Here is a 56684-nt window from a genome sequence, read left to right as displayed (position 1 = left end):
CGCAGCGCCTCGGGGTCTTCGACAAAGCGCGCGTTGGGCCAGCGCCCGGTCATATCCGCCCATGCCCAGTCCCGCCCGTGGTCAGAGGCAAACCCGATCCCGCATATGCCTTTCTGCGTCCCCATCACCAACGCCTCGCCAAAGGGGGAGGGCATCCAGCCGTAACGGATCGTCAACCCTTCACCGCGCCGGGCGAATTCGCCGGGGCTCATTGCCTCCCAGCGGATAAAAAGGTCATGCAGACGGCCCGTTCCGGACAAGCCTGTTGCAATCGACGCCTCTAACGTTGTGAAACGTTCCGCCAGAAGCGTCTTGGCCTGCCCCAATTGCAGGTATTGCTGATAGCGTTTCGGCGACACCCCCACCCAGGCAGAGAACAGCCGTTGGAAATGCGCGGCGCTCATATCCATCGCGCTGGCAATGTCGTCCAGCGACATCGGCTCGGGCGCGCTGTCGATCAGGTCAATGGCACGGCGCATCACCTGATAGTGGTAGCCGGTCTGAGGGTCGGTCATCTGTTCCATGTGCCCGAGTTTAAGGACCTCTGACATGCAGGGCGACCCGATTCCTGCGCTTTGTCCGGTCCCAAGGCCCGGAACCGCTTGAAGCAGACGGAATCCTCCGGCAAACATCGCGGCCATGGCCAAGCAACTCGACTACAACACGATGCGCGAGATTTTCACGCGCTTTCGCAACTCGGAACCCGAACCCAAGGGTGAGCTTGAGCATGTGAATGTCTATACGCTTGTCGTGGCGGTGGCCCTGTCCGCGCAGGCAACCGATGCCGGGGTCAACAAGGCCACGCGCAAGCTGTTCGAGATCGCCGACACCCCCGAAAAGATGCTCGCGCTGGGCGAAGAGGGCGTGACCGAGCATATCAAAACGATCGGCCTGTTCCGTCAGAAGGCCAAGAACGTCATCAAATTAAGCCGCATTCTGGTCGATGAGTTCGGCGGGCAGGTGCCCAATTCACGTGCCGCGTTGCAGTCGCTGCCGGGCGTGGGCCGGAAGACGGCGAATGTGGTGCTGAACATGTGGTGGCACTATCCCGCACAGGCTGTGGATACGCATATCTTCCGCGTCGGCAATCGCACCGGGATCGCGCCGGGCAAGACCGTCGATGTGGTCGAACGCGCGATCGAAGACAACGTGCCGGTCGACTTTCAACTTCATGCTCACCATTGGCTGATACTGCATGGCCGATATATCTGTGTCGCGCGCAAACCCAAATGCGGCGCATGCCTTATCAAAGATCTCTGCCCCTTCGAGGAAAAGACAATATGACCAAGTACAAACTTGTTGGCATCGGTAACGCCGTGGTCGACGTGATCTCGCACGCTGACGATTCATTCCTTGAGATGATGGGGATCGAAAAGGGGATCATGCAGTTGATCGAAAAAGATCGCGGCGAGGTTCTGTACGGCGCGATGGAAGACCGGACGCAAACGCCGGGCGGCGCGGTGGCGAACACCATCGCCGGTGTCGGTGCGCTGGGGCTGCCGACGGCCTTTATCGGGCGGGTCCATGACGATGCGCTGGGTCGCTTTTATGCAGATGCGATGGCGGCGGATGGCACGGATTTCGTCAACCCGCCGGTGCCGGGCGGTGAATTGCCGACCTCGCGTTCGATGATTTTCGTGTCTCCGGACGGGGAACGGTCGATGAACACGTATCTTGGGATTTCGTCGGAACTTGGCCCCGATGACGTACCGGACGCGGTCGCATCCGCCGCCGAGATGATCTTTCTCGAAGGCTACCTGTTCGACAAGGACAAGGGAAAGGACGCCTTCCGTCAGGCATCGCGTCTGACGCGCGCGGTGGGCGGCAAGGCGGGGATGACGATCTCTGACCCGTTCTGCGTGGATCGGCACCGGGCCGATTTCCTCGACATGATCGAGAACGAACTGGACTATGTGATCGGCAATGAGCACGAGATCAAATCCCTGTTCGAAACGGATGATCTTGAAGACGCGATGATGCGCACGGCCAAGATGATTCCGCTGATGGTCTGCACACGGTCGGGCGATGGTGTGACGATTATCTCTGGCGAGGAACGTCATGACCTTCCCGTGAAAAAGGTCGTTCCTGTGGATGCCACCGGCGCGGGCGACCAATTCGCCGCCGGTTTCCTTTACGGGTTGGCTGCGGGCCACGATCTGGAGACCGCCGGCAAGATGGGCCACATCTGCGCCGCCGAAGTGATTTCTCATGTGGGGCCGCGTCCGCAAGCCAACATGATGCACCGCTTTCGGGATGCAGGGCTGGTCTGATGCTGTCTGACGGTTATCACGACGTACCCGACGGGTATTTGGCAATGGTCGTCACCTATCTGGAGATGACCGAACCCGCGCCTTTGCGCGGGGTGCCCTTGCCTGAAGGATGTGCCTTTGTACCGCTCGCCCGTGATGTGGACGTCTATCGCGACGTTTTCCGCCGCGTCGGTCAGGAATGGCTTTGGTTCGGGCATCTTTTGCTGGATGATGCAACGCTTTCTGCCCATCTGAACAGCCCCGAGATCGAGCTTTGGACATTGGAAAAGGACGGCACCCCAGAGGCGTTGCTGGGCCTGAAGTTCGAAGAGTCCGGCGCGTGCGAATTGGAATATTTCGGCCTTACCGCCAAGTTGATCGGATCGGGCGCGGGGGCGTATCTGATGGATCGGGCGATTGAGATGGCGTGGTCGCGGGACATTACCCGGTTCAAGCTGCACACCTGCACGCTGGATAGTCCGCAAGCAATGGCGTTTTACAAGCGGTCAGGCTTCACGCCATATCGGCGCGCGATCGAAGTCGCCGAAGATCCGCGCACGCTGGGCATATACCCGCAAAGCGCAGCGCCCGGTATGCCGATCATCAAGCCCGGCCAACGCGGCTAAGCGCGGGGGCAATCGGCGTCATCGCCGGGGTTTTCTTTTCCGCGTCCGCTGTCACAGTGGTGTCATGGGTCTTCTGCCAGAAGGCCCCAAAAGCGCGAGAGAGACATGACTGATATCTTCGATTTGCCCGGCCGCTTCTGGCGCGGAAATCTGCATACCCATTCCACCTTGTCCGATGGTGTTCTATCGCCGGAAGAGGTCTGCCGCCGGTACAAGGCGGAAGGATACGATTTCATCGCGCTGACCGATCACATGGTAGGGCTGTATGGCTATCCGATCGCGGACACGGTGCCCTACCGCGACAATGCCTTCACCACGATCCTTGGCGCGGAACTGCATTCCGGGGCGATGGAAAACGGCGAGCTTTGGCATATCCTGGCCGTGGGCCTGCCCGAAGATTTCGAACCATCCAACTCGCCCCATTTTCTGCCGATAGAGGATCAGGAATCCGGTGCGGAAATTGCGCGCCGCGCGCGCGAGGCGGGTGCGTTCGTCGCGGTTGCCCATCCTGAATGGTCCGGGCTGACAACGCAGGATGCGCGCAGCATCGAAGCGGCCCACGCGGTCGAGGTCTATAACCACGGCTGCGCGACAAGCTGCGACAGGCCGCACGGGTTCTACACCCTGGATCAATTGCTGACCGAAGGACGCCGCCTGACCCTTTGCGCGACGGATGATGCGCATTTCTCCGAACCTGATCACTTTGGCGGGTGGGTCATGGTCAAAGCGGAAGAAAACACGCCGGACGCGCTTCTCGATGCTTTGAAGGCGGGGCACCACTATGCCTCTACCGGGCCGGACTTTCGCAGCGTGACATGGGAAGACCGCGCCGTCGTGGTCGAAAGCAGCGCGGTATCGGCAGTGATCGTACAGGGCAAAGGATCGGCCTCCACGGCGGTACACGGGTCATCGATGACACGCACGCGCATTCCGTTGGACCGGTTCGCAAACAGCCCGTGGGTTCGCGTGACGATCATGGACGCGGCGGGCAAGCGCGCTTGGCTCAATCCCCACTGGTTCGATTAAGCGCGCCGCGTGATCTGCGTCAGGCGCTATAGGTCGGGTGGAATGTACCCGCCGGAGACAGCGTGAAGATATCGCAGCCGTCTTCGGTGATGCCAATCGAATGTTCGAACTGCGCCGACAGGGTCTTGTCGCGAGTCACGGCAGTCCAGTCATCGGCCAGTGTCTTGGTCTCTGGCCGGCCCAGATTGACCATCGGTTCGATGGTGAAGAACATGCCCGGCTCCAACACGGGGCCAGTGCCCGGACGCCCGTAATGCAGCACGTTTGGCGGTGCGTGGAACACACGGCCCAGCCCGTGACCGCAAAAATCGCGGACAACCGACATACGGTGGCCTTCGACATATTGCTGGATCGCGTAGCCAATATCGCCGAACGTGTTGCCCGGTTTCGCCGCCTTGATCCCCAGCATCAGCGCATCATGGGTGACTTGCACCAGACGTTCCGCCTTGCGGGGCATCTTGCCTGCCACATACATGCGCGATGTGTCCCCGAACCAGCCATCGACGATAACGGTGACGTCGATATTCAGGATGTCCCCATCCTTGAGCTTCTTGTCTCCGGGAATCCCGTGGCACACCACATGGTTGACGCTGATACAGGATGCGTGCTGGTAGCCCTTGTAACCGATGGTCGCAGAGGTCGCGCCCGCCGCATTCACCTTTTCTTCGATGATGCGGTCGATTTCGCCGGTCGTCTGGCCGGGAAACACGTGTTCGCCGATCTCATCAAGGATGCGGGCCGCCAATTCGCCGGCTTTGTGCATACCTGCGAAATCCGCTGCTTCGTAAAGCCGGATACCGTCCTTCGTCACTTGCCCGCGTGCATCTTGTTCCAATAGTCGCTCCTGATTGGGCAAACGGCCCGTTTCTGCGGCTGCACTATACGTGTTTCAAAGACGGAATTGTAGTCGATCCGCCACGGTCACGCTTTCAACCGAAATATTTGTCCCCAAAGCGATGACGTCAACCCCGCAGGATGCCGCATCGCAGAAAGCGGCCGCGTAAGCCGGGTCGATATCTTTTGCAAGGGTGACGGTGTCGCAATCCGTGCGCTGCACCAGATACAACATGATGGCCCGATGTCCGTCGCGCGCCATGGCTGCCAGTTCTGCCAAGTGTTTGGCCCCGCGTGCCGTGACGCTGTCGGGAAACTCGGCCAGACCCTTCTGGCGGGACAGGGTGACGGATTTGACCTCGACATAGGCGTCGGGAAGCCCCGGTTCGGTCAGCAGAAAGTCGATCCGGCTGGACTGCCCGTATTTCACCTCGGGCCGGACGGTTGCATAGGCGGCAAGCTCGGGCACCGCGCGCGATGTCAGCGCCTCGCGCAGGGCCCGGTTAGGCACGGCCGTATCGACGCCGGTGAAATGCCCATTGCCATGATCCACAAGCCGCCAGCCGAATTTCAGCTTCTTCTTCGGGTCGTCATTGGGTTCTAGCCAGATGCGCGTACCCGGCTCTGCCAGCCCCATCATCGAACCGGGATTGGCGCAATGGGCCGTGACTTCACGCCCATCCTCCAACACGCAATCCGCCAGAAAGCGTTTGTAACGGCGTTGCAGTGTCGCAGGCACAAGATCGGTTTGAAAGCGCATGGGCCGGGGCCTATACCGGGAGACAGGCTCATTCAAGGGAGGTGCCGAATGCCCAATCCAACTGCCGCGATGCTGGTGATCGGGGATGAAATCCTGTCAGGTCGAACACGGGATGCGAACATGCATCACCTTGCGGGAGAGTTGACCGGCCACGGCGTGACACTGTGCGAGGCCCGCATTGTCAGCGATGACCGGGCGGCGATCGTGGCGGCGGTCAAGGCCCTGTCAAAGGCCTATGACCATGTGTTCACCAGCGGCGGTATCGGCCCGACCCATGACGACATCACCGCCGATTGCATCGCAGAGGCGTTCGGCGTGCCGATTGATGTCCGTGACGATGCCCGCGCGATCCTGCAAGCGCGCTATGACGCGATGGGCACGGATTTGAACGAAGCGCGCCTGCGCATGGCCCGCATCCCGGATGGCGCCGAACTGATCGAAAATCCCGTGTCGGGCGCGCCGGGCTTTACTTTGAAGAATGTGCACGTGATGGCAGGCGTTCCGTCGGTCTTTCAGGCCATGGTGGCCACCATCCTTCCGACGATCACGGGTGGTGATCCGGTGCTTAGCCAAGCGCTTAGCATCATGCGCGGTGAGGGCGATCTGGCCGGGCCGGTCGCGAAACTGGCCGAGGATTTCCCGGACCTGTCCATCGGTTCCTACCCGTTTCAGCGCAATGGTGCGTTTGGCGCGCAGATTGTCATTCGCGGCACCGACGGTGCGCGGGTCGATGCGGCGATGACCCGATTGGCCGCGGAGTTCGCTGAATGACAACGGCGCAGCAGCTTTACGCGCTGTGCGAGGCCACATGGCCCCCGCGCAAGGCATGGGAGCAAGACGGCTGGACCCTGCGGGACGGGGCCGGGGGCGGCAAGCGGGTGTCTGCCTCAACACGGGCCGCCACGGATGCGGATGTCGCCAAGGCCGAAAACGCGATGCGCGAGATGGGGCAGCGGCCCTTGTTCATGATCCGCGACGGCGATGCCGATCTCGACGCGGAGCTGGAGGCGCGCGGCTATGCCATCGTCGATCCGGTCAACATGTATGCCTGCCCGATCACGCAACTGACGGATATCGAGATTCCGCGCGTCACGGCCTTTGCCATCTGGGAGCCGCTGGCGATCATGCAGGAAATCTGGGCGCAAGGCGGCATCGGGCCGGACCGGCTGGCCGTCATGGCCCGTGCCAAGACAAAAACCGGTATCCTTGCCCGCTGGAACGAAAAGCCCGCAGGCGCCGCATTTGCGGCCGCCGCGGATGGGGGCTGCATGGTACATGCGGTCGAAATTCTTCCACACCAGCGCAAGCAGGGCGTTGCCGGATGGGTGATGCGCAAGGCCGCATTCTGGGGTGCGGAACAGGGTGCGACGACGCTCAGCGTCTTGTGTACTCAGGCCAATACCGGCGCGAATGCGCTTTATACGTCCCTCGGAATGACGCTCGAGGGACAATACCACTATCGCCAGTTGGAGGACTGACATGACCGACAAACCAACCGCCCTCGATCTACCGCCGGTCGATCCGCTGCCCGCAGATACGCAGAAGTATTTCGACATCTGCATGGACAAGCTGGGCATGGTTCCCAATGTGCTGCGCAGCTACACGTTCGATATCGACAAGCTGAACGCGTTCACGGCCATGTATAACGATCTGATGCTGGGCGAGTCCGCGTTGACCAAGCTTGAGCGTGAGATGATCGCGGTGGTCGTGTCCTCCATCAACAAGTGTTTCTACTGTCTTGTCGCGCATGGCGCGGCGGTGCGGCAATTGTCAGGCGACCCGATCCTGGGTGAAATGATGGTGATGAATTACAAGGTCGCCGATCTGGATGCCCGCCAGCGGGCGATGCTCGACTTTGCGGCCAAGTTGACGAAATCCAGCGCCGATGTCGAAGAGGCCGACCGCGACGCGCTGCGCGATGCCGGGTTCACGGATCGCGATATCTTTGACATTTCCAGCGTGACGGGCTTTTTCAACATGACCAACCGTGTCGCGAGCGGCATAGATATGCGGCCCAATGTGGAGTATCACGCACAGTCCCGATGATCCGTTGGCTCTGCCTTCTCGCGGTGGCAGCAACGGCCACGGGGTCTTGGGCATTGGATATGCCGGGACACGCACGTCTGACCGCTGAACGGACGTCCGACGCGGATCGATACACTGCGCCGATTGCCCCCTTCGATGGCAGCGCCATTCCGGTCCAGCAGATCGACGGGGCCGTGCGTCGACAGGCGTGGGAATTGCCCGGCCCCGGTCAATCGCCGTTGCGGATCGTGGCGCCGCTTCGTGCGCAGTTCGAGGCGGACGGATTCGAAATCGTTCTGGACTGCCTTTCAGCCCATTGCGGGGGCTTCGACTTCCGCTTTGGGACAGAGGTGCTGCCTGCGCCGAACATGTTCGTAAATCTGCGCGATTTCCAATTTCTGACCCTGCGCAAAGGGAATGCCGCCGCGCCCGAGGCGATTGTCACCCTTCTGGTGACAGCCTTGGCAGATCGCGCCTATGTGCAGATCATCGAAGCGCGCCCTTCCGGCCAGTTTGACAAGACTACGGCGGTTGGCCCCTCTCAGGTCGCCGCGCCGCTGAATGGTTCTGCCGGGCAGGAGTTGATGGAGAAAGGCGCCATCGTGCTGGACGGGGTCGAATTCACGACCGGGGCGACCTCTTTGACGAATGGCCCGTTTCCATCGCTTGCCAATCTGGCGGCGTTGCTGAAGCAGAATACCGGATTGCGGATCGCTCTGGTCGGTCACACTGACAGCGTCGGGGACCTGAACCAGAATATCCGCATCTCCCGTGCGCGCGCCGCCGCCGTCCGGCAACGGCTGATCGATCAATACGGGATCGCACCGGACCGGATCGAAGCGGAAGGCATGGGCTATCTCGCACCACGTGCGAGCAACCTCACGGAGCAGGGCCGCGAAGCCAATCGGCGCGTCGAAGCTGTGGTGTTGGCGAACGACCGTTAGGTCAGTTCCAGTCGTCGGGGCCTTTATCCGCGAATGCGTGGACAAGGAAATCGATGAACGCGCGCACCTTGGGCTGCGTGAAGCGGCCGGGCGGATAGACCGCGTAAATCCCCTGCGTTTCATTTGGCAGATCGGGGATGACGTCCTCGACCAGACCGCGATCCATCGCGTCGGCGTAAAGGAAGCTGGGCAGATAGGCGATGCCAAGACCGGAAATGGCCGCGTTCAACAGCGACTGCCCGTCATTGACACTCAGCCAGCCAGCGGTCCGGATCTGACGCTTTTCGCCGGACGGGGCCGTGATCTTCCAGACATTGCCGGAGGATTGGCTGGAATAGTGCAGCAGCTTGTGTTCGTTCAGATCGTCGATGCGCTGTGGACGGCCGAACTTTTCAAAGTAAGACGGCGCTGCGATCATCCGCTTGGTGGTTTCGGTCAGCTTGCGTGCCCGCAAGGTGCTGTCTTCCAGCTCACCGATCCGCACGGCCATGTCGAAGCCTTCAGAGATCAGTTCGACATACCGGTTGTTGAGAACCATGTTGACAGTGATGTCCGGGAATTCCTCAAGGAAGCCGGACAGCAGCGGTGACAGGTGATTGACGCCGAAGTCGGTGGCCACGGAAATCCGCAACAGCCCGGATGGTGCCGATTGCATCGACGTGACCAGCGCATCGGCCTCGCCCGCATCATTCAGCACGCGGCGCGCACGATCATAGTAGGCAAGCCCGATTTCGGTCGGGGAAACACGGCGGGTGGTGCGGTTCAGCAGCCGTGCGCCAAGACGCGCCTCAAGCGAGGAAACGTGTTTCGAAACAGCCGATTTCGAGATGCCCATTTTCTTGGCGGCATCGGTGAATCCACCTTGATCCACTACCGTTGCGAAAGCTTCCATTTCTGTCAGGCGGTCCATAGCCGTCCTTTCTTGATGCGCTCGATGTCAGTCTCGGCTTATCCAGACCAATCTGGGCAAGAACTGGGCGCAGATGAGATAATATCTGGGTAAAGGACCTGATTGGTTCATGGCTGGAAACACGCCTGACCGCTGGAAAATGACGATTCTGCCCGGGATACACCGACCCGATCGTTGTGGCGGATACACAACTTCAGATCATGTTAGAGGCGATTATAATCAATCTATAGGCGAATTTCCGCCGCGTTGACAGTGATTTGTATCACCTGCCTCCCGGCGAACGCAGGTGGGTTGGATGGCGACTCATCACATTGGGAAATCACTTGCGCTGCATCTGGTCGTCGCGGCCCCGTCAAAAGGGGGTGCGGAATTGCCAGAAAGGCGGCCCAGACGCCGCCAGCGCTTACCAATTTTAAGCGTCAATATTCTTATCAAGAATTTAATCATCTTTAACGCTCAAAGGGTGTGTGGATTTTATCGTGCAATAACAATATCTTGGATACGGCTTCCCGCCCGATGCCCGTTCGCGCGCCTTCATTGACAGAAGCACTGCCCGCTCGCTGAACTTGCTCAACACGCCATGCGCTGGGCGGCGAAACCGGAGAATTCAATGATCAAGGGCGACGATATCAACGGGGTCACGGCATGACCGGAGCACCCGTTCAAGCTGAAACCGTTTTGAAGAATGGCAAGGTCTGGTGCGGTCTTGGCCTGCCTGTGGTCAGCGCCGTTGCACTTTGGGGGGGCCGCGTTCTTGCAACCGGCAGCGATGCAGAGCTTGCACCGCTGATTGGCCCCGACACGGAAGTGATCGATCTGAACGGTCGGCTGGCGACGCCGGGGCTGAATGACGCCCATATGCACCTGATCCCCTACGGCACGGCCATGGCAGAGGTCGATCTGCGCCCCGTGACCGTGCCGACGCTTGCCGGGTTGCTGGCGTCACTCAGTGATCGCTCCGCAAGCCTGCCCAAAGGCGATTGGGTGATCGGGCGCGGCTATGACCATTTCAAACTGGATGTCGGGCGCCACCCGTTCCGCGAGGAACTGGACGAGGCCTGCCCGGACCACCCGGTGTATATCGTGCGCACGGACGGGCATCTGGCTGTCGCCAATTCGCTGGCCCTGAAAATCGCGGGCATCACCGAAGACACGCCTTCGCCGCAAGGCGGGCTGATCGAAAAGCAAAACGGACGACTGACAGGTCTGCTGGCCGAAACAGGGCGCGAGCCGGTGATGCAGGTATTGCCTGAAAACTCGGTCGAAACTCTGGTGCAAAGCATCGAACGCGGCGGGGCCGATCTGCTGTCGCGCGGCATCACGTCCTGCATGGAAGCCGCAGTCGGTATCCGCGACGGTTGGACCGAAATGCTGGCCTATCAGAAAGCGCATCGCGAAGGGCGTTTGCCCCTGCGGGTCTATGGCGTGCTGATGGGCGACAAGGGTCGCACGATCATGGAACAGGCGGGCGCGGCGGGAATGGTGTCTGGCGGCGGCGACGACATGTTCCGTATCGGCCCGGTGAAGATTTTCACCGATGGCTCCGCCGGTGGGCGCACGGCCGCAATGACCAAGCCCTATCTGGGCGGGGATGAGGATGATCTGGGCCTGCTTTGCCTTGATGATGACGAACTGAACGCCATGGTGGCGGACGGCCATCGCAAGGGCTACCGCTTTGCCATTCACGCCATCGGTGATGCCGCGATCGAGAAGGTTTTGAACGCCTTCGAACTGGCCTTGGCCGAGGTGCCGGACCCAGACCGCCGCCACCGGATCGAACATTGCGGCTGGCTGCGCCCCGACCAGATGGAACGGATGAAGGCGATGCATGTGCTACCCGCCTCGCAGCCCGCGTTCCTGTATTACTTCGGGGACCTGTATCTCACGCTGATCGAAAAAGAACGGGTCGAGGCAAGCCACCCGATGCGCACATGGATCGATGCCGGGTTGCATCCCTCTGCCTCTACCGACTGCCCGGTGGTGGAGATCGACCCCTTCGCCAATCTTTATACGATGGTCACGCGCAAGACCGAGAACGGCACCCAGATCGGGACGGAACATATCCTGACCATGGAAGAGGCGCTTAACGCCTATACCTACGAATCCGCCTATGCTTCCCATGAAGAAAAGATCAAAGGCCGGTTGGTGCCCGGGCAACTGGGCGATGTGGCGGTGTTCGATACCGATCTTCTGACCTGCACTGTCGAAGACATCCTGACCACGCGCTGTGACATGGCGCTTTTGGGTGGGCGCGTCGTGTATCAACGGGACGGGGCCGCCTGATGCTGAGCCAGATCGCCAACAGGTTGCTGATTTCGATCCCGGTCCTGTTCGGAGTGCTTCTGCTGGGCTTCGGGCTGCTGGTCCTTGTTCCCGGCGATCCCGCCATCGTCATGGCCGGTCCGACCGCAACGCCGGAAGTTCTGGCGGCCATCCGGGCCGAGATGGGCCTTGATCGTCCGCTGTACGAACAGTTCTTCAGCTATATCGGCCGCGTCCTGCAAGGTGATCTGGGCCGGTCGCTGATCTCGAACAAGACGGTGGGGTCCGAACTTCTGTCCGCCATCGGACCGACCGCAGAACTCATGTTCGCCTGCCTGATCTGGTCGATACCTTTCGGTATCGGGCTTGGCACGCTGGCAGCGGTAAAGCGCGGCACCTTGATCGACCGGATCATCATGGCGATCTCTGTCGCCGGTGTGTCGCTGCCGATTTTCTTCATCTGCCTGATGATGATCCATTTCGTCGGCGTGCAATGGCGGCTGCTGCCCTTCATCGGGCGTGGCGGGCCGCTTTGGACCCTTGACGGGATACGCCATATCGCGCTGCCGGCGCTATCGCTTGGGGCGATTTTCATCGGGCCGGTGGCGCGGATGACCCGATCCTCGGTGCTGGAGGTACTCAAGCTCGATCATGTGCGGACCGCCCGGTCCAAGGGGTTGCCGGAAACGCGCGTGATCCTGAAACACGGGCTACGCAATGCGCTGATCCCGGTGGTGACTCTCATCGGCCTTCAGGCAGGTTATCTTCTGGGCGGCGCGGTCGTGACCGAAAGCATTTTCTCCTTCCCGGGTATCGGACGGCTGGCCGTCGGCGCGATCCTGTCATCGGACTTCCCACTGGCGCAGGGCACGATCCTGATCCTCGCGCTCAGCTTCATCCTCATCAACATGATCGTCGACATTCTTTACGCGCTGCTCGACCCACGGGTGCTGTCATGACCGTCATGCCGCATCACCCCATGGTTCAGGCCGTCGTCGCCGATCCGCAGGCAGCCGCCGCACAGGGGCAGGAGGGTTTGCAATGACCGATGTCGAAGCCCCGTCCTGGGATGCACCCGCTCCCGTTCGCCCATGGTGGCAAAGGTTGCTGCGCGACCCCATCGCGCTGATCGCCGCAGCGGTTCTGGCCGTCATCGTGTTCTGCGCCATCGCCGCGCCGCTTATTTCCCCCCATGATCCATTCGCCAGTTCACGCGCCGTGATGAAGCCGCCCTTCTGGTCCGACCGCAGCGACCCGGCCCATATCCTGGGCACGGACGGGCAGGGCCGGGATATGCTGTCGCGCCTGTTCTACGGCACGCGGCTGACCCTGATCATCGGGGTGCTGTCTGTCGGTATCGGCGGGGTTCTTGGTTCCCTTCTGGGGCTGCTGGCCGCCTTCCGCCCGAAGCTGGACCCGTGGGTGATGCGGCTGGTGGACGTGATGCTGTCCTTCCCGGCCATCCTGCTGGGGTTGGCGCTCGTCGCCGTGGTCGGACCGGGCGCGACGCCGGTCATCATCGCCCTTGCGATTGCCACGATCCCGGACAGTGCGCGGATCGCACGATCCATCGCGGTATCGGTGATGAAGCAGGAATATATCGAAGCTGGCCGCGCGCTGGGCCTGTCATCCTTTGCGCTTTTCCACCGTTATCTGCTGCGCAACTGCGTTTCGACGATCATGATCTTCATGTCGATGCGGTTCGGGCAAATCATCCTGATCGGCGCGGCGCTGTCCTTTCTTGGCCTCGGCGCGCGTCCCCCCACGGCAGAGCTGGGCATGATGGCCGCCCAAGGCAGGGACTTCCTGCTGTTCGCACCGCATATCGCCGTAATTCCCGCAGTCCTGACCTTTGTGATCGTTCTGGCCGCGAACATCCTTGGTGACGCATTGCGCGACGTCCTCGACCCAAGACTGAGATCCTAACAATCAGAGATCCGAATAATTCACTGCACAACAACAGGGAAAGGTAACACCATGAAAAGACTTTTGACGACAACGGCGCTCCTGCTTGGGGCGGGCCTTGCACAGGCGTCGGAACTGACGATCGTGCGGGAAGTGGACAGCAACAACTACGATCCACATAAATCCACTGCGCGAGCCGCATCGGAAATCCTGTTCATGCTGGGCGATACGCTTGTCTCGCTTGCACCGGATATGCAGACGATCGAACCGGGCATCGCCGAAAGCTGGGAGGTCAGCGAGGACGCCACGACCTATACCTTCAAGCTGCGCGAGGATGTGACCTTTTGCGACGGTAAGCCGCTGACCGCAGCCGATGTTGCCTATTCCGTGAACCGCTGGATCGATCCCGACACGAAAAGCCCGGTCGCATGGCGCGCGGGTGAGGTGGAAAGCGTCACGGCGGTTGATGACTATACCGTCGAATACAAGCTGAAGGCCCCGTTCTCGGAACTGCTTTACCAACTGACGCAAAGCTTCGGCACCATCATCGATCAGGCCAATGTCGAAGCGCTGGGCCCGGATTTCGGGATTTCCGGCTTTAACGGCACCGGGCCGTATTGCTGGGTCGAATGGACGCCGCGTGACAAGATGATCATCGAAAAGCACGAAGCCTTCACCTGGGGCGCGCCGTTCCATTCCAACACCGGCCCCGCGTCGATCGACAAGATCACATGGCAGATCGTCCCAGAGGAAAACACCCGCACGGTGGCTGTAATCACCGGGCAAAGTCAGGTGACGCAATACGTCCCTTACATCGCGCTGGAACAACTCGCCGCTTCGCCGGGGGTTGAGGTCGTGCGGTCCGATCTGGCCTTCTGGACTTATTACATGGGCTTCAAGATCGACAAAGAGACGGTCTCCGATCCAGCAGTACGCAAGGCGATCAACCTTGCTGTGGACCAGGCCGCAATGTCCGAAGACCTGTTCTTTGGCGTGGTGCAGCCCGCCTATTCCTATGTCAGCCAAGAGGCGCTGGATTGGAACACGGCGGTCGATGACAAACTGCTGAAATACGATGTGGCAGAGGCGAACAAAATCCTCGACGACGCCGGATGGGTCCGCGGCGATGATGGCGTCCGGTCCAAGGACGGCGTGCGCCTGTCGCCGACAGCTTATGTCTTTGCAGGCTCGACTTGGGGGAAACTCTCCGAAGCGGTGCAAGCCTATCTGCGCGAAATCGGCGTTGATATGCAGATCCAGGCCTTCGATGCCACCGTGGCTTGGGGCAAGCTGGCGACGCAGGAATTCGACATGTACGGCATGTCCTTCCCCTATGTGTCCTCTGGCGATGCGCTGAACCTCTATTTCCGCAGCCAGAACATGCCGTCCCCGAACCGCATGAACTGGAATGATGCGGAAACCGACGAACTGCTGCTCGCCGGGGCCACAGCCACAAGCGATGAGGGTCGCGCATCGGCCTATGGCGAGGTGCTGGACAAGGTGCATGAGGCTGCCGTCTGGCTGCCGCTTTACCACGAGCCGATGGTCATCGCGCAATCCACCGACCTTGAGACGATCGTGCCGCACAACATCTACGGTGCCGGTCTGTACAAAGGGCTCGACCTGAAACTGAAGGAGTGATCCAAACTCCGGGCCGCGCCTTCCAGTGGTGCGGCCCGGCTGCCCTGTTTCGATTCCCTTCCCCCTCAAGAAAGACTTAAGCAATGCCCGTCACCGTCATTCGAAATGCAGCCTGGATCGTCGCCTATGACACGGAAACCGGCACCCACACCTATCTGAAAGATGGGGACGTCGCGTTCGATGGTGACAAGATCGTCCATGTCGGCGGAACCTATACGGGCGAGGCAGAGACCGAAATCGACGGTCGCGATCGTCTGGTGTCGCCGGGTCTGGTGAACATCCATTCGCACCCAAGCTCCGAAGCGATGAACAAGGGGATGCTGGACGAACTCGGCTCGCCGCGTCTTGGGATGTCATCGCTATACGAATACATGCCGCTCTTTCGCTGTGATGCCGAAGGGCGCGAGGCCTGCGTGCAGGTCACCTATTCCGAACTGCTGAAATCCGGGGTTACGACGCTGGTGGACTTGTCCGTCAATTGGGACGGCTGGATTGACACATTCGCCGCTTCCGGTCTGCGCGGTATCGTCAGCCCGATGTACCGCTCTGCCCGGTGGTACACCGATAACGGCCATGTGGTGGAATACGAATGGGACGAAGCCGCCGGCAAGGCCGATATGGATGCGGCCGTCAAAACGGTCGAAGCGGCGGCAAACCACCCCTCTGGTCGGCTGTCGGGCATGATCTCCCCGTCGCAGATCGACACCTGTACGCCGGACCTGATCGCAGACAGTTTCGCACTGGCGCAGGAGAAGGGTCTGCCCTTCCAAATTCACGCGGCCCAATCGGTCGTGGAATTCACCGAGATCACGCGCCGCCACGGCGTGACCCCCTTGGAATGGCTGGACAGCCTTGGCGTGCTGAAACCCGGCGCGATCATCGGCCACGGCATCTTCCTGAACGACTACCCGCATGTGTTCTGGCCAGAGGCGCAGGATTTCAAGCTGCTTCAGGACTCGGGCGCGGCGGTTGCCCACTGCCCAACCGTGTTCCAGCGGCGCGGCATCGCGATGAACACTGTGGGCCGCTATATCCGCGGCGGTATCCCCGTGGGTATCGGGACGGACACCTACCCCCATAACATGCTCGAAGAGATGCGCAGCGCGCTTTATCTCAGCCGGATCATGTCGAAGAACCCCTACGATCTGCGCACGTCGGATATCTTTGACGCGGCAACGCTGGGCGGGGCGCAAATCCTGGGTCGCGAAGACATTGGGCGGCTTGCTGTCGGGGCCAAGGCGGACCTGTTCCTTGCCGATCTGACCGATCCCAACATGATGCCCGTGCGTGATCCGCTGCGGTCGCTGATCTATGTGGCGGCGGAACGGGCGGTGCGTGATGTCTTCGTCGATGGGCGCCACGTTGTCGTGGATGGCGACGTTCCGGCCTTTGATCTGCCGGACGCATTGGCGCGGCTCGAAGCGGCGCAGCGCCGTGCAGAAGAGGCATTCGCCAAGCTCGATTTCGCCGGGCGCACCCATGACGAAGCCTCCCCCTATGTGTACGGGCAGGGCTGATCATGGAACAGGCGTCGGCCCCCTTGCTTGAAGTTGATGACCTTGCCGTTGAATTCCATGTCGGCGGCACGGTGCAGCGCGCGGTTCAGGGTGTCTCATTCTCGCTTGAGCGTGGAAAAACGCTGGGCGTCGTCGGGGAATCCGGCTGCGGAAAATCGGTCACCTCGCTGTCGATCATGCGTCTTGTTCCGCAACCGCCGGGCAAATACGCACGCGGCGAAATTCGTTTTGACGGACGTGATCTGCTGACCCTGCCAGAAGCGGAAATGCGCAAGCTGCGCGGTGCGCGGATCGGGATGATCTTTCAGGAACCGATGACATCGCTCAACCCGGTCTATACCTGCGGAGAGCAAATCATCGAAACGTTGACCATCCATTCCGGTCTGTCCCGTGCCGAGGCCCGCGAGAAGGCGATCGAGATGCTCGACCTTGTCGGGCTGCCATCGCCAAGCAGCCGGGTCGATGACTATCCCCACCAGTTGAGCGGCGGACAGCGTCAACGGGTGATGATTGCCCTCGCACTGGCCAATGATCCCGACCTTCTGATTGCCGACGAACCGACGACCGCCTTGGATGTAACGGTGCAGGCGCAGATCCTTGACCTGATGGGGGATCTTCGCAGCCGGACCGGGGCTGCCGTGGTGCTTGTGACCCATGATCTCAGCGTTGTGGCCCAGACCTGTGACGATGTGGTGGTCATGTATGCAGGCCGCGTGGTGGAACGCGCCCCGACCGCCACGCTGTTTGCCGATCCGCAACACCCCTACACCGTGGGGCTGATGGCGGCGATCCCGCGCATCAATGCGGCGGTAGGGCGGCTTGCCACGATCCCCGGGTCCGTGCCGCCGCCCTGGGCTGCGATCAAGGGCTGCCGGTTTGCCAGCCGCTGCCCGCTGGCGACCGATCAGTGCCGTGCCGAAGACCCGCCGATGACAGAAATCTCTGCCGGGCATGGCGTCGCCTGCTGGCGCGCCCCGATTGAGGTGGCAGCATGAGCACGATGTTGGAAGTCCGGGGGCTGACCAAGCATTTCCCCGTGCGGCGCGGTCCGCTGCAACGGCTCGTCGGGCATGTGAAGGCGGTCGAAGATGTCAGCTTTGATGTTGAGCAGGGCGAAACGCTGGCCATTGTCGGCGAATCCGGCTGCGGCAAGTCCACGATCGGGCGCACCTTGTTGCGTCTGATCGAGGCGACGGCAGGCTCCGTCAGGCTGGATGGCGAGCATGTCTTGAACCAGCCCGCGGCGAAAATGCGCGAGATGCGCAAACAGATGCAGATCATCTTCCAGGATCCGTTCGGGTCGCTCAATCCGCGTATGACGGTCTGGGAAACACTGGCGGAGCCGCTTTTGCTGCATGGTCTGGCCACGCCGAAAGACGTGCGCGAGAAAGTGTCGAACCTGCTGGAAACCTGCGGGCTGCAACCGTGGCATGCCGAACGCTATCCGCATGAATTTTCCGGTGGACAAAGACAGCGCGTCGGTATTGCCCGCGCCCTTGCCACCCGCCCCAAGCTGATCGTCTGCGACGAGCCGGTATCGGCGCTGGATGTGTCGGTGCAGGCGCAGATCGTGAACCTTTTGCAGGACCTCCAAAAGCAGTTCGGCATCGGATACGTCTTTATCAGCCATGACCTTGCCGTGGTGCGCCACATGGCAGACCGGGTCGCGGTCGTCTATCTGGGCCGCATCGTCGAGGAAGCGCCCGCAGCTGACCTGTTCGCGTGGCCAAAGCACCCCTACACACGCTCGCTGATCGACGCCGCGCCGCGTCCCGATCCGAACCTCAAGAACGACCGACCGCCATTGGAAGGCGATCAGCCCTCCGCGCTTTATCCGCCGTCGGGATGCGCATTTCACCCCCGTTGCCCTTTGGCCACGGATCGCTGCCGCAGCGAACGGCCCGTGCTGCGCGATGTCGGCGCGGCACGTGTCGCGTGCCACTTTGCCGAAAACGTCACCGCCACGGGTCAGGTCGAGGCAAGCGCGCCTCCGAAGGCCTTCCGCGACCGACTTGCCGTGTTGAATGCCGCGCGCAGCCAGGAGAAACCATGAAAGATCACCCCCCGATGAACGGCGCCGAATCCGTGGTGCGCAGCCTGCACGCAGCGGGTGTCGATGTTTGCTTTGCCAATCCCGGCACGTCCGAAATGCAATTCGTCGACGCGCTTGACCGGACCGGGCTGATGCGCTGCGTTCTAGGCCTGTTCGAAGGCGTCGTGACCGGTGCGGCAGACGGTTATGCACGGATGGCCAATGTCCCGGCCGCGACCTTGCTGCACCTTGCGCCGGGGCTGTCGAATGCCAGCGCGAACATGCACAACGCCCGCAAAGCGCGCTCGCCAATGCTGAACCTCGTGGGCGACCATGCGGTACGGCATCGGGGCTATGACGCGCCTTTGACCTCGGATGTTGCGGGCGCGGCCGCCCCGTTTTCCGATTGGATCAAGACCGCGACCAGCCCGGAGACCTTTGCCCAGGACGCGATGGAAGGGCTTGCCGCGGCCATGGCCCGGCCAAATGGTGTCGCGACGCTGATTGCCCCGGCTGACATCGGTTGGGATGCGGGTGGTGTCGTGGCACCGCCGCCGCCGCCGCCGGAATTCGCAGCGCTGGACGAAAATGCGGTGACAGAAGCGGCCGGGAAGCTGGACGCGCAGACCGTTCTGCTGGCCGGGGGCACCGTTCTGGAACATCCCGGCGCTTTGGCGCTGCTGCATGGCATCGCCGAGAAGACAGGCGCCAAGGTGCTTGCACCGACGTCCAACCGCCGCTGCGAACGTGGGGCGGGGCGCGCCGCGATCAACAAGGTGCCTTATCCGATCAACATGGCGCTGGAAACGCTGGCCCCGTTCAAGCGCGCGATCCTGATCGAAACGGTGCCTCCTGTCGCGTTCTTTGCCTATCCGGGAAAGCCCAGCCTGTTGCTGCCCGCGGAGTGCGAAGTGATGACACTGGCCGGGCTGGACGGGGACGGTCCTGCCGCGATCGAGGCGCTGGCAGACTGCGTCGGCGCGAGCCAACGGATCGCCCCGGCAGTGCTGCCGCCAAGCCCCATGGCCGGTGCGATTACGCCTGCGACGATTGCCGCCGCTATTGCCAACGCCCTGCCGGAGAACGCGATCGTCGTGGATGAAAGTATCACGGGTGGCCGCGACATGTGGGGCGCGACCCAAGCCGCCGCGCCGCATTCGTGGATTTCGCTGACAGGCGGTGCGATTGGCGACGGCATCCCGATGGCGCTGGGCGCGGCGGTGGCCTGCCCGGATCGGCCCGTCGTGTCGCTGCAAGCGGACGGGTCTGCGATGTACACGATTCAGGGCCTGTGGAGCCAGGCGCGCGAACAGGCCAACATCACCACGGTGATCTTTGCCAACCGGACTTATGAAATCCTCAAGACCGAACTCTTTGCTGTCGGTGCCAATCCGGGCCGCTCGGCGCTGGATATGCTGGACCTTGATCGGCCCAATCTCGATTTCGTGGCGCTGGCCCGCGGCATGGGCGTTCCGGCGCAACGCATCGAAGACGCGGCAGCGCTGCAAAGAGCCATCGAAGACGCGGTGCTGGAGCCCGGCCCGTCCCTGATCGAAGCGATGATGTAGGGCGCAGCCGCACAACCCACCACAATAACGACACATAAACCAACAGGAGATCACCCATGACCAAACGCCTCACATTCGGAACCATCGCCACGATCCTTGCTCTTGGCGGCGCGGCGCACGCGCAGGACAAGACCTACACCGTCGCGCTGGATGGCACTTTTGCCCCGCACGCGATGCCGGCGCTGTCGGGCGGTGTCGAAGGGTTCAACGTCGATCTGGCGAACGAGATCGGCGAACGGCTTGGCGCGAAGATGGATATCGTCGCCACGCAGTTTTCGGGCATTCTGCCCGGCCTTGCCGCGGGAACCTATGACTTCGTCGTGGCCCCGGTGACGATCACCGAAGAACGCGCGGGCAATCTGCTGTTCTCCGAAGGGTATCTGAACACGGATTTCCAATTCGTCGTCAAAGCCGGGACGGATGAAATCACCAGCCTGGACAGCCTGAACGGCAAGATCATCGCGGTGAACCGTGGGTCGGTCTATGATTCATGGGCGCGCGACAAGGCGGACGAGGTTGGCTGGACAGTCGAAAGCTACGGCACCAATAGCGATGCCGTGCAGGCTGTCGTCTCTGGCCGCGCCTATGCCAACGTGGCGGGCAACACCGTGTCGGCGTGGGCCGTCAAGCAGAACCCGGCGCTGGAGTTGAGTTATCTGCATTCCACCGGATTGGTCTGGGGGATGCCCTTCAAGAAGGGCGACGAAGAACTACGCGACACGGTCGAGGCTGTGATCGAATGCATGAAGCTCGACGGCACGATGGTTGCGCTCAGCGAGAAGTGGTTCGGTGTCACGCCGGCCGCCGGTTCGGCAGCGGTCACGCCCGCAGCCGGCTTTGGCCAGCCCGGCTTCGAAGGCTATGCCGCTGACGATCACACGCCGAGCTGCGACTGATATGGAAACTGTTTCCAACCGTGCAGGGACGCCGTCAACGGCGACCCTGTCATTGCGGGCGTTGCACAAATCCTTTGGCACCTTCCCGGTGCTGAATGGCATCGACCTGCATGTGCAGCGCAGTGAAATGGTCTTTGTCCTTGGCCCTTCGGGGTCCGGGAAATCGACCATGCTGCGCTGTTGCAACCGGTTGGAAGAACCCGATTCCGGGGCCATCTGGGTCGAGGGCGATCTGCTGACCGGTCCCGGAGTCGACCTGAATAAGATGCGGCAGCGGATCGGTATGGTGTTCCAATCCTTCAATCTGTATCCGCATCTAACCGCGCTGGGGAATGTCACGCTTGCCTTGCGGCGGGTGCTGAAGATGCCGCGCGCCGAGGCCGAGGCCGAAGCCATGGCAGCGCTGAAAAGCGTCGGCTTGTCTGACCGGGCGCGGCACACGCCCGCGCAACTTTCCGGCGGGCAGCAGCAAAGGGTTGCGATTGCCCGCGCCTTGGCGCTGAAGCCAACCGTCATGCTGTTCGATGAGCCGACATCGGCGCTGGACCCGGAGTTGGTGGGTGATGTTCTCGACGTGATGCGCGAGGTCAAGGAACAGGGCATGACGATGCTGGTCGTCAGCCACGAGATGCAATTCGCACGCGAAGCCGCCGACCGTGTCGTATTCATGGATGGCGGCTCCATCATCGAGCAAGGCCCGCCCGACCGCTTCTTTGCCGCGCCAGAGCAAGAGCGCACGCGCGCCTTCCTCTCGCGGATGCGTGGGTAACGCCGATGGACGTGTTTCTGGACCAATTTCTGAACCCGGAGGTTCTGGCCAAATACGCGCCGCTGATCCTCAAGGGGGCGGGCGTGACCGTTGTGCTGTCGCTGCTGGTCGTGCTGGCCGGAATCTGCTTGGGTGCGCTGCTGGCCTGCCTGCGCGCCTACCGGATTAATTTGGTTTCCTTTCTGATCGTCATCTACGCCGATGTCTTCCGGGCTTTGCCGCCGTTGGTCCTGATCCTGCTGGTGTTCTTCGGCCTGCCAAATATCGGGATTGTTCTGTCCTCCTTCACCGTGCTGTTCATTGTGCTGACCCTCGTGCTGGCGGCCTTCGCGGAAGAGATCGTCTGGGCCGGGATCACATCCATCCCCAATGGCCAATGGGAGGCGGCGCGTAGCACCGGGCTGGGTTTCACGCAGGCGCTGGCCTATGTCGTGCTGCCGCAAGCGGTGCGCATGGTCATTCCACCGCTGACCAACCGGGCCATCGCCATCACCAAGATGACCGCCTTGGGCATGGTGATCGGGGTGCCGGACATTCTGGGGCAAGCGACCACCGCGCAATCCTTCAGCGCCAATGCCTCGCCACTGACCTTGGCCGCCGTGGCCTATGTGGTGCTGTTCCTGCCCTTCGTCATCGCCTCGCGCTGGCTGGAAGCGCGGTTCGCGCGGCCGGGAAGCTGAGTCATGGACGCCATTCTCCAACAGTTCTTCAATATCGAGATCATGGCGAAAGCCATGCCGCTGGTTCTCAAAGGTCTGGGAATGACGCTGCTGATCTGCGCAGTGGTGATCCCGCTGGGCGCACTTGGTGGTCTGGCGGCGGCTTTGGGGTCGGTGTCGCACAACCGGCTGATCCGTTGGAGCGCCATCGCCTTCGTTGACCTGTTTCGCGCGCTGCCGCCGCTTGTGCTGCTGATCTTCATCTATGCGGGCCTGCCCTTTGCCGGTATCCGCCTGTCGCCCTTCGCGGCGGTTACCCTTGGGTTCTTCCTGAACAACTCCGCCTATTTCGCCGAGATTTTTCGCGCCGGCCTGTTGTCCGTGCCGGTAGGCCAGACAGAGGCGGCGCGATCCACCGGAATGACGGCAACACAGACCCTCATCTGGGTCACGCTGCCCCAAGCCGTGCGCAATGTGCTGCCGGATCTTCTGTCCAACGTGGTCGAGATCGTGAAGCTGACGTCGCTCGCTTCGGTGGTCTCACTGGGAGAAATGCTGCACGCCGCCGGGCTGGTGCGGTCCCTGACTTACAATGCTTCGCCGCTGGTTCTGGCGGGGGGCATCTACCTGCTGCTGCTCTGGCCGCTGATCCGATTGATCAGCCATTTCGAGCGGCGCATTGCGAGCTGAAAAGGAGAACGAGACATGCGGGAAATCGTGATTGGCGCGGCGCAGATGGGGGGTATCCAGAAGGCTGAAAGCCGCGAGGCGGTCGTGGACCGGATGCTGGCCCTGCTGGCACAGGCCGCCGAGGCGAAATGCGATCTAGTGGTGTTTCCCGAACTTGCCCTGACCACGTTCTTTCCACGCTGGTGGATGGAGGATCAGGACGAGGTAGACACTTGGTTCGAAACCGAAATGCCGGGGCCTGCGACCCAGCCCTTGTTCGATGCGGCCAAACGCCATGGTATCGCGATGACCTTCGGTTATGCGGAAAAGACGCCGGAGGGGCGGTATTTCAACACGTCGATTCTGACCGACAAGTCTGGCACCATCGTCGGCAAGTATCGCAAGGTTCATCTGCCGGGCCATTCGGAATACGACCATGACCGCGCGTTCCAGCATCTGGAAAAACGTTATTTCGAGCCGGGTGATTTGGGCTTTCCGGTCTGGCGTAATCTGGATGCGTGGATGGGCATGTGCATCTGCAATGATCGGCGCTGGCCGGAAGTCTACCGCGAAATGGGCCTTCAGGGTGTCGAGTTGATCACGCTGGGCTACAACACGCCGTCGGTAAACAGCCAAGACAGTGCGGAGGGGCTGAAAGAACGTCTGTATCATTCGGAACTGTCGATGACCGCCGGGGCTTATCAGAACGCAGCGTGGGTTGTGGGCGTGGCCAAGGGCGGCGACGAAGACGGGCATCCGCTGATGGCGGGGTCGATCATTGTGGACCCGAACGGGTTCGTCGTTGCCCGCGCCAAGACCGAGGGGGACGAACTGGTCGTCCATGCCTGTGACATGGACCTGTGCGCGTTTGGCAAGCGCACGATCTTTGACTTCGCGCGCCATCGCCGGGTTGAACATTACGGGCGGATAACCGGGCAAACGGGCGTCATCCTGCCCAATGAGGCAGGCTGATCTGCATGACCCTGTCCCTTGACCTTGACCAGATGGAACCGGCGCTGCGTTACAAGTTGCTGACTGCCGTGGTGATCCCGCGCCCGATCGCGTGGATCACGACGCTTGGCACGGATCAGACGGTGAATGCCGCGCCGTTTTCCTTCTTCAATCTCTTCGGGCAGGATCCGGCACTTGTGATCGTCGGGCTTGAGCATCACGCAGACGGCACTCCCAAGGACACCGCGCGGAATATCCGCGACACTGGCGAGTTCGTCGTCAACATCGTGACCCCCGATTTGACCGGAGCGATGGTGGGCACGGCCGCGGCCTATGCGCCCGATGTGTCCGAGCCGCAGGCGCTTGGCCTGTCGCTGGCCCCGTCATCCCAAGTCGCGCCACCACGGCTGGCGGACGCGCCCGTGGCGATCGAGTGCCGCCTCTTGGACAAGCTGAGCTATTCGCCGGAACGCGACATCGTCGTGGGGCAAGCCGCTGGTCTGGTCGCGCGGGACGGCTTGATCGACACCGAAACATGGCGCGTCGAATGGGACAGCGCCTATCCTTTGGCGCGCCTCTTCGCGGACAAATACGCAACATTGGTGGAGACCGCCCCGCGCGCGATTCCGCCGTTACCGACAACCTAGGAGACCGACTTGAGCAACCTGATTACCCGAAACTCTGACGGGGTCTTTATCATCGCCGCGACGCCGTTCGACGAGTCCGGTGCGATTGATTACGACAGCACCGACCGGATGGTGGATTTTTACCTCGAAACCGGGGTGAGCGGCATGACTATCCTCGGGATCATGGGCGAGGCCCCAAAGATGGCCGGAGATGAGGCGCAGAAATTCGCGGCCCATGTGCTGGAACGTGTGGCTGGGCGCGTGCCCGTGGTTGTGGGTGTATCGGCGGCGGGGCTCGACAATATGGCCCGGCTGACTGCCACCGTCATGGATGCCGGTGCCGGGGGCGTCATGGTCGCGCCGCAGCCCGGACTGGTCACAGAGGTGAAGCTGAAAAACTACATGGCGCAGGTCTGCGACGCGCTGGGCGACACGCCGATCTGCTTTCAGGACTACCCGCAAACGACCGGTGTGCAGGTTTCGGTCGAGACGATCCTGGGCCTGACCGTGGATCATCCGCAGATCGTCATGCTGAAACACGAGGATTGGCCGGGTCTGACCAAGCTAAGCCGCGTACGCGCGGAATCCGGCACCGATGACGTGCCGCGCCTGTCGATCCTGACGGGCAATTCGGCGCTGTTTCTGGCGCAGGAAATGCAGCGCGGCGCCGATGGTGCGATGACGGGCTTTGCCTATCCCGAAATGCTGGTGCAGGTCGTTGCCCGGCACAAGGCAGGCGATGTGGACGGGGCGGAAGACCTCTTTGATGCCTACCTGCCGATGGTGCGGTACGAGCAGCAATTGGGCCTTGGGCTTGCCATCCGCAAGGAAGTGCTGCGGCGTCGCGGGGTCATTGCAAGCAACAAGGTCCGGGCGCCGGGACCGGCGATGACCGCACGCGACCACGAAGAGTTGACGCGGTTGATGACACGTCTGGAAAAACGACTGGGAGAGCTGGGCTAATGGATTTGGGGCTGACGGGAAAACGCGCCTTGGTGATGTCGTCCTCACGCGGGCTTGGGCTGGCCTGTGCGCAGGCGCTTGCCGCCGAGGGCGCGCATGTGCTGTTGACCGGCCGATCAGAGGACAAGCTGGCCGAAGCGGTTGCCAGCATCAACGCATCGGGGCCGGGACGGGCGGATTTCGTCGTCGCCGATCTGACTTCGGGCGATGTTGTGGATACGGTGCTGCAAGCCGCGCAAGAGTTTCTTGGCGGCGTCGATATCCTTGTGAACAATACCGGCGGCCCGCCCCCCGGCCGCATGGTGGAGGCCGATCCCGCCGTACTTGCCGCGCAGTTCGATACAATGGTGATGACCGTCGCCACCCTGACGTCGCGGGTTTTGCCCGCCATGCAGGAACAGGGCTGGGGGCGCGTTATCACGATCGGGTCGTCGGGCGTCATTCAGCCGATCCCGAATCTGGGCCTGTCCAATGCGATCCGCTCGGCGCTGGTCGGTTGGTCGAAATCGCTGTCCAACGATGTGGCGGCGGATGGCGTGACGGTGAACATGTTGCTGCCCGGTCGCATCCATACGGAACGGGTGGATGAGCTGGACGAGAATGCCTCCCGCAAAAGCGGCAAGTCCCTTGATGACGTCCGCGTCGCCTCAAAAGCGACAATCCCGGCGGGCCGCTATGGTACGGTGGAAGAATTCGGTGCAGTCTGTGCCTTTCTCGCCTCGCGGCAGGCAAGCTATGTTACCGGCAGCCTCATCCGCTGCGACGGTGGCGCAATCAAATCGGTGTAGAACATGTACGATCTGGTAATTACGGGCGGGACAATTGTCACAGCCGCCGACACATACGAGGCCGAGGTCGGAATCAAGGATGGCAAGATCGCTGCCCTTGGCACCGGACTCGAAGGGCGCGATACCATCGACGCCACCGGCAAGCTGGTGCTGCCCGGCGGGATCGAAGCGCATTGCCACATCGCGCAGGAAAGCGCGACGGGTGGGATGACGGCGGATGATTATCGCTCCGGTTCGATCAGTGCGGCCTTTGGGGGCAATTCCTGCTTTGTCCCCTTCGCGGCACAGCATCGCGGCATGGGCGTGATCGAAACGCTCGATCTTTATGACAGCCGGGCGCAGGGCGCGGCGGTGATCGACTATGGCTATCACCTGATCGTCGCAGACCCGACCGAAAAGGTTTTGACGGAGGAACTGCCCGAAGCGTTCAAGCGCGGGGTGACGTCCTTCAAGGTGTTCATGACCTATGATCTGATGAAGATCGACGACCGCCAATTCCTTGATATCCTGACCATCGCCAAGGAAAACGGCGCGCTTACCATGGTGCATGCGGAAAACTCCGGCATGATCGCGTGGATGTCCGAACGTCTGGTTGAGGCAGGCCATACCCAGCCGCGGTATCACGCGGTCAGCCACCCGGCACTGGCCGAGTCCGAGGCGATCAACCGGGCGATCTCGCTCGCCAAGCTGGTGGATGCGCCGCTGCTGATCGTGCACGTATCCACGCCCGAAGGCGCCGCGCTGGTCAGCGATGCCCGCATGGATGGCGCCAAGATTTTCGGCGAAACCTGCGCGCAGTATCTGTTCCTGACACGCGACGATCTGGACCGTCCGGGGATGGAGGGTGCGAAGTTCATGTGCTCTCCGCCGCTGCGGGACGAGGCCACGCAACAAGCGCTGTGGCGGCATCTTCAGGCGGGCACGTTCAGCGTGTTCTCTTCCGACCATGCGCCCTACCGGTTCGACGAAAGCGGAAAGCTCTCCAAGGGGCCGGACGCCACTTTCAAGCAGATCGCCAATGGTATGCCGGGCATCGCGCTGCGCCTGCCGCTTCTGTTTTCCGAAGGGGTCACCAAGGGGCGTATCACGCTGCAACAATTCGCGGCCCTGTCGGCCAGCAATGCGGCCAAGCTGTATGGCCTCAAGTCCAAAGGCAGCATCGCCATCGGTATGGATGCCGATATCGCGATCTGGGATCCGAAAGAGACGCGCAAGGTGCGGGTCGAGGATCAGCATGACAATATGGATTACACGCCGTTTGACGGCTGGTCGGTGACGGGCTGGCCTGTCACCGTTCTGACGCGGGGCACGCGTGTGGTTGATGGTGGTGAACTGCGCGTTGAACCCGGCCACGGGCAATACGTGTCCCGCGAAAAGATCGATCTGACGGGCTATCCGGGACACCGCGCTGTCGAACTGGACCCTGCGCAGAATTTCGGCGCACAGATCATGCCGGAGACAAAGCCATGAGCGGTCCGATTGTCGTCATCAACCCGAACAGCAATCAGGCGGTAACGGATGGTCTGGACCGCGCGCTGGAATCGTTCCGGCTGCAAGGCGGTCCCCCCATCGAATGCGTGACCCTGACCGAAGGCCCGTTCGGTGTCGAAAGCCAGGTGCATTCCGATCAGGTCGTACTGCCCTTGGTGCGGCTTGTCGAACAGCGCGCCGATGCTTCGGCATTCGTCATTGCGTGCTATTCGGACCCGGGCATCGACGCCTGCCGCTCTGTTTCGCCGGTGCCGGTGTTCGGAATTCAGGAAAGCGGAGTGCTGACCGCCCTGAGCCGTGCGGATCGTATCGGTATCGTGGCCATCGCCGCGGCGTCGGAAAAGCGGCACCGTTTGTACATGCGGCGCATGGGCGTGACCTCGCGGATCGCGGGCGAACACGCGCTGAACATGTCGGTCGATGAATCGGCCCGCGGCACTGGCACCTTTGCCCGCCTCCAAGAGGTCGGGCAGGCACTGATTTCGGACGGGGCAGAGGCGCTGGTTCTGGGCTGTGCCGGCATGGCGGTGCATCGGGCCCCGCTTGAGAAGGATCTGGGCATTCCGGTGATCGATCCGACGCAGGCGGCGGTCTCCATGGCGATTGGAACGGTGCTGGCTAACCCCCTTTGAAGCCGCTAGAGATGCGGTATGAAGATCGCACGACGCAACGACCTGTCCCTTCGCCTGCTAGAAATTTTCGGTACGCTGATGCTGCGCCAGACGACGGTTGCGGCGGCAGAAGAGTTGGGGATTTCGCAGCCATCGGTGTCGACTGCGATCAAGCAACTCGAACAGCAAGTGGGCTTTGAGCTTTTCGAGCGCGAGAAAAAGCGAATGATCCCGACGAACGAGGCACGCAGCCTGTTCCAAGAGGTCGAACCGCTTTTCGAGCAACTTCGCTCTGTCGAATCCTGCGTTCGGGATCTGCGTGGCGGGACAGTCGGAAAATTGCGCATCATGGCGACCCCGCCACTCGGCCATTCGGTCGTGCCCGGCGCGCTTTCTGCCTTTCTGGAAAGCCGCCCGGAAGTGACGGTGCAGTATGATGTGCGCCGCATGGATCATGTGATCGACGCCGTTGCAATCGGGGCTGCGGATATCGGGCTGTGTCTGGGGCTGGAAAGCCATCCCGGTGTCGATGTGACGACGATCCGGCGTGACCGTATGGTGGCGCTGATGCGGGACGATCACCCCTTGTCGGCGCTGTCGATTGTCAGCCCGCACGATACGGCCGGGCATAATTTCATCGGGCTCGACCGCGCCTCGCGCCTGGGGCTGATGGTGCAGAACGCTTTCGATCTTGCCCGCGTGCCTTACACCCCGCAGATCGAGGTTCGGTATTGCCACACAGCCGCCGTGCTGGCGCAGTCAAGCAACGGGATTGCTGTCGTGGATCACCACACCGCGATGTTCCTGCCCAATATGGCGTTGACCAGCCGTCCTTTCGATCCGGCGATCTCCGTGCCTGCCTGTGTGGTATCGCGGCCGGGCCGGTCCTTGTCCCAACTGGCGGTGGAGTTTCAAAGAACGCTCGTTGCCGCCATGACTCAATAAACCCGTCTGCGCCCTTGGGCCGGCGCCGCGTGTCGCCCGGTGGCGCGAAGCAGTCAAGGCCCGCCCCGGGCCATGTACATGCGTTTTACAAGGCGGCTGCGAGCCGCGTCCCCTGATTGATCGCGCGCTTGGCGTCGAGTTCCGCCGCCACATCCGCGCCGCCGATCACATGAACAGACCGCCCGGCCGCTTCCAGCGTATCCGCCAAGATCCGCAGCGGCTCTTGCCCGGCACACAGAACGACCGTCTCGGCCGGAATGACCTGCGGGTTCTCGCGCGCCTCGCCGAAGGTCACATGCAGACCGTCATCATCGATCCGCTCGTAATTCACGCCGCCGACGAAGTTCACATCCTTCATCTTCAGCGCGGCCCGGTGAATCCAGCCGGTTGTCTTGCCCAGACGCTTGCCGTGCTTTTCCGCCTTGCGTTGCAGCAGTGTGACCGTCCGTGCAGGCGCTTCGGGTTGCGGCCCTTCGGGCGCGAGGCCGGAGCGATGCTCTGCCGGATCGGCGACGCCCCATTCCTTCATCCACATCGGGATATTTTCCGCCGGGCTTTCGCCTTCGTGGACAAGATATTCCGACACGTCGAACCCGATCCCGCCCGCGCCGATCACGGCAACGGTTTTGCCTGCGGTCACCTTGCCTTTCAGGATGTCGATATAGCTGACGACATTGTCCCGGTCTCCGCCCGGAATGCCCGGATCGCGCGGCAATACGCCGGTGGCGATCACGATCTCATCGAAGTTTTCCAGCAGTTCCGGCGTGGCTTCCGTGTTCAGTTTCACGGTGATGCCATGCACATCCATCATCGCGCGATACCAGTCGACGAAGCCCCAGAATTCTTCTTTGCCGGGGATTTGTTTGGCAAGGTTAAGCTGCCCACCGATTTCGGAGGCCTTGTCGAACACCGTCACGTCGTGACCCCGCTCTGCGCAGGTGATCGCTGTCGACAGGCCCGCTGGCCCCGCGCCCACGATCGCCACGGTTTTCTTCTGCGCTGCCGGTTCGATGACCAGTTCGGTTTCGTGGCACGCACGCGGGTTCACCAGGCAAGAGGTCAGCTTGCCGCCAAAGGTGTGGTCCAAACAGGCCTGATTGCACGCGATGCAGGGCGCGATTTGCGCGGCTTCATTGCCCATCGCCTTGCGCACGAAATGCGCGTCGGCCAGCATGGGCCGTGCCATGGACACCATATCGGCGCAGCCATCGGCCAGCACGTCTTCGGCCACATCGGGCGTGTTGATCCGGTTCGATGTAATGACCGGAATACCCACATGGCCCATCAGCTTCTTGGTCACCCAGGCAAAGGCCTTGCGCGGAACCGATGTTGCGATGGTGGGCACGCGGGCCTCGTGCCAGCCAATTCCGGTATTGATGATCGTCGCCCCGGCTTTTTCGATCTCCTGCGCCAATTGCACGACCTCGTCAAAGGTCGAGCCGTTCGGCACAAGGTCAATCATGCTGAGCCGGTAGATGATGATGAAGTCGGTTCCAACGGCTTCGCGTGTGCGGCGAACGACTTCGATCGGCAGGCGAATACGGTTTTCGTAAGAGCCGCCCCAGCGGTCTTCGCGCTTGTTGGTATGGCTGACGATGAACTGGTTGAGGAAATACCCCTCGGAGCCCATGATCTCCACCCCGTCATAGCCGGCCTTTTGCGCCAGCACGGCGGCGTTCACGATGTCGGAGATTTGCTTTTCGATACCGTCCTCGTCCAACTCGTTCGGCGGGAAAGGCGAAATCGGCGATTTGATCGCGGAAGGCGCGACGCATTTCGGCCCATAGGCATAGCGCCCGGCATGAAGGATTTGCATCGCGATCTTGCCGCCCGCCTCGTGGACGCGCTCTGTCACGACGGAATGGTTCTTAACGTCCTCGTCGGTGGTCATCATGGACGCACCCGGCATCACGGAACCTTCGAGGTTCGGGCCAATGCCGCCCGTGACCATCAGGGCCACTTCGCCGCGCGCGCGCTCTGCGTAGAATTCCGCCACGCGGTTCCAGTCACCGGTTTCCTCCAGCCCGGTATGCATGGAGCCCATCAAAACGCGATTCTTCAGGGTCGTGAAGCCCAGATCGAGGGGCGCGAGTAGGTTGGGATATTGGGTCATCGTCATGTCCTCCCTGCCGATTTGGGACATTCTCACCGCATGGCCAGCGAATTGTCACGCACAACCCCGCGTCAGTCTGGTGGACGGACGCCGCGTCACGTGGGATAGGAAGCGCGACACACGGAGAATCCAATGACCCCCGAAGAGATTGCCAAGCTACCCTATCGCCCCTGTGTTGGCGTGATGATCTTGAACCCGGACGGACATGTGTTCGTCGGTCAGCGCAATGACCGCTTTCAGGAGGCATGGCAGATGCCGCAGGGTGGCGTCGACAAGGGTGAAGAGCCGCGCGCAGCCGCCTTGCGCGAGCTTTGGGAAGAGACAGGTATTTCCGCCGATCTGGTGGAGATCATCGCCGAAAGCAAAACATGGCTGCCCTATGAGTTGCCGCATGATCTGGTGCCGAAAATCTGGAAGGGCCGGTATCGCGGCCAAGAACAGAAATGGTTCCTGATGCGCTTCAGTGGCACGGATGATCAGGTGAATATCGAAACCGAGCATCCGGAATTTTCCGCATGGCGCTGGCAGGATCCGGCGCATCTGGTGGAACGTATCGTGCCGTTCAAACGCGATGTTTATGCGCGGGTTGTTGACGAGTTCCGAGACTACCTGTGATGCGGCTGCTTGTCCTTTTGCTGGCGTTGCTGCCGATGCAGGTTGCGGCGCTGTCCTGTCTGCCTTGGTCGGTGGAGGACGCCTTTCTCAAGGCCAAGGACAGCCCCGATTCCTACCGCGTCTTGCACGGCGTCATGCAGTTTGATGGCAGCGCGCTTCCGCAGGTCGATTGGAACAAACAACAGAATGTGCCGCCCGAAACGACCATTCCGGCGCGCTTTTCAGGGCACCTGTTAAGCCGCAGTGGCACCATGCCGTTCGAGGGGGATCTGCGCATCGTCGTGCGCTGTGCCGGGCCTTGGTGTGCCAGGTTGACCCCGGGGGCGGAGTATCTGCTTTTCGCGCGTAGCGTCGGTGGCGGGCAGGAGGTTCTTGCCGATCCCTGCGCCACCATGGCCTTCGTCCAGCCGGATGCGGGCTTGCTGCGGCGAGTTCAGTCCTGTCTTTCGGGCGGGTCCTGCGTGTCCAAGCGGTAATCCGCGTCGGTCACTTTTTCCAGCCAAACCGCTGCTGACCCGGTCTCATCCGCCTCTTGCATGGCAAGATGGGTCATGCCCACGTCAGGCGCGGCACCGTGCCAATGTTCTTCGCCCTGATCAAACCAAACAGTGTCACCGGGCAGGATGACTTGCGGCGCTTCGCCTCGGCGGCAGATCAGCCCCTTGCCTGAAAGTACATAAAGCGTCTGACCAAGGGGATGCGTGTGCCATGCGGTCCGCGCACCCGGATCGAAACGCACGACCAAAGCGTTCAGCCGCGCAGGGGCGGGCGTGGACATGACCGGATCGAACCAGACATCGCCGGTGAAATAATCGGGATTGGGCCGGGTCGACGGCCGTGCGCCGGCTTTGAAATGCTGCATGGATGACCACCTGAATTGAAAACGAAAACGCCCCGCCATTGGGCGAGGCGCGTTAGTGCAATGCGGGGGGAGGTTACTCCGCCCAGCTGATGCCAGTGAGATCCACCGCGGCGGTCGGGGCGTTCGCCCACAGGCCTTGAACCCCGGCTTTCGCAACCGTGATCGCCGCCAGCTGGAACAGATAGCCGTTCACAGCGTCATCCGCGATAATCTTCTGCGCGTCGCCCATAAGCTGTGTGCGCATGTCGGGATCGGTGGTCTTGTTCAGCTTGTCCAGCAGCGCTTGGAACTCTGGATTGTCATACTGGAAGTAGTAATCCGGGTTCGCATAGATGCCGATATCCATCGGTTCCGTATGGCTGACGATGGTCAGGCCGAAGTTCTTGCCCCGGAACACGGTTTCCAGCCACTGCGCCCATTCGACATTGATGATCTCTGCCTTGATGCCCACCTGTGCAAGCTGCGCGGCGATGATCTCTCCGCCGCGGCGGGCATAGGATGGCGGCGGCAGGTGCAGGGTGGTTTCAAAGCCGTCTGCAAAACCCGCCTCGGCCAGAAGCGCCTTGGCCTTTTCCGGGTCATAGGCAGATTGTGCCGTCAGATCGACATAGGCCGGGTTGTGCGGCGCGAAATGCGTGCCGATCGGCGTGCCAAGCCCGAACATGGCCCCGTCGATGATGGCTTGACGGTCGATGGCATGGGCGACGGCCTGACGGACCTTCAGATTGTCGAAAGGCGGCTGCTTGTTGTTGGTCGAAAGGATCGTTTCCCCCTCGGTCGAGCCGACGAGCACCTGAAAGCGCGGGTCCGCTTCGAATTGCGGCAGGTTCTCCGGCGCAGGGAAGCCGGTGAACACATCGACATCTTCGGCCATGACAGACGCGAAAGCGGCGGTCGGATCATTGATGAACTTGAACGTGGCGCTGGCAAGTGCCGGTGCCTCGCCCCAATAATCGGAATTGCGGGTCAGCGTGATCTTGTCGCCCTGCACCCATTCAGAGAACGCGTAAGCGCCCGTGCCGACCGGGTTCTGCTTGATGTTCTCGATGCTTTCAGGCGCGACGATGACCGCGTCACCCCACGCCATGTTGAACAGGAAGTTCCCGTTCGGGCCGTCCAGCGTAACCTTCACGGTCAGTGGGTCGACGACCTCGACACTAGTGATCCCGGCAAAAAGACCTTTCTGCGCGTTGGTAGAGTCCTCTGCCAGCGCCCGATCGAGAGAGAACTTCACATCCTCTGCATCCATTGTCGTGCCATCATGGAAGGTCACGCCATCGCGCAGCTTGAAGGTATAGACGGTGCCGTCATCGCTGATCTCCCAGCTTTCGGCGAGGCCCGGTACAACGGAACCGTCCCCCATGAAGCGGGTGAGTCCTTCGAAAATGTTTGTGTAGACCACGCTGTCGATGGCCTGCGCAGCGGCAGAAGTCGGGTCGAGATGCGGCGGTTCAAGCTGCATCGCGATGATGATGTCGTCCTTGGCTTCGGCGGCCATGGCCCCGACAGCCAGCGCCGCGGCCATCGCGGTGCGCGTCAAAAGGTGTTTCATTCCAGTCTCCCCGTGTTTGCTTTGCACGAAGTGTCTGGTGAAACGCGCTGCGGATCAAGGGGGGGTGCCGTAACGGCCTTTCCCTGCGGGGTAAAATTCAGGACTGCCCCGGCAACAGCAGTTTTTCCAGCGATTTGCCCATAACCTTGGCACTGTCGATCATATCCGTGATCCCGACCCACTCATCCGGCTGATGCGCCAGTTCCAGTTCACCGGGTCCATAGGCGATGCAGTTTTTCAGCTTGCCGATACGGTCGATATGTTTCTGGTCGTAAGAACCGGGCGAGGCGACATAGGTCGGATCGACCCCCATCGTGTCGTGGATCGCTTTGGAGACAGTCTGCACCACCGGGGATTCCACATCCGTCATGGATGGGATGACCACGTTCAATTCGCGCAGCCCATAGTCGAAATCGGTGCGGTTGGCTTTCAGGTCTTCCAAAAGCGCCACCACTTCGCCCCGCACCTGTTCAAGCGGTTCTTCCATCAGGTAGCGCCGGTCAATCACGATCCGGCACGAATCCGGGACGCAATGCGCTGGCAGCGATGTGTCGCCGGGGGCAAGGTCCACCATACCGCCATGGATCGAGTTGATGTTCATGGTCGAGGACCGCGCGCCTTCGGGCACCACTGGCATCTCGGTGCGCCGTGCCGCCATGGCGGGGTAAAGCTCTGTCTCGAACCGGTCGAGCACCGCGCCCATGTGGCGCACGGCACAATCGCCAAGAAACGGCATCGCCCCATGCGCGATACGGCCCTTTGTTTCGATCTCTGCCCACCAGCCGCCGCGATGGCCCAGACAGATCCGATCTTTGCTGAGTGGCTCCGGGATGATGACATGTTGCACGCGGGCAGGATCGAAAAATCCCTGCGATGCAAGATATGCCACCCCGCCATAACCGCCCGATTCCTCGTCCGCAGTACCGCTGATTTCGATGGCACCGGAAAAGTTGGGATGTTCCGCGATAAAGGCTTCGGCCGCGATGATCGACGTGGCGAGCCCGCCTTTCATGTCGCAGGCCCCACGCCCATAAATCCGGTCATCCTCGACCTCGCCGCCGAACGGGTCTTTGGTCCAACCATTCCCCACTTCGACCACATCGGTATGGGAATTGAAATGCACGCATTCGCCCTTGTTAGGCCCTTCCTTGCGCGCAACGAGGTTCCAGCGCGGATAGGCGTCGCTGTCGCCGGGGGCGTCCTTGGCGCGGACCCACTGCGTCTCGAATCCCGCTGCGGTCAGACGCTTGTCGAGATAGTCACATATCGTCGCATATTCCGCGCCCGGCGGATTGAGTGTCGGGATGCGGATAAGGTCTTGTGTCAGCGCGATCAGGTCGTCGCGCGCGGCTTCGATGCGTGTGTCCAATGTCATGCGCGCAGGATTGGCCCACGGTTTGAATTTGGCAACCCTCTTGACGTTTCGTAAGCCGCGTCACTTATGTGCATCATGTCACAGATCATTGCCTTGCAAGTTGACGGGCTTCATTGCGCGTCTTGTGTGCGCCGCGCGGAAACCGCGCTGGGCGGACAGAAAGGGGTTGTGTCAGCCGTGGTGAACCTTGCGACGGGAACGGCGCAGGTGACGACAGTTGCGGATTCCGTGTCCCCGACCACGCTGGCGCAGGCCCTGACCGAGGCGGGGTATCCAGCTCAGGTCAAGACAGAGGAAACCAAGCGCGCCGACGTCGCGGGCGATATGTGGCGACGCTTTTCCATCGCTGCGATTTTGACGCTGCCGGTATTCGTGCTGGAGATGGGCGGCCATCTGTACCCGCCGATACATCACTGGGTCATGGTTGCGGTCGGGATGCAGGCATTCTGGATCGCGCAATTCATCCTGATTACTGCGGTTCTGGTTTGGCCGGGGCGCGTGTTCTTCGATATCGGGTTGCGGGCGTTGGCACGTGGCGCGCCAGAGATGAATTCGCTCGTCGCGTTAGGTGCTGGCGCTGCGTGGGCCTATTCGACCGTCGTGACTTTCGCGCCGAGCGTTATTCCCGCAGCCTCCCGCGCGGTCTATTTCGAAGCGGCCGGTGTCATCGTCACGCTGATCCTGCTGGGTCGGTTTCTGGAGGCGCGCGCCAAAGGGCAGGCGGGAGAGGCGATCGCAAAACTGGTCGAACTGCGGCCTGATACCGCCTTTGTAGAGACTGAAACTGGCGTGGAAGAACGCCCCTTGGCCAAGATCGCGATTGGGGACGTTCTGGTGGTTAGACCCGGCGGGCGTATCCCCGTGGATGGCGAAGTCATCGACGGTCACGCATTCGTCGATGAAAGCATGATGACCGGAGAGCCGGTCCCGGTCGAAAAACAACCCGGCGCGCCGGTCATCGGTGGCACGGTGAATGGCACAAACGTGCTGCGGATCACCGCCACGACGCTTGGTGCAGATAGCATGCTGTCGCGGATCGTCCGCATGGTGGAAACGGCACAAGGGGCGAAACTGCCTGTGCAGGCTCTGGTCGATCGCATCACCGGGGTCTTTGTACCTGTGATCATGGCGCTGGCCGTTGTGACATTCATCGGGTGGCTCGCCTTTGGCGGCACCCTGGCCCAAGCGCTTGTCGCGGCGGTGTCGGTGCTGATTATCGCGTGTCCATGCGCGATGGGACTGGCGACTCCGGTCTCTGTCGTTGTGGGCACCGGGCGTGCGGCGCAATCGGGCGTTCTGTTCCGCAAGGGTGACGCGCTGGAGCGCCTGAATTCTGTGCACATTGTCGCGTTCGACAAAACCGGTACGCTGACCGAAGGGCGGCCCTCTGTGATCGACCGGGAAGTGATCGGCGGGGCGGACAGCCTGCACGCGATTGCGGCGGTCGAAGCGCAAAGCGAGCATCCCATCGCGCAAGCAATCGCCGACGAAGCGACGGGGCCGCTGCCGGCAGTCAGTGGGTTTGAGGCCGTCTCTGGCCGTGGGGCAATCGCCCAGGTCGGGGGTGCGGAAATTGCCGTTGGCTCTGCCGCCTTCATGGACAGTCGCGGCGTCGATCTTGGCCCATTTCGTGATGCCGAAGCGCGGTATCTGACGCAGGCGGCAACCCCCGTCTTTGCGGCCAAGGACAGGCAAGCGTGCGCTGTTTTCGCGGTTGCCGACAAGGTGAAGCCCGACGCGCAAGAGGCTTTGGCGGCATTGAAGGCGCAAGGTGTACGTCTTGCGATGATGTCCGGCGACCGGCGCGAAGTGGCGCAGGCGGTTGGTGCGCAATTGGGCGTGGATACAGTGCGGGCCGAATTGCTGCCCGGCGACAAGCTTGACGTGGTCAAACAACTGCAAACCGATGGCCCCGTGGCCTTCGTTGGCGACGGTATCAATGATGCCCCGGCCTTGGCGCAGGCGGATGTCGGCATTGCCATGGGGGCTGGAACGGATGTCGCGATAGAGGCGGCGGATATCGTTCTGATGTCCGGCGCGGTTGCCGGGGTCGCGCGGGCGAAAACCATCAGCGGGGCGACGCTGCGCAATATCCGGCAAAACCTGTTCTGGGCCTTCGCCTATAATGCAGCACTGATCCCCGTCGCGATGGGTGTTTTCTTCCCTGCATTCGGGTGGCAATTATCCCCTATGCTGGGCGCGGCAGCGATGGCGTTGTCATCTGTCTTTGTGGTCAGCAATGCACTGCGCCTGCGACGCGCATAGGGGGCGAAATGGATTGGGATCTTGTGGCGGATATCGGCGGCACCAATATGCGTGTCGCGCAAATCGTGGCGGGCCGCATTGCCCTGCGGACAGATTTCCCGATGACCCCCGACCGGAATATCGCCGAAACGCTGAAATCTGTCTGCGATGAGCTTGGCGGCGCGCCGCGTGCCGTTGTCGCTGCGGGGGCAGGCCCCGTTCGCAGCGGAGAGATCCTGTTGACGAATGGCGGCTGGCGGGTATCCGAATCCGAGATCGGCGCTGTGACAGGTGCGCGCCACGTGCGAGTGATCAATGATTTCGAAGCCGCTGCGTGGTCCTTGGCGTCTTTGACAGATGCCGATGTGACCCCTATCGGCAAAAGCGGGCCTTTGACGGAAGGCCACAGGGTCGCCGTCGGGCCGGGCACGGGGCTTGGCGTCGGCAGCCTGATGTGGGACGGCGCCCGGTATCACGTCATTCCCGGTGAAGGCGGGCATGTCGCGGTCGGCCCCAGACGCGAAGACGAGGTGCCTGTATTTCAGCGCATGGCAGAACTTTGGCCCGAAACACGCCTTGGCGACACGCTGACATTCGAAGCGGAAAGTATCCTTAGCGGGACCGGACTGCCGGTGCTGTTCCAAGCCTGTGGCGGCGCGGCGGGCGTCAAGGGCGCCGAAATCTTTGCGCAAGCTCAGGCCAATGATCCGATCGCACGCCGCTGTGTCGACTTGTTCCGCGCGCATCTGGCGTCGGTCGCGGGCGATCTGGCCGTAACGCTCAAGGCGCAAGGGGGGCTGTTCCTGTTGGGCGGCGTTGCGCAGGCAAATCCCGGTCTCTTCGATGAAAGCTTCTGGGACACTTACACCGCCGGAGGCCGCTTCAGCGACTTGCGCGCATCCTGCGGTGTCTATCTGGTGACGATCACCGATTTCGGTCTGCGCGGCTGTATCAACGCCCTGCGCGTCGCGACCTGAGCCGCCGCCGGTCCCGGCAAAATTCCAACGCGCGCACAGTTTAACGGATTTTCAATCCTTTGGCCGAGTCTGCCCCCCGGATCAAAGACCTTCGGGGGACACATGTCGCAGAATTCGCTGAATCTCTCACTGCCGTTCATTCAGGGCGGTCAGGCGCAGAAACATGTCACGCATAACGAAGCCTTGCGCACGCTGGACACCATCGTCCAGTTGAGCGTTCGGGACCGGGTTCAAGCGCCCGATCCCACGGCTGTCGATGGGGATCGCTATATCATCCAACCCGGCGCCACGGGCGATTTCGCGGGCTACGAGGGGCAGATCGCCCAATTCGAAAGCGGCACCTGGCAATTCGTGACGCCCAAGATCGGCTGGGTCGCGTATGATCAGTCCAGCGGGTCGCAGATTGCCTATGACGGTACGGGTTGGCTGACGGTCGGCGGCGGGGTCAGCAGCGCAACGGCTTCGGATCGGTTCGGGATCAACACGACGGCCGATACCGTGAACCGGCTGGCGGTATCGGCGGATGCCACGCTGCTGTCCCACGATATTGGTGGCGGACATCAGCTTAAGCTGAACAAGCAGTCCGACATCGATACTGCGAGCCTTCTGTTCCAAACCGGTTGGTCGGGCCGTGCCGAGATGGGCATCACTGGGTCCGACGACTTCGAGATCAAGGTCAGCGCGGACGGAACCGCCTTTCACACGGCGCTGCGCGTGGACCGGAATAACGGCGCGGTCAGCCTGCCCAACACCCTGCTGAGCGACCCCGCGTTCGGCGCGTCGCCATTGGTCACACAGGATTACACCACATCGCGCGGCGGCGGCATGGTAACGAATAGCACGGGCCATCTGGGCAATACCTATAACTATCCAGCCAGCTTCACCTTCGATCCGTTGGAGACGCCGAATATGCCGGGCTCTTTCTCCAAGGCTGGGTACTATTCCGGCGTGGAAGAAATGGCGGAATTCGTCGCGCTGGATCCGAACCGGCTGTATCGTCTGGGCGTCTATATCCGGCAAGAAAGCGTGGCCGGAGATTGGTCGGCATTCGCCAACGAAGAACGGCATGTCCACTATATGGGCTTCCGCTGCTACGATTCCGACGGGCTGACGATCAACGCGGCGCATCACACGCGCTATCACCATGGCGGAATCGACAGCATGACCACGCTGGACCAGCCACTTGCGCCGGGCGACACCGAACTGCACCTGACCGATGCCTCTGGCTGGAATGAAAGCACCTCTAGCAGCTATGAGCGCGGGATCGTCATCTTCGGCTACAAGAACTCCCTTGGCAAAACCTACGAGTTCTACAGCCGGATCGAAGAGATCGACATGTTCGATCTGGGCAGTGTCGATAAGGCGAACCACAAGGTTCTGTTGAAGCAACCCCTGCCGGCGGCGCTTGGAAATCCGGATGATCCGGCTGGGGTGTGGCCTGCCGGGACGAAAATCGCCAACCGCAGTTCCGGCTGGAACTACAAGTTCGGGTTCTTCAGCGATCTGGTCGTGGATGCCACTGACGCATGGTACCGTGTGGAAAATGCCATGGGCGGGGTGGACCTGTCAGGCCGCAACGTACCAACCAATTTCCCGCCGGGCACGGCGCAGGTGCGTCCGGTTTGGTTGCTGAACTACTCCAACCGCGCTGGCGGGTATTCGACATATCCTGACACCGGGTCAACGCACCGTGTCTGGGTGACGGGCGTGTCGGTTGCCGCCGACCAAAGCGGCGCAGTCATCCGTGAGGCAGACGGGTCGTGTTCGCTCCGCGTCGTGCAGGGCGATGCGCAGACCGGAACCGTCAGCTTCGATCCGGCCACGGTCAAGATCGTCCCAGCCTGATCGTGGTATCCATGTTGCAACCGGGTGGCCCCTAGTCGGCGCTGCCCGGTTGTGGCAAGGATAACCTGCGCGACAGGAGGACTCGGCATGAAGCTCAAGAAAACATCGGCAGAATTGGTGGCAGAGGCACAAGCCCGCATCACGAATGTCGAAACGCCTGACCTCATTTCCCGCATCGATGATCCCTCTGTCGTCATCGTCGATATCCGCGACGTGCGGGAGCGCCAGAAACTCGGATTCATCCCCGGATCGGTACATGCGCCGCGCGGTATGCTTGAGTTTTGGGTCGATCCTGACAGCCCCTATTTCCGCGACGTGTTCGCCCAAGAGGGCAAGGAATATGTTCTCCACTGTGCCAGCGGGTGGCGGTCCGCTTTGGCGGTTGCGGCATTGCAGGACATGGGGTTTCAAGCATCAAACCTGCGCGAAGGGTTTTCCACATGGGAAGCGCAAGGCGGGCCGGTGGAGCGGGTTTCGAAAGGCGATTAAGTCGACGCCAGATGGACGCTTGTGCCCCATTCAACGCAGCGTTCTGACAGCCGCGCCGAAAGCGGCGTATCGGTGTGGAACACATCCACATCGGCCAGCGACGCAATCCGTACCGGGGCGCTGCGCATGAATTTCGAATGATCCGCCACAAGATAGACGTCGCGCGATTGGCGCAGCGCCGCTTGGCTGATCGCCACTTCCTGCAAATCGAAATCCAGGATGTCCCCGTCTTGATCGAGGGCGGAGCATCCGACAATCGCCACATCGAACTTGAACTTTGAGATGGTTTCTGCCGCGACGGGGCCGATCAAGCCACCATCGGCCCGCCGCAACAAGCCGCCCGTCAGAATGACCTCGCAGGTTGGGTTCCCAGTCAGGATATTGGCGACGTTCAGGTTATTCGTCACCACCATCAGGTTCTCGCGGTGGAGAAGCTCGCGCGCGACGGCCTCTGTCGTGGTGCCGATATTGAGAAATACCGAACTGTTGCGCGACACCTGGGCGGCGCAGTCACGTGCGATGGCAGCCTTTGCCGCTGCGTTAAGCGTACGCCGTTCCGCATAGGCAATGTTTGTCGTGCCAGAGGGCAGAACCGCGCCGCCATGCACGCGTTCCAACTTGCCGGCCTCGGCAAGGTCCGTCAGGTCGCGCCGGATCGTCTGCCGCGTTACCCGAAAATGCCGCGCCAGCCTGTCGACGGTCACGTTCCCGTCTTTACGTGCGATTTCCAGAATTTCCGGATGTCGGAAGGTTTGTGACATGGGGTTCGGTGGTCCGTGCTGACTGTGCGGACCATGCATTAAGTCGCGAAGATCAGCAAGTCGTACGCATGGAAACGAATTTGTGAGTCACGAATTTGCGACCATAACGGTTGATTTTCGTAGTATACGGCTACTTATACGAGAAAACGAACACAAACGAAAATGATTTCCTTGCGATACCGCGCGGTGATCCGTTAAGCGGACAGTGCGCACTTAACCGGAGCATTCTAATGTCACAAAGCAGTGTCGAACCTGTCGATCTTTTCGTCATCGGCGGTGGCATCAATGGCTGCGGTATCGCACGGGATGCGGCCGGGCGCGGTCTGCGCGTGGCCTTGGCAGAGAAGAACGACTTGGCCAGCGCGACCTCTTCAGCATCGACGAAGCTGTTCCACGGCGGCTTGCGTTATCTTGAATATTTCGAATTTCGGCTGGTCCGCGAAGCGTTGATCGAACGCGAGGTTCTGCTTTCGGCAATGCCGCATATCAGCTGGCCGATGCGGTTCGTGTTGCCCTATCACAAGGGGATGCGCTTTGACGCGCAGACGCCGACATCCAAGCTGCTGTCGACGATCATGCCGTGGATGAAGGGACGCCGCCCGAAGTGGCTGATCCGGTTGGGGCTGTTCATGTATGATACGCTGGGTGGGCGGAAGGTCTTGCCCGGCACCAAGGTGCTTGATCTAAGGACCGCCCCGGAAGGCGCGCCTTTGCAAGACCAGTTCGCGCAGGCCTATGAATACTCCGACTGCTGGATCGAAGATTCGCGGCTTGTCGTGCTGAACGCCCGCGATGCAAAGGCGCGTGGCGCAGAGATATTGACGCGGACAGAAGTCGTCTCGGCGCAGCGCGGTGGGGATCACTGGGAAATCACCTTGCGCGACAGCGTCACCGGCGCGGAACAGATACGCCGCGCCCGGATGTTGGTGAATGCTGCGGGTCCATGGGTGGCGCGCACGATCCATGACACTCTGGCACTGTCGTCACGCGACAATGTCCGCTTGGTCCGTGGTTCGCATATCGTGACGCGGCGCCTTTTTGACCACGACAAATGCTACTTCTTTCAGGGCACCGATGGGCGGATCATCTTTGCGATACCGTATGAAACGGACTTCACGCTGATCGGCACGACGGATGCAGACCATGATGACCCGTCGGAACCGCCCGTTTGCACACCGGAGGAGCAGGATTATCTGATCGATTTCGCGAACGGTTATTTCAAGACGCCGATTGGCCGCGAGGATATCGTCTGGACCTATTCCGGTGTGCGCCCGCTGTATGATGATGGGGCCAGCAGCGCGACGGCGGCGACACGGGATTATACATTGACAGTCAATGCCGAAGGCGGCGCGCCGCTGCTGAATGTGTTTGGCGGCAAGATCACCACCTATCGCCGCTTGGCCGAAAGCGCGATGGCGCGGATCGGTCAGCATATACGGGCACCCCAAGGGCCGTGGACCGCTGGTGTGCCGCTGCCGGGCGGGGATTTCCCTGTGGATGGGGTCAATGATCTGGTCCGCGACTTGCAGGCGCGTTTCACGTTCCTGACGGACAGATGGGCGCTGCGCCTTGTCCGCGCTTACGGGACAGAGAGCGCCGAGATGCTGTCAGGCGCGGCGACTGCCGAGGATCTGGGCCGCGATTTCGGCGCAACGCTGACAGAGGCGGAGGTGCGCTGGCTGATGCGACAGGAATTCGCCCGCACGGCTGAGGATGTCGTCTGGCGTCGCAGCAAGCTGGGACTCCGTCTGTCAGCAGGTGAAATCGCCGACCTGGATACATGGATGGCTGCCGAGGCCGCGCGGCCCGCAGCATCGCCATCAACCACGGCCACGCCGTTGTAAAACCATTGCCAGAAACAGGCCGACCGGGCCGCTGGCAACAAAGGCGTCGATCCAGAGGGTCCGCATCGCCGCCCTGTCGAAATGGGCAATGACGCGGGCCGCGCTGACTGTTGGTTAGCGCGATCTGGCGCTTGCTAGTGTTCGCGGTCGCACAAGGTGTGGTCCGCCAGCGATGCCAGCACATAGCAATCTTCCGACACACCTGCGCCGTTGCAGCCTTTGGAAATCCGGCTCAATTCCTTCTCAAGCGTTTTGAGCCTTTTGATCTTCGCCCGCACCTCTGCAAGTTGCGATCTGGCAATAACTGCCGCTGTCTCGCAGGACCGATCCGGATGCTCTTGTAATTCGATCAGCGACGAGATCGCCTCGATGGAAAATCCAAGATCCCGCGCGTGGCGTATGAAACTCAATCGTTCCAATCCGGCTGTGTCGTATCGCCGTTGGTTGCCGGATGTGCGTGCGGCTTTGGGCAGCAATCCCATTTCTTCATAGTACCGGATGGTCGGCACCTTGACCTTGGTGCGGCGTGAAAGCTCCCCGATGGAAAACATGCAGAAACCTCTTGAACCTCTAGTTACTAGAGATCGTATATGAATTGGGACACAAGAAGAAGAGGTCAGGATGTCCCACGATTATCTCTCTGCCACGCCTCTGCTCGACTACCGGGCCGCGCCGATTCAGGCGCTTGTTGCGCAGCGGGGATGGGCGGAGTTGACCGAAAAGGCGCGTATCGGCGCAGCCTATGAATTCGTGCGCAACGAGGTGCTGTTTGGCTACAATTCTGACGACGCCCTGCCTGCCTCGAAAGTGCTGGCCGATGGCTACGGCCAATGCAACACCAAGGGCACGCTTCTGATGGCCTTGCTGCGGGCCTTGAAAATACCGTGCCGGTTTCACGGCTTTACCATCGACAAGCGCCTGCAACGCGGCGTGGTGCCAGAGGCTGTCTATCCGCTCGCGCCGCGCAACATCATCCACTCTTGGGTGGAGGTGCAGCACGGCGGCACATGGCTGGAGCTGGAAGGGTTCATTCTGGATCGGGGCGTTCTGGAAGCGCTTCAAGCAAGCTTTCCGAAGCGCAGGGTGCTTTGTGCATACGGGGTGGGCACGGATTGTTTGCAAACGCCAAGCGTCGGCTGGGCGGGGCAAAGTACCTATATCCAGAAGACAGGCATCAACAGCGATCTTGGGGTCTTTGACAGCCCGGATGCCTTCTATGCAGATCATAGGCAGCTTACCGGGTTGCGCGGATTGGCCTATCGTTTGGCCATCCGGCACTGGATGAACCGGCGAGTCGCACAGATTCGTGCCGGGCGTGTCCCGGCCATTCCGGGTGGAGAGTCCAATCTGCTGCCGCCCGTGCCCATTCCTCAAGACAAAGGGGCCGCGTCATGACTGGCTGCTGCGGACATGACACCAAGTTCGACGGTGTCTCGGATGACTACAAAAGACGGCTCTGGATCGTCATCGCGCTGAATGCGACAATGTTCTTCGTCGAAATGACGGCCGGTCACTTGGCCAAATCGCAGGCGTTGCAGGCGGACGCGCTCGACTTTGCGGGGGATGCGCTGACCTATGGGATTTCGCTTGCGGTCATTGGGGCTTCGGTCCGCGCCCGGACAAACGCGGCGCTGTTCAAGGGCGTCAGCCTCTTGCTTATGGGGCTGTGGGTCTTTGGTTCGACGGTGTATCGCGTGTTCTATGTCGGCATTCCCACGGCAGAGATCATGGGCATCGTCGGCTTCCTTGCCCTGCTTACCAATCTGGCAAGCGTCGCGCTGCTGATCCGGTACAAGGATGGGGATGCCAATGTCCGGTCGGTCTGGCTGTGTTCGCGCAACGATGCCATTGGCAACGTGGCGGTTATGATCGCAGCCCTAGGCGTTTGGGGCACGGCAAGCGGCTGGCCGGACCTGATCGTTGCAACCATCATGGCGGGGCTTTTCCTGTCCTCCGCGTTCCAGATCGTGCGACAAGCGCTTGCAGAGCGGCGCGCGGGGTACGGGCACGATCATTTGGAAGCATGATGTAAATAGCAATGCTATCCGGCGGTGCGCTGTTCAGGGGCCGATCATAGGACCGAACGTTCATCCCGGCAGACCGCCGATCCTTGTGATGGAGGAGAGATCCTTGTCCCAATCGGCGCGGCTGGAGTAGCAAATATGTGCGCCCGGTCGGATATTGATCCGGGTCTCCAGCGACCCCGCGGGCACGACAAGCACACCATGCGCCTCTTGGAACACCGGCAGCGCGGAGCCGCAATCGGCGCAAAAGCTCTTGATGTGCTGCGACTTGGGAAGCCGGAACGTCTTGATCCTATCCTCTCCCGACACCCAGGTGATCCTGGCTACGGTCGAGAACAGATTAGCCGAATGCGCTGATCCGCTATCCTTGCGGCAGCGCGAACAATGGCACAGGTAAAAGCTTTCGAACGCGCCCGAAACGCGAAATGACACAGCGCCGCAAAGGCACTGACCCGTGGCCAGATTGTCGTCCATTCACACCCCCCTTGCCCTGCGAGTGCCCTGCTGCCAGTCGAATGCACTCTCACATCGTTTTCGTATCCGGGTGCCGGATGACGGTCAAACCAGCGACATATATCCGCTGGCAGACCGGTAACATCCGGCGGGGTCAGCCACGTCTGGAAGGCACCTGCGTCACTCCCTGTTCAGCAGTTTGTTGTACCTTGTCACGAACAGGTCTTCGCCTTTCAGCCTGCGCGTCAGGAAATCGCCGGCGGTGAACAGGCCCAGGAAGGAACTGCCGCGCTTCGGGCCAAGCGGTACGAGGATCGGCGCTTTGGGCCCCCATGGCTTATAGGGTTTCATCGTGTCGAGCGGCTTGTCCGCCATAAGCCCTTTCAGCGTTGCGGTGAGCCAAGGCAATTGGCGGCTGGCCGCGACAATGGTCATGCTGTCGCCCGCATCGGCCACATCCCCGGCGGCAAAGACATTGGGCAGCGATGATGGGCGCAGCCACTGGTCCACCTTGATCCGGTTTGCGGTGCTTTTCTGGATGTCGGGCAACGCCTCCAGCAATTCGGAACTGGCGCGCGAGCCAAGGACGGGGAAAATCAGGTCGAACGTATGTTCAGACCCATCCGACAGCCGCAGCTGACCGGCATAGGGTTCGGTCATGCTTTGCAGGTTTTCGGCCCTGTTCCCAAGTTTGAGGGTCACGCCTGCGTCCTGCAATTTCTTGGCCAGCGATGCGCCAAGCTTCTCCGGCATGGTGGGGAACAGGCGGTCCGTGTCCGAAATCAGCGTAATCTTCTTGTCCGGCATGGCATAAGCGATCTCGCCCGCCAGTTCCGTGCCAACGGCCCCCGCGCCGACAATACCGATGGTCTGCGCCGCCTTGAGCTGCTGGTGGATGCGCTGGTTGGCCTGCCGCAGCCCCTCGATGTCGTCGCCCACAGGTTTGAAGGGCGTCGCGTTGGAAGAGCCGGTGCCAACCACGATGTAATCGGCTTCTACCTTTTGTCCGTCATCCAGCGTTACGCCGGTTGCGTCGATACCGGTCGCACGGGCATGCAGCACGCGGCCGTTCTCGAGCAGACGATCATAGGGGATCAACACCCGGTCAAGCAGCGACGGGTCCGCAACGGCGCGGATCATGGCAGGTGCGTGGACGAAATGGCTGCGCGGTTCGATCAGGGTGACGTCAGCAGTGGCGTCAAGCGATTTGGCGAGACCGACGCCAACATAGCCGCCGCCGACAATAACGATGCGTTTGGACATGGGAGTGTATTTCCTTTCAGGGCGGTCAGACGGCGGGTGATCCACATCGCTGGCCGCGGGTTTTGGAATGAAGGTCAAAGAAGGCTGGTAGGCGCGTGTTCTGCCGTGGTTCAGCCTGTTTCAGGCGGATAGGTGATCTGCCCATACTTGCCCGCGCGGTATTCGTGGAAAGCCTCGGTCAGTTCGGCTTGCGTGTTCATCACAAAGGGGCCAAGCATGGCGACCGGCTCGGCGATCGGTGCGCCGCCGAACAGCAAAAGGTCCAGCGGGTCGGCACCCGGATTGACGATTTCGATGTCGGACCCTTCATCGCCCAGCACGAAGGACCGGTGCGCGGCCACCTCCGTTCCGCTGACGATTGCGCCTTGGCCTGGAAGAAAGCCCACCACGGGAAGGCCCGCGGGCAAGTCCACACGGGCAGAGCCCATTGGCTCAACCCTCACATGCCAGATGAATTCTTCGGAAAAGGTCGGGATGGGCGCGGCGGAGCCATCATAGCTGCCCAGAAGAACCTTGAGATGCGCGCGGCCGCTCGGCAGGGGCAGTACCGGCAAATCCTCGGCCGGGACGGGCATGTATTCAGCAGGCTCCGCCTTGTTGCGGGCGGGCAGGTTGATCCAGAATTGGAAGCTGTGCAGGCGGCCACCATTGTTGCGCAGGTCTGCGGGCATCATTTCGTCATGGACGATGCCGTTCCCGGCCTTCATCCACTGCACACCGCCTGAGGTGATGGTGCCATGCCCGCCACTGCTGTCGGCATGGGTCAGCGCGCCTTCCAGAACATAAGTGAAAGTGGCGATACCCCGGTGCGGATGCGCGAAGGATCCGTCGGGATCGGGAATTTCACGCGGTGCGATGTCCTTTGGCGGCAGATGATCCAGCAGCATGATCGGACCGGCGAATTGCACCGCTGGATTTGGGATCGCGCGGGCAATGGTGAAGCTACCGACGCGGTCGGGCTGGATATCCTGCTGTGATGTGACCTGTCTCATCGCGACACTCCATTCTCTGACTCAGAGGTAAGCGTCCGAACGATGGATTGAAATTTATATTTTTTGCCTGTCTATATAAGTATTGCTTAACATCAGGGGCCACCGATGAAGCTGGATCAACTAAAGGTGCTGCGCGCCGTGGTCGACACCGGGTCGGTCAAAGCGGCGGCGGAGAGCCTGAACCGAACCCAACCCGCGGTGAGCCAGGCCTTGAAGGCGTTGGAATTCCAGACCGGGACAGAGCTTTTTGATCGCACAGGTTATCGGTTGGAACTGACCCCGGTGGGTCGGCGGGTCTATCTGCAATCGCTGCGGGTTCTGTCCGAGGCGGAAGACCTGACGCAGCTGATCCAGCATTTCGAAAAAGGGCAGGAAGAAACGATCACCATCGCCATCGATGCCGCCACGGATCTGGACGTCGTGACGCCGGTGCTGGCCAAGGTGCAAGCCCGCTTTCCCGACACCCGCCTTGTCCTGCGCGGCGAGGTTCTTTCAGGCGCGATCGGGGCCGTGCAGTCCGGCGAAGCGGCACTGGCCCTCGCGCCCGCGATCCATGTGATGCTGGAAGAAGGAGGGTTCGATTACAGGCCCGTGGCCAGGTCCGCGATGCGCAATGTCGCCGCGCCTTCGCTTCTGGATGCGATGGACGCGCCCGGCACGTTGGCCGACCTGCGGCGATTCCATCAGGTCATCGCGCGCGACAGCGGTCAGGCTTCGGGCCTGTTCGACCGGGAGCTTGGGGTTCAGAAGGGACAGCGGCGGTGGTATGTCAACGACCTGCATATGAAAAAGCAATTGCTGGTCGCGGGCCTTGGTTGGGGGCGTCTGCCCGAACACATGATCGCCGAAGAGTTGGCGCAGGACGCGTTACGGGAAATCGTCCTGCCCCACACGCATTTGAGCTTCGGGATTGAAGTGTTCGTCTTTCGCCAACGCAAGCCAGCGATAGGACCGGTCGCGGCCTATCTGTGGAATGCGTTCGAGGAGTGTTCGCTGTAGTTTCCTCTCGGGACGCGCGAACCTTTGCGCCATTTGAGCGCATAACTTTGTGCGCATAGCAAGTAGACGTGCCGGAACTGCCCATAGTGGCAATGAAGCATTAAGCTCGATGGAGCCTGTCTTTGTTTTGTAGGTATAGCGACGGTATTTCATGCACTATACCGGTATAGTGAATCCAATGCTTGACTATATCGCCAAATTGACATTGCTCCGGCTGCGCTGCAGGAAACCATGATTAGCAGTAGTTTGATACGCAATTGCAGTTATAGCAAAATCCACAAAATTGCCTGTAACTACGGAAAAGCAACGATCGCATTATGAACCGAACATGGTTGTAGAAGGCGGTGCGCCTGCTCACGCGTCTGTCAGAAAGAAGAAATCGGCTGTACCACCCTGAATGTCTCCGCTCCGGGAAATTAAAGATCGCTATCTTGATCCTCGTTTTGAGCGTCGGCGACTGGCTTAGAAGTAGTTTCTTTCTGCCATTCGAGACATGCTTCGAGATAACTTCGACTGTCGGCCATCAAACGTTGTATGTCTGAAGTCAGGCCCCGCGCGGGTTGTGCATGGTCTCAAAAAGGTATTTTCTATCTGCAAGTTTTGAAAAGTTGCGCATCACATATGAACGGTCGACATAACGAGTTACTTTCCAAATGTCTGTCCATCGATTTGGAAGTGGATCCCAAAACCGCGAAGGTATTTGCCTTTGCCGCCGTCCGAAACGATGAGCAACCGGCATTGAAGTCGAAATCCGGCACATTGGAGAAAAATCTCGACCGCTTGGAAGAGGCTATCGCAGGCGTCTTACATCCAATTGGTCACAATTTTCTGCACCACGATATGGAACACCTAATTGCTGCCAGACCACGTCTGACCCAGATCATGCAGGCACCAATTGATACATTATGGCTGAACCCGCTGGCCTTCCCACGCAACCCGTACCACCATCTGGTCAAACACTATCAGGACGGCCGGTTGGCTGCGGGGCATATTAATGATCCAGAACTTGACGCCCGGCTCGTTTTCAAGGTGTTGGCAAATCAGCTCGACGCCTTTCAAAACCTTGCTGAAAGCGAACCGGATACGCTCGTAGCCTATCACTTCCTGACCACTCGAACGGGACAATCTGAAGGGTTCGATGCGGTTTTCAAGTACCTACGAAAAGCCGATTGCCCGCCGCATGATGAAGCCGTTGCCGCCATCCGCCGGATGCTCGACGGTCGGGCTTGTGGCAAACGGGTCGAACAGACTCTGGGACGGCTTAGCGATCCCCGAAACGGATGGCCTATGGCCTATGCGCTATCCTGGATTACCGTAGCGGGCGGGGACTCGGTCATGCCCCCATGGGTCCGGGCGCAGTTTCGCGAGGCATCTCTGATTGTCCGCCATCTCAGGGATACGTCCTGCAAAGATCCCGCCTGTCAGTGGTGTGCTGAACAGAATGACGCGGTGCGTGCGCTGAACAGGTGGTTCGGTTTCGACAGTTTTCGCCCACAGCCTGTGGACCCAGATGGTCGCCCTCTGCAGGAACGCATTGTCGATGAGGCTATGTCCGGAACAAGCCTGCTTGGCATCCTGCCAACAGGCACTGGAAAATCCGTGTGTTACCAGGTGCCCGCTTTGTCGCGGTTCGACAAAATCGGAGCTTTGACCGTGGTCATTTCCCCGTTAGTCGCGCTGATGGCAGATCAGGTTCAGGGTATGGAGCGCGCAGGTATTTCCTGTTCCGTGACTGTGAATGGTCAGATGTCAATGCCCGAGCGACAAGACGCCTTGGACAAGGTCCGCATGGGGGATGCGGGCATTTTGATTATCTCGCCTGAGCAATTGCGCAGTACGTCAATCCGGTCGGTACTGGCTCAGCGCGAAGTTGGCCTGTGGGCTATTGACGAGGCTCACTGCGTGTCGAAATGGGGTCATGATTTCAGGCCGGACTACAGATATCTGGGACGGTTCATCAAAGAGTTCTCGGGCGATCAAGCCCCTGCCCCAATCCTCTGTCTCACGGCCACCGCCAAACCAGAAGTCGTCGCCGATATCGTCGAGCATTTCCAGTCCCGCGCCGGGGTCGAGCTGCTGTCCCTTGATGGTGGAGCATCGCGGAAAAACCTGACATTTGATGTCAGACCCACGACCAAGAACAGCAAACTGTCCGATGTCCTGAACGTGATCGAAGAGCTGCTGCCTGCTGAGGGTCGATCCGGCGCCGTGATCTATTGCGCGACGCGCAAAGAGACCGAGCGCGTTGCCGAGTTTCTAAAATCACAAGGTATGGACGCGGCACATTTCCACGCTGGACTTGGGTCCGATGACAAACACGACGTCCAGGAACGGTTCCGGGTCGGAGACCTGCGGGTAATCGCAGCCACCAACGCTTTTGGTATGGGCATCGACAAACCCGACATCCGGCTGGTGGTGCATGCAGACATCCCAGGGTCCTTGGAAAATTACCTGCAGGAAGCTGGGCGCGCTGGACGCGACCGGGAAGCCGCCGATTGCGTACTTCTGTACGCGGGGGATGATGTAGAACGCCAGTTCAGGCTGTCCGCGGGTTCGCGTTTGGCGCGGCATGAAATCGGAGCCATTCTAAAAGCCCTACGCCGGATCGACGAGCGCACACGCAAAACTGGCAAAATCGTCGCGACTGCGGGTGAGATTGTCCGGTTCGAAAAGGATCACGAGTTTGAACGGGACAGCGCGACTGATGACACACGAGTCAAGACGGCCGTATCTTGGCTTGAAGAAGCGACACTTGTTTCGCGAGAAGAGAACCGTGTTCGTATTTTCCCTTCTTCGCTAACAGTCCGCACATTGGACGAAGCGAAACAACGGCTTGCGGATGCGGAGATCACTCAAGAGCATCGCAAACAATTGCTGGCCATCGTGCAGCATCTGATTTTGGCTCCGGGGGATGAAGGGGTCTCAACCGATCAGCTCTGCGGCGTCAGCGGTTTGACACCCGGCGCACTGACAAAGGCGATGGCCAACCTTGAAAGGTTTGGGATCGCGCGCAACGACGTTGTGATCACGCTCTTCATCCATGTCGGTGTGGCGCAGTCTTCCTCCGGGCGCCTTACAGCGGCCGCAAATCTGGAACGGGATTTGATCGCGTCGATGCGAGAGCTGGCACCTGATGCGGACAAAGAGACTCCAATACCGCTGAACCTGCAGGAAACCTGCCAGCATCTACGCGATCAGGGCCACTCCGATGCCCGCCCCGATGTCATCGACAAACTGATCCGGGGCATAGCTCGGGATGGCAAGGGGCAGGATGGTGGCACCGGCAATATTCGGTTGCGCAAGATCAGCCGGAATACTCTAAACGTGACGCGGGTAAGATCGTGGGATGTCATTGCCCAGACCGCTGAGGTTCGGTGGCAAGCTGCCGGGATTCTGTTGAAATTTCTGATGGGTCGACTCGACAAAGGCGCGCGCGGCAAAGACCTGCAGGTCGAAACTACCGTGGGTGACCTTCTGGCGGAGCTCACACAGGATGCCATTCTTAAATCCAGCGGTCTGCGCGATATGACCAAACTGTTGGAACGCTCCTTGCTTTGGATGCATGAACAGGGCGTGTTGACACTGGGGAAAGGGTTGACCGTATTCCGCCCGGCCATGACCGTATTCCTCAACCCCAAAGGTGGTCAGTTCACGCAATCTGACTTCCTTCCTCTGGAAGAGCATTACGCCGAACAGACACTTCAGACCCATGTTATGGCAACTTACGCGGAAACCGGTCTCGAGAAGATTACTGACGCCGAACGCCTATCGGAGGATTACTTCCTGCTCAACAAAGAGCAGTTCCTGAAACGTTGGATGCCGGGCATGGCGCGTGAGGTCAAGCGACAGACAACAAGCAAGTCCTGGACGGCCATTGTCGAAGACCTGGGCAACAAGGTCCAACAGGACATTGTCGCGGACGATCGGGATCAGACCAATGTTTTGGTTCTGGCCGGTCCCGGATCTGGGAAGACCCGTGTTTTGGTGCACCGGATCGCTTATCTGTTACGGATGAAGCGCGAAGACCCGCGCGGTATTCTGGTACTGGCCTATAATCGCCATGCCGCTGCCGAAATCCGCGTTCGCCTGCGAGCGCTGGTGGGCGATGATGCGGCGGGGGTTACGATCTCGACTTGCCATTCACTTGCGATGAAGCTGGTCGGTGCCAGTTTTGCGGGGGTTCAGGCCGCAACAGAAGACTTCGACAATGTCATTATGGAGGCGGTGCGCCAGCTCAACCCCGAAGGCCTGACAAAAGCCGAAGCAGAGGCGCAGCGCGAGAGCCTCATTCAAGGGTTTCGCTGGATTTTGGTGGATGAGTACCAAGACATTGGCCCGGAGGAATACGCGCTCATTTCCGCCGTGGCTGGTCGTTCTCTGGAAGATGCAGAGCTTAAACTTAGCCTGTTTGCCGTGGGCGACGATGACCAGAATATCTATGCCTTCAACGGAGCTTCTGTCGATTTCATCCGAAGATTTGAAGAGGATTATAAGGCCAGACCATCTTTTCTGATCGAAAACTACCGGTCGACAGCACATATTATCGAGGCTGCCAATCAGGTCATATCCAAAGCGCCTGAACGCATGAAAGTTGATCACCAAATCACGATCAATCAGGCGCGGCTCTCACAACCCAGCGGTGGACGTCTGGAGGGGAAGGATTCCGTTGCCCATGGCCGAGTGCAGTTGCTGGACGTCCCACCTGGCGCGATGCCGCAATCTGTAGCGGCAATCGACGAACTAATCCGCCTTTCTCGCCTGGACCCCAATTGGAACTGGTCCCGTGTTGCGGTGATTTCTCGAGATTGGAAATCACTCGATGCAGTTCGCACCTATGCCGAAGCATTGGGTTTACGTGTAGATATGGCCAACGAAGACCTTCCAAATGTTTGGCGACTTAGAGAAACCCAACGTCTGGTGTCCGGATTGCGCGAGAAACAAGGCGCACTTTTGGGTATTCAGGACATCCTCTCGGTCCTTAATGTTCAACATCGTAACAAGTGGGTGGGTTTGCTGGCAGAAGGTGTGGCGGAACTGGCCCGGGAGTTGGGCACCAAAACAATGCCGGTTCCCGACATCATTGAATGGATCGCGGACTGGTCCCGGGATACACGCGGTGAACAACGTGGATTGCTGTTGCTGACGGCGCACAGGGCGAAGGGCCTTGAATTTGACCATGTCGCCATTCTGAACGGAGGTTGGACCAGGGTCTCGAAAGAGGAGGACAGTCAAGCACCTCGTCGCCTATTCTATGTGGCGATGACCCGGGCACAGAAAAGCCTGACGGTGCTGACATCCGGAGCGCACCCCTTTCTGAAACCGGGCTCAGATTCAGTTCTGATCAGGCATGTGACGCCCGATCTCGACAAAACCTCGTTGCCCGCGACAAAATACCAGATGCCTGCGCTCGATATCGTAGATTTGTCATTCGCCGGTCGCCAGACTGATGCACATGAAGTGCACAACGCCGTGCGCACAGCGAATGTAGGGGACACCCTTTCCCTTGTGTTTCAACAACCTCATTGGATTTTGCTGGACGCCCAAAAACGCGTTGTCGGACGTATGGCCAAATCGTGGAAGCCACCCCACGGTCATGTATTCGCCACTGGTCAGATCGGGGCGATCATCAACTGGCGCAAGACCGATAGTAGCGAAGGCTACGCTCACTACCATAGGCGCGATAGTTGGGAAACCATACTGCCAGAGTTGGTCTTCCGACATGAGAATGCAGAAGCCCTGCATATTCAGGTTTAACCAACAGCCCGAGAGGATGATCGGACGGACCGTGTCAGGAACAAACCACTTCGAGAAACGGTCGGCCCTTCCGCAAAGGCATTGGATATCTCGGTTCCAGAATCACAGGATATTGGCAGTCCGTCGATACTCGACATCAAAACACACATCCGCAAATCTATCGACGACACACACTCTTGGAATGATCTTTCGGCGGCGTTGAAAGAAAAGGATATAGCGCTGGCGGCCAAGGGCGGCGGCCTCGTGGTCAAAAGCACTTCAACCGGCGAGGAGATCGGAAAGATTTCTGCGATTGGTTTCAAATATATCGATCTGATCCGCCACTATGGCGAAGGCTTCCCTGATCACCCTGCCACTTGGTTGGTCGAGAAAGCGCTAAACGACAATAACGTTCCCAAAACCCCAAGACTCAGAAAATCCAGAAATCGAAAAAGCAAATCGGGCGATAACGATGATTTTTCGCTGATTGAAGACTGATGGGTTGGGTTACTTTTGAGAATTTCGGTCCTGTACAAACGGACCATTTCAGACATCTTTCTGGACGACCGGTGCCGTAGTGTAGCTCACCTACATTTCCCTAGAAGTCGAGGTTCTCGACGCTCAGCGCGTTTTGCTGGATGAATTCGCGGCGCGGTTCTACCACGTCGCCCATCAGCTTGGTGAACAGATCGTCGGCCTCTGCCATGTCGTCGACCTTGACCTGAAGCAGGGTCCGCGCGTCCGGGTCCAGCGTGGTTTCCCAAAGCTGGTCGGGGTTCATTTCGCCCAGACCCTTGTAGCGTTGCAGCGTGAGGCCGCGTTCGCCTTCTTCGAGGATCGCCGACAGCAGATCGAGCGGGCCAAAGATCAACTGAT

Annotated in this window: 53 protein-coding genes (2 of these 53 cut by a window edge); 39 read left to right on the top strand and 14 right to left on the bottom strand. The window is 60.6% G+C overall.

The genetic code is table 11. From position 1 onward, the window contains the following. Positions 1-515, bottom strand: the 5' portion of a protein-coding gene (locus E4Z66_RS16505; protein WP_136464148.1) for a methylated-DNA--[protein]-cysteine S-methyltransferase. It extends 322 nt beyond the left edge of the window; 515 of the gene's 837 nt are visible here — the first part of the coding sequence; the start codon lies at positions 513-515; its stop codon lies off the left edge, out of view. 124 nt (positions 516-639) lie between these two features. Here E4Z66_RS16505 and nth point away from each other — a divergent pair, with 124 nt between their 5' ends. From nth to E4Z66_RS16485, 4 genes are all read left to right on the top strand, one after another. Continuing rightward, complete coding sequence (gene nth / locus E4Z66_RS16500) at positions 640-1284, top strand: endonuclease III (RefSeq protein ID WP_136464147.1); 645 nt, start codon at positions 640-642, stop codon at positions 1282-1284. After that, positions 1281-2270: an adenosine kinase gene (locus tag E4Z66_RS16495; RefSeq protein ID WP_136464146.1), complete on the top strand. Its 990-nt coding sequence runs from the start codon at positions 1281-1283 to the stop codon at positions 2268-2270. The genes nth and E4Z66_RS16495 overlap by 4 nt, the downstream gene beginning before the upstream one ends. Next, positions 2270-2875: a GNAT family N-acetyltransferase gene (locus E4Z66_RS16490; RefSeq protein ID WP_136464145.1), complete on the top strand. Its 606-nt coding sequence runs from the start codon at positions 2270-2272 to the stop codon at positions 2873-2875. Before E4Z66_RS16495 ends, E4Z66_RS16490 begins: the two co-directional genes overlap by 1 nt. Before the next feature lie 105 nt (positions 2876-2980). Beyond that, on the top strand, positions 2981-3901 hold the full coding sequence (locus tag E4Z66_RS16485; RefSeq protein WP_136464144.1) for a PHP domain-containing protein: 921 nt from the start codon (positions 2981-2983) through the stop codon (positions 3899-3901). A 19-nt stretch (positions 3902-3920) separates the two neighbouring features. Here E4Z66_RS16485 and map read toward each other — a convergent pair whose 3' ends face one another. Then, positions 3921-4736 (bottom strand): type I methionyl aminopeptidase, encoded by an 816-nt coding sequence (map, locus tag E4Z66_RS16480; RefSeq protein WP_136464143.1) that lies wholly within the window; start codon positions 4734-4736, stop codon positions 3921-3923. Positions 4737-4790: 54 nt separating this feature from the next. Further along, the gene (gene sfsA / locus E4Z66_RS16475) at positions 4791-5495 is read right to left on the bottom strand and encodes a DNA/RNA nuclease SfsA (protein ID WP_136464142.1); all 705 of its coding nucleotides are present in this window, start codon (positions 5493-5495) and stop codon (positions 4791-4793) included. Between the two features lie 48 nt (positions 5496-5543). Here sfsA and E4Z66_RS16470 point away from each other — a divergent pair, with 48 nt between their 5' ends. The 4 genes from E4Z66_RS16470 to E4Z66_RS16455 are packed head-to-tail and all read left to right on the top strand — an operon-like array spanning position 5544 to position 8464. Then, positions 5544-6266: a competence/damage-inducible protein A gene (locus E4Z66_RS16470; RefSeq protein ID WP_136464141.1), complete on the top strand. Its 723-nt coding sequence runs from the start codon at positions 5544-5546 to the stop codon at positions 6264-6266. Next, positions 6263-6973 (top strand): GNAT family N-acetyltransferase, encoded by a 711-nt coding sequence (locus E4Z66_RS16465; protein WP_136464140.1) that lies wholly within the window; start codon positions 6263-6265, stop codon positions 6971-6973. The genes E4Z66_RS16470 and E4Z66_RS16465 overlap by 4 nt, the downstream gene beginning before the upstream one ends. Position 6974: 1 nt before the next feature. Next, the gene (locus tag E4Z66_RS16460; RefSeq protein ID WP_136464139.1) at positions 6975-7541 is read left to right on the top strand and encodes a peroxidase-related enzyme; all 567 of its coding nucleotides are present in this window, start codon (positions 6975-6977) and stop codon (positions 7539-7541) included. Next, positions 7538-8464 (top strand): OmpA family protein, encoded by a 927-nt coding sequence (locus E4Z66_RS16455; protein ID WP_136464138.1) that lies wholly within the window; start codon positions 7538-7540, stop codon positions 8462-8464. Before E4Z66_RS16460 ends, E4Z66_RS16455 begins: the two co-directional genes overlap by 4 nt. Position 8465: 1 nt before the next feature. Here E4Z66_RS16455 and E4Z66_RS16450 read toward each other — a convergent pair whose 3' ends face one another. Continuing rightward, positions 8466-9374: a LysR family transcriptional regulator gene (locus E4Z66_RS16450; RefSeq protein WP_136464137.1), complete on the bottom strand. Its 909-nt coding sequence runs from the start codon at positions 9372-9374 to the stop codon at positions 8466-8468. Between the two features lie 645 nt (positions 9375-10019). On the opposite strand from E4Z66_RS16450, the gene E4Z66_RS16445 reads away from it, so the two are divergent. From E4Z66_RS16445 to E4Z66_RS16355, 19 genes are all read left to right on the top strand, one after another. Further along, on the top strand, positions 10020-11657 hold the full coding sequence (locus E4Z66_RS16445; RefSeq protein ID WP_136464136.1) for an amidohydrolase: 1638 nt from the start codon (positions 10020-10022) through the stop codon (positions 11655-11657). Continuing rightward, entirely contained in the window at positions 11657-12595 is a 939-nt protein-coding gene (locus tag E4Z66_RS16440) for an ABC transporter permease (RefSeq protein WP_136464135.1), read from the top strand. Before E4Z66_RS16445 ends, E4Z66_RS16440 begins: the two co-directional genes overlap by 1 nt. Positions 12596-12677: 82 nt before the next feature. Beyond that, complete coding sequence (locus E4Z66_RS16435; RefSeq protein WP_136464134.1) at positions 12678-13562, top strand: ABC transporter permease; 885 nt, start codon at positions 12678-12680, stop codon at positions 13560-13562. Positions 13563-13613: 51 nt separating this feature from the next. Beyond that, positions 13614-15182, top strand: coding sequence for an ABC transporter substrate-binding protein (locus tag E4Z66_RS16430; RefSeq protein ID WP_136464133.1), 1569 nt, complete (start codon positions 13614-13616; stop codon positions 15180-15182). 83 nt (positions 15183-15265) lie between these two features. Beyond that, positions 15266-16699 (top strand): amidohydrolase family protein, encoded by a 1434-nt coding sequence (locus tag E4Z66_RS16425; protein WP_136464132.1) that lies wholly within the window; start codon positions 15266-15268, stop codon positions 16697-16699. A 2-nt stretch (positions 16700-16701) separates the two neighbouring features. Next, positions 16702-17694 carry an ABC transporter ATP-binding protein gene (locus E4Z66_RS16420; RefSeq protein ID WP_136464131.1) on the top strand — a complete coding sequence of 331 codons (993 nt, stop codon included), beginning with the start codon at positions 16702-16704 and terminating at the stop codon, positions 17692-17694. Then, complete coding sequence (locus tag E4Z66_RS16415; protein ID WP_136464130.1) at positions 17691-18752, top strand: ABC transporter ATP-binding protein; 1062 nt, start codon at positions 17691-17693, stop codon at positions 18750-18752. The genes E4Z66_RS16420 and E4Z66_RS16415 overlap by 4 nt, the downstream gene beginning before the upstream one ends. Next, positions 18749-20299 (top strand): acetolactate synthase large subunit, encoded by a 1551-nt coding sequence (locus E4Z66_RS16410; RefSeq protein ID WP_246036052.1) that lies wholly within the window; start codon positions 18749-18751, stop codon positions 20297-20299. The genes E4Z66_RS16415 and E4Z66_RS16410 overlap by 4 nt, the downstream gene beginning before the upstream one ends. Before the next feature lie 56 nt (positions 20300-20355). Next, positions 20356-21195: a transporter substrate-binding domain-containing protein gene (locus E4Z66_RS16405; RefSeq protein WP_136464129.1), complete on the top strand. Its 840-nt coding sequence runs from the start codon at positions 20356-20358 to the stop codon at positions 21193-21195. 1 nt (position 21196) lies between these two features. Further along, entirely contained in the window at positions 21197-21964 is a 768-nt protein-coding gene (locus tag E4Z66_RS16400) for an amino acid ABC transporter ATP-binding protein (protein ID WP_136464128.1), read from the top strand. A gap of 5 nt (positions 21965-21969) precedes the next feature. Next, complete coding sequence (locus E4Z66_RS16395) at positions 21970-22644, top strand: amino acid ABC transporter permease (protein WP_136464127.1); 675 nt, start codon at positions 21970-21972, stop codon at positions 22642-22644. A 3-nt stretch (positions 22645-22647) separates the two neighbouring features. Continuing rightward, positions 22648-23313 carry an amino acid ABC transporter permease gene (locus tag E4Z66_RS16390; RefSeq protein ID WP_136464126.1) on the top strand — a complete coding sequence of 222 codons (666 nt, stop codon included), beginning with the start codon at positions 22648-22650 and terminating at the stop codon, positions 23311-23313. 15 nt (positions 23314-23328) lie between these two features. Continuing rightward, positions 23329-24264 carry an N-carbamoyl-D-amino-acid hydrolase gene (locus E4Z66_RS16385; protein ID WP_136464125.1) on the top strand — a complete coding sequence of 312 codons (936 nt, stop codon included), beginning with the start codon at positions 23329-23331 and terminating at the stop codon, positions 24262-24264. Between the two features lie 5 nt (positions 24265-24269). Further along, positions 24270-24890, top strand: coding sequence for a flavin reductase family protein (locus E4Z66_RS16380; RefSeq protein ID WP_246036051.1), 621 nt, complete (start codon positions 24270-24272; stop codon positions 24888-24890). 9 nt (positions 24891-24899) lie between these two features. Further along, positions 24900-25832 (top strand): dihydrodipicolinate synthase family protein, encoded by a 933-nt coding sequence (locus tag E4Z66_RS16375; RefSeq protein WP_136464124.1) that lies wholly within the window; start codon positions 24900-24902, stop codon positions 25830-25832. Then, positions 25832-26620 (top strand): SDR family oxidoreductase, encoded by a 789-nt coding sequence (locus tag E4Z66_RS16370; RefSeq protein ID WP_136464123.1) that lies wholly within the window; start codon positions 25832-25834, stop codon positions 26618-26620. The genes E4Z66_RS16375 and E4Z66_RS16370 overlap by 1 nt, the downstream gene beginning before the upstream one ends. A 3-nt stretch (positions 26621-26623) precedes the next feature. Next, positions 26624-28090 (top strand): dihydropyrimidinase, encoded by a 1467-nt coding sequence (gene hydA / locus E4Z66_RS16365; RefSeq protein WP_136464122.1) that lies wholly within the window; start codon positions 26624-26626, stop codon positions 28088-28090. After that, on the top strand, positions 28087-28743 hold the full coding sequence (locus E4Z66_RS16360) for an aspartate/glutamate racemase family protein (RefSeq protein WP_136464121.1): 657 nt from the start codon (positions 28087-28089) through the stop codon (positions 28741-28743). Before hydA ends, E4Z66_RS16360 begins: the two co-directional genes overlap by 4 nt. Before the next feature lie 18 nt (positions 28744-28761). Beyond that, positions 28762-29667: a LysR family transcriptional regulator gene (locus E4Z66_RS16355; RefSeq protein ID WP_136464120.1), complete on the top strand. Its 906-nt coding sequence runs from the start codon at positions 28762-28764 to the stop codon at positions 29665-29667. 85 nt (positions 29668-29752) lie between these two features. Here the strand turns inward: E4Z66_RS16355 and E4Z66_RS16350 are convergent, their stop codons facing one another. Beyond that, positions 29753-31780, bottom strand: coding sequence for an NADPH-dependent 2,4-dienoyl-CoA reductase (locus E4Z66_RS16350; protein WP_136464189.1), 2028 nt, complete (start codon positions 31778-31780; stop codon positions 29753-29755). Positions 31781-31912: 132 nt separating this feature from the next. On the opposite strand from E4Z66_RS16350, the gene E4Z66_RS16345 reads away from it, so the two are divergent. Next, the gene (locus tag E4Z66_RS16345; RefSeq protein ID WP_136464119.1) at positions 31913-32395 is read left to right on the top strand and encodes an RNA pyrophosphohydrolase; all 483 of its coding nucleotides are present in this window, start codon (positions 31913-31915) and stop codon (positions 32393-32395) included. Beyond that, complete coding sequence (locus E4Z66_RS16340; RefSeq protein WP_136464118.1) at positions 32395-32871, top strand: hypothetical protein; 477 nt, start codon at positions 32395-32397, stop codon at positions 32869-32871. The genes E4Z66_RS16345 and E4Z66_RS16340 overlap by 1 nt, the downstream gene beginning before the upstream one ends. On the opposite strand, the gene E4Z66_RS16335 is transcribed toward E4Z66_RS16340, so the two are convergent. The 3 genes from E4Z66_RS16335 to E4Z66_RS16325 all read right to left on the bottom strand — a co-directional run bounded on the left by E4Z66_RS16335 (position 32829) and on the right by E4Z66_RS16325 (position 36184). Then, positions 32829-33257: a (R)-mandelonitrile lyase gene (locus E4Z66_RS16335; RefSeq protein ID WP_136464117.1), complete on the bottom strand. Its 429-nt coding sequence runs from the start codon at positions 33255-33257 to the stop codon at positions 32829-32831. The genes E4Z66_RS16340 and E4Z66_RS16335 overlap by 43 nt on opposite strands. 73 nt (positions 33258-33330) lie before the next feature. After that, positions 33331-34809, bottom strand: coding sequence for an ABC transporter substrate-binding protein (locus E4Z66_RS16330; protein ID WP_136464116.1), 1479 nt, complete (start codon positions 34807-34809; stop codon positions 33331-33333). A gap of 97 nt (positions 34810-34906) precedes the next feature. After that, positions 34907-36184 (bottom strand): acetylornithine deacetylase/succinyl-diaminopimelate desuccinylase family protein, encoded by a 1278-nt coding sequence (locus tag E4Z66_RS16325; protein ID WP_136464115.1) that lies wholly within the window; start codon positions 36182-36184, stop codon positions 34907-34909. A gap of 75 nt (positions 36185-36259) precedes the next feature. Here E4Z66_RS16325 and E4Z66_RS16320 point away from each other — a divergent pair, with 75 nt between their 5' ends. From E4Z66_RS16320 to E4Z66_RS16305, 4 genes are all read left to right on the top strand, one after another. Next, positions 36260-38449, top strand: a complete 2190-nt coding sequence (locus E4Z66_RS16320) for a heavy metal translocating P-type ATPase (protein ID WP_246036050.1) — start codon at positions 36260-36262, stop codon at positions 38447-38449. 8 nt (positions 38450-38457) lie between these two features. Continuing rightward, complete coding sequence (locus E4Z66_RS16315; protein ID WP_136464113.1) at positions 38458-39405, top strand: glucokinase; 948 nt, start codon at positions 38458-38460, stop codon at positions 39403-39405. A 102-nt stretch (positions 39406-39507) separates the two neighbouring features. Then, positions 39508-41250, top strand: coding sequence for a DUF2793 domain-containing protein (locus E4Z66_RS16310; RefSeq protein ID WP_136464112.1), 1743 nt, complete (start codon positions 39508-39510; stop codon positions 41248-41250). A gap of 87 nt (positions 41251-41337) precedes the next feature. Then, positions 41338-41739, top strand: coding sequence for a rhodanese-like domain-containing protein (locus E4Z66_RS16305; protein ID WP_136464111.1), 402 nt, complete (start codon positions 41338-41340; stop codon positions 41737-41739). Here the strand turns inward: E4Z66_RS16305 and E4Z66_RS16300 are convergent. Further along, on the bottom strand, positions 41736-42500 hold the full coding sequence (locus E4Z66_RS16300) for a DeoR/GlpR family DNA-binding transcription regulator (RefSeq protein ID WP_136464110.1): 765 nt from the start codon (positions 42498-42500) through the stop codon (positions 41736-41738). The two genes, E4Z66_RS16305 and E4Z66_RS16300, sit on opposite strands and share 4 nt — an antisense overlap. 230 nt (positions 42501-42730) lie before the next feature. Between E4Z66_RS16300 and glpD the strand changes: the two genes are divergently transcribed. Further along, positions 42731-44344: a glycerol-3-phosphate dehydrogenase gene (gene glpD / locus E4Z66_RS16295; RefSeq protein ID WP_136464109.1), complete on the top strand. Its 1614-nt coding sequence runs from the start codon at positions 42731-42733 to the stop codon at positions 44342-44344. Positions 44345-44478: 134 nt separating this feature from the next. Here the strand turns inward: glpD and E4Z66_RS16290 are convergent, their stop codons facing one another. Continuing rightward, entirely contained in the window at positions 44479-44895 is a 417-nt protein-coding gene (locus E4Z66_RS16290; RefSeq protein WP_136464108.1) for a MerR family transcriptional regulator, read from the bottom strand. A 70-nt stretch (positions 44896-44965) separates the two neighbouring features. Here E4Z66_RS16290 and E4Z66_RS16285 point away from each other — a divergent pair, with 70 nt between their 5' ends. Together E4Z66_RS16285 and E4Z66_RS16280 are read left to right on the top strand one after the other, a co-directional pair. After that, entirely contained in the window at positions 44966-45739 is a 774-nt protein-coding gene (locus E4Z66_RS16285; protein ID WP_136464107.1) for a transglutaminase-like domain-containing protein, read from the top strand. Next, entirely contained in the window at positions 45736-46371 is a 636-nt protein-coding gene (locus tag E4Z66_RS16280; protein ID WP_136464106.1) for a cation efflux transmembrane domain-containing protein, read from the top strand. Before E4Z66_RS16285 ends, E4Z66_RS16280 begins: the two co-directional genes overlap by 4 nt. A gap of 60 nt (positions 46372-46431) precedes the next feature. Here E4Z66_RS16280 and E4Z66_RS16275 read toward each other — a convergent pair whose 3' ends face one another. The 3 genes from E4Z66_RS16275 to E4Z66_RS16265 form a co-directional block, all read right to left on the bottom strand. After that, the gene (locus E4Z66_RS16275; protein WP_136464105.1) at positions 46432-46842 is read right to left on the bottom strand and encodes a GFA family protein; all 411 of its coding nucleotides are present in this window, start codon (positions 46840-46842) and stop codon (positions 46432-46434) included. Between the two features lie 159 nt (positions 46843-47001). Beyond that, a complete protein-coding gene (locus E4Z66_RS16270) occupies positions 47002-48084 on the bottom strand; it encodes an NAD(P)/FAD-dependent oxidoreductase (protein WP_136464104.1) in 1083 nt (360 codons plus the stop codon). Positions 48085-48194: 110 nt separating this feature from the next. Next, positions 48195-49076 (bottom strand): pirin family protein, encoded by an 882-nt coding sequence (locus tag E4Z66_RS16265; RefSeq protein ID WP_136464103.1) that lies wholly within the window; start codon positions 49074-49076, stop codon positions 48195-48197. Positions 49077-49181: 105 nt separating this feature from the next. Here E4Z66_RS16265 and E4Z66_RS16260 point away from each other — a divergent pair, with 105 nt between their 5' ends. From E4Z66_RS16260 to E4Z66_RS16250, 3 genes are all read left to right on the top strand, one after another. Beyond that, positions 49182-50075: a LysR family transcriptional regulator gene (locus E4Z66_RS16260; protein ID WP_136464102.1), complete on the top strand. Its 894-nt coding sequence runs from the start codon at positions 49182-49184 to the stop codon at positions 50073-50075. Positions 50076-50696: 621 nt separating this feature from the next. Beyond that, entirely contained in the window at positions 50697-55829 is a 5133-nt protein-coding gene (locus E4Z66_RS16255) for a RecQ family ATP-dependent DNA helicase (RefSeq protein ID WP_136464188.1), read from the top strand. An 81-nt stretch (positions 55830-55910) separates the two neighbouring features. Continuing rightward, complete coding sequence (locus tag E4Z66_RS16250; protein ID WP_136464101.1) at positions 55911-56306, top strand: hypothetical protein; 396 nt, start codon at positions 55911-55913, stop codon at positions 56304-56306. Positions 56307-56406: 100 nt separating this feature from the next. On the opposite strand, the gene gyrB is transcribed toward E4Z66_RS16250, so the two are convergent. Continuing rightward, positions 56407-56684 carry the end of a DNA topoisomerase (ATP-hydrolyzing) subunit B gene (gene gyrB, locus E4Z66_RS16245; protein WP_136464100.1) on the bottom strand. The gene runs 2140 nt beyond the window's last position, so the window shows 278 of its 2418 coding nt (coding positions 2141-2418); the start codon falls outside the window, past its right edge; it ends in the stop codon at positions 56407-56409.

The sequence above is a fragment of the Aliishimia ponticola genome (assembly GCF_004803475.1).
GTDB classification, from domain to species: Bacteria; Pseudomonadota; Alphaproteobacteria; order Rhodobacterales; family Rhodobacteraceae; genus Aliishimia; species Aliishimia ponticola.
The sequence above is the reverse complement of the archived record's forward strand: the minus strand, read 5'-3'. Positions and strand labels throughout refer to the sequence as shown.

Bases quoted from the DNA above. Each gene is read 5' to 3' on its own strand.
- E4Z66_RS16260 (WP_136464102.1), top strand. From the start codon at position 49,182: ATGAAGCTGGATCAACTAAAGGTGCTGCGCGCCGTGGTCGACACCGGG.
- E4Z66_RS16290 (WP_136464108.1), bottom strand. From the start codon at position 44,895: ATGTTTTCCATCGGGGAGCTTTCACGCCGCACCAAGGTCAAGGTGCCG.
- E4Z66_RS16320 (WP_246036050.1), top strand. From the start codon at position 36,260: ATGTCACAGATCATTGCCTTGCAAGTTGACGGGCTTCATTGCGCGTCT.
- E4Z66_RS16495 (WP_136464146.1), top strand. From the start codon at position 1,281: ATGACCAAGTACAAACTTGTTGGCATCGGTAACGCCGTGGTCGACGTG.
- nth (WP_136464147.1), top strand. From the start codon at position 640: ATGGCCAAGCAACTCGACTACAACACGATGCGCGAGATTTTCACGCGC.
- E4Z66_RS16455 (WP_136464138.1), top strand. From the start codon at position 7,538: ATGATCCGTTGGCTCTGCCTTCTCGCGGTGGCAGCAACGGCCACGGGG.
- E4Z66_RS16275 (WP_136464105.1), bottom strand. From the start codon at position 46,842: ATGGACGACAATCTGGCCACGGGTCAGTGCCTTTGCGGCGCTGTGTCA.
- E4Z66_RS16310 (WP_136464112.1), top strand. From the start codon at position 39,508: ATGTCGCAGAATTCGCTGAATCTCTCACTGCCGTTCATTCAGGGCGGT.
- glpD (WP_136464109.1), top strand. From the start codon at position 42,731: ATGTCACAAAGCAGTGTCGAACCTGTCGATCTTTTCGTCATCGGCGGT.
- E4Z66_RS16255 (WP_136464188.1), top strand. From the start codon at position 50,697: ATGAACGGTCGACATAACGAGTTACTTTCCAAATGTCTGTCCATCGAT.
- E4Z66_RS16380 (WP_246036051.1), top strand. From the start codon at position 24,270: ATGACCCTGTCCCTTGACCTTGACCAGATGGAACCGGCGCTGCGTTAC.
- E4Z66_RS16360 (WP_136464121.1), top strand. From the start codon at position 28,087: ATGAGCGGTCCGATTGTCGTCATCAACCCGAACAGCAATCAGGCGGTA.
- E4Z66_RS16285 (WP_136464107.1), top strand. From the start codon at position 44,966: ATGTCCCACGATTATCTCTCTGCCACGCCTCTGCTCGACTACCGGGCC.
- E4Z66_RS16330 (WP_136464116.1), bottom strand. From the start codon at position 34,809: ATGAAACACCTTTTGACGCGCACCGCGATGGCCGCGGCGCTGGCTGTC.
- E4Z66_RS16305 (WP_136464111.1), top strand. From the start codon at position 41,338: ATGAAGCTCAAGAAAACATCGGCAGAATTGGTGGCAGAGGCACAAGCC.
- E4Z66_RS16425 (WP_136464132.1), top strand. From the start codon at position 15,266: ATGCCCGTCACCGTCATTCGAAATGCAGCCTGGATCGTCGCCTATGAC.
- E4Z66_RS16465 (WP_136464140.1), top strand. From the start codon at position 6,263: ATGACAACGGCGCAGCAGCTTTACGCGCTGTGCGAGGCCACATGGCCC.
- E4Z66_RS16300 (WP_136464110.1), bottom strand. From the start codon at position 42,500: ATGTCACAAACCTTCCGACATCCGGAAATTCTGGAAATCGCACGTAAA.
- E4Z66_RS16390 (WP_136464126.1), top strand. From the start codon at position 22,648: ATGGACGCCATTCTCCAACAGTTCTTCAATATCGAGATCATGGCGAAA.
- hydA (WP_136464122.1), top strand. From the start codon at position 26,624: ATGTACGATCTGGTAATTACGGGCGGGACAATTGTCACAGCCGCCGAC.
- E4Z66_RS16405 (WP_136464129.1), top strand. From the start codon at position 20,356: ATGACCAAACGCCTCACATTCGGAACCATCGCCACGATCCTTGCTCTT.
- E4Z66_RS16415 (WP_136464130.1), top strand. From the start codon at position 17,691: ATGAGCACGATGTTGGAAGTCCGGGGGCTGACCAAGCATTTCCCCGTG.
- E4Z66_RS16430 (WP_136464133.1), top strand. From the start codon at position 13,614: ATGAAAAGACTTTTGACGACAACGGCGCTCCTGCTTGGGGCGGGCCTT.
- E4Z66_RS16370 (WP_136464123.1), top strand. From the start codon at position 25,832: ATGGATTTGGGGCTGACGGGAAAACGCGCCTTGGTGATGTCGTCCTCA.
- E4Z66_RS16485 (WP_136464144.1), top strand. From the start codon at position 2,981: ATGACTGATATCTTCGATTTGCCCGGCCGCTTCTGGCGCGGAAATCTG.
- E4Z66_RS16350 (WP_136464189.1), bottom strand. From the start codon at position 31,780: ATGACCCAATATCCCAACCTACTCGCGCCCCTCGATCTGGGCTTCACG.
- E4Z66_RS16400 (WP_136464128.1), top strand. From the start codon at position 21,197: ATGGAAACTGTTTCCAACCGTGCAGGGACGCCGTCAACGGCGACCCTG.
- E4Z66_RS16395 (WP_136464127.1), top strand. From the start codon at position 21,970: ATGGACGTGTTTCTGGACCAATTTCTGAACCCGGAGGTTCTGGCCAAA.
- E4Z66_RS16450 (WP_136464137.1), bottom strand. From the start codon at position 9,374: ATGGACCGCCTGACAGAAATGGAAGCTTTCGCAACGGTAGTGGATCAA.
- E4Z66_RS16340 (WP_136464118.1), top strand. From the start codon at position 32,395: ATGCGGCTGCTTGTCCTTTTGCTGGCGTTGCTGCCGATGCAGGTTGCG.
- E4Z66_RS16460 (WP_136464139.1), top strand. From the start codon at position 6,975: ATGACCGACAAACCAACCGCCCTCGATCTACCGCCGGTCGATCCGCTG.
- E4Z66_RS16345 (WP_136464119.1), top strand. From the start codon at position 31,913: ATGACCCCCGAAGAGATTGCCAAGCTACCCTATCGCCCCTGTGTTGGC.
- E4Z66_RS16265 (WP_136464103.1), bottom strand. From the start codon at position 49,076: ATGAGACAGGTCACATCACAGCAGGATATCCAGCCCGACCGCGTCGGT.
- E4Z66_RS16315 (WP_136464113.1), top strand. From the start codon at position 38,458: ATGGATTGGGATCTTGTGGCGGATATCGGCGGCACCAATATGCGTGTC.
- E4Z66_RS16335 (WP_136464117.1), bottom strand. From the start codon at position 33,257: ATGCAGCATTTCAAAGCCGGCGCACGGCCGTCGACCCGGCCCAATCCC.
- E4Z66_RS16435 (WP_136464134.1), top strand. From the start codon at position 12,678: ATGACCGATGTCGAAGCCCCGTCCTGGGATGCACCCGCTCCCGTTCGC.
- E4Z66_RS16385 (WP_136464125.1), top strand. From the start codon at position 23,329: ATGCGGGAAATCGTGATTGGCGCGGCGCAGATGGGGGGTATCCAGAAG.
- E4Z66_RS16445 (WP_136464136.1), top strand. From the start codon at position 10,020: ATGACCGGAGCACCCGTTCAAGCTGAAACCGTTTTGAAGAATGGCAAG.
- E4Z66_RS16440 (WP_136464135.1), top strand. From the start codon at position 11,657: ATGCTGAGCCAGATCGCCAACAGGTTGCTGATTTCGATCCCGGTCCTG.
- E4Z66_RS16280 (WP_136464106.1), top strand. From the start codon at position 45,736: ATGACTGGCTGCTGCGGACATGACACCAAGTTCGACGGTGTCTCGGAT.
- E4Z66_RS16490 (WP_136464145.1), top strand. From the start codon at position 2,270: ATGCTGTCTGACGGTTATCACGACGTACCCGACGGGTATTTGGCAATG.
- E4Z66_RS16355 (WP_136464120.1), top strand. From the start codon at position 28,762: ATGAAGATCGCACGACGCAACGACCTGTCCCTTCGCCTGCTAGAAATT.
- E4Z66_RS16270 (WP_136464104.1), bottom strand. From the start codon at position 48,084: ATGTCCAAACGCATCGTTATTGTCGGCGGCGGCTATGTTGGCGTCGGT.
- sfsA (WP_136464142.1), bottom strand. From the start codon at position 5,495: ATGCGCTTTCAAACCGATCTTGTGCCTGCGACACTGCAACGCCGTTAC.
- E4Z66_RS16410 (WP_246036052.1), top strand. From the start codon at position 18,749: ATGAAAGATCACCCCCCGATGAACGGCGCCGAATCCGTGGTGCGCAGC.
- E4Z66_RS16420 (WP_136464131.1), top strand. From the start codon at position 16,702: ATGGAACAGGCGTCGGCCCCCTTGCTTGAAGTTGATGACCTTGCCGTT.
- E4Z66_RS16470 (WP_136464141.1), top strand. From the start codon at position 5,544: ATGCCCAATCCAACTGCCGCGATGCTGGTGATCGGGGATGAAATCCTG.
- E4Z66_RS16325 (WP_136464115.1), bottom strand. From the start codon at position 36,184: ATGACATTGGACACACGCATCGAAGCCGCGCGCGACGACCTGATCGCG.